This is a genomic window from Roseateles sp. Mitsp63, assembly GCF_059491535.1.
Map to the genome: position 1 here is coordinate 5882878 of NZ_CP168509.1, position 55739 is coordinate 5938616.

Here is a 55739-nt window from a genome sequence, read left to right on the forward strand (position 1 = left end):
CCCGGCCGCGCAGCCGCGCGGCGGACGGGGCCGAAGCGCCAGGGCCGCCAGGACCGCCCGGCGCAGGAGGATCAGCGGGCATGCATGCGTCTCACGTGGAGCAGCCGGCCGCCCTGCTCGGTGGCGACCAGCGAGAGGGGCCGCAGCGTCGCATCGGCCGCCGGCAGGCTCGCGGTGTAGACGTGGACGACACGCCGGTCGGGCGCGCCCACGATGTCGTAGCTGGTGCGCTGACAGTCGGCTGGCGTCAGGCCGGACTCGCGCAGCATCGGCGTCACGGCCTGGGTCACGGCCGCGGCGGGCTTGGCGTCGGTGGCCTTCAGCCGCGGCAGCGAGCGGGCCAGATTGCGCCCTTCCCGCTGCAGCCGCTCACGGCGCAGGCCGCGCACGCCGCGGTCCTGCACCGCCGCGAAGGCCCGCTTGAACGCCTTGGTCTTCGTCAGCGCGTGGCCGGCGAAAGTGACCGGCTGCAGCGACGGATCGCCCAGCAGGTAGAACTGCGCCAGCGTCTTCAGGTCGACCGGATCCAGGTGCGTGCGGGCGCCGGCGAACTGCTGGCGCGCCTCCAGCAGCGCGCGGCCGCTCGAGGCGCCGGCCAGCACGCGCTGCAGGAAGAACTGACAGAGCAGGTCCGCCGAGCCGTTGCCGGCGCTGGGCCCGTAGGCGATCGTCGTGCTGCCGACGAAGGCGGCCGCGCCGTCGGCCAGGTAGCGCACCGAGATCGGCCACTCGCCCGAGTCCGCCAGCGACGGATCGAAGACCTGGGCGCCGTAGCAGCACTCGGCCGCGACGACCGAGCCCGGCGTGACGCGGCCCTTGACGCCGGCGGAGGTCATCGCCTCGGGGAAGTCCTCGCCATGCTGGCCGTAGTAGGAGGTGTCGTGCTCCGCGCCATGGCAATTGATGAAGTGCATGCGCGGCGCCAGCTCCGCCTTGGTCCAGCCCGGGCCGTCCGGCGGCGACAGGTGCAGCGGGTTCGCGGGCCCGAAGGTGTTGTCCAGGCTCTGCCGCGTCGAGGCCTGCCAGACCTCGGCCGAAAGACCGAAGCTGGTGTCGAAGTCGCGGCGGTCGCGCGACTCGTGCCCGGCGGCGGCCTTGATCAGTTGCAGCAGCAGGTCGGGCTTCTTGGCGCCCGGCAGGTCCGGGAGCCGGCCGATGACGCGCGTCGGACCGAGGAAGCGGTTCGGGTCGGTGCTGTAGGCGGCCTCGCAGGCATAGGGCAGGTCGCTGGGCACGTGGGCGTCGCCGTCGGACGGCGCGGGATTCTTCAGCGCGACCATCGGCAGCACGTCCGGCCCGCCGAGCAGCACGACATAGTGCGGCTGGCGCGCCTTGGCCAGCGCGTCGATCGCCGCCTTCAGCGAGCGCGCATCCGGCCTGGCCGGCACCGCCGGTGCGCGCAAGGGCTTCATCTCGGAGGCGAGGTCCACGGCGACCAGCGTCGTGTCGATGCCACGCTTCTTGTCCTGCCGCACCAGCTTCGCGAGGGCGGCGTCGATCTTCTTCAGCGCCGCGGCGCCGTACTTCGTGCGCAGCGCGCCGCGATGGATGACCACCAGCTTGTCCATGAACGCCTCCCTGTCGTGAATGCCCGCTCTCACGGGAAGCGGACGATTGTGCGCAGCCGCGTGGCGCGCGGCAACGTACGGATTGGGGAGGGCCATGGCGGACTGTCATCAAGTCTGAACAGCGGCTCCGCAACATCCGGACCGCCATGCAAACTTCCGTTACACCTCCCCGCAAGACCGAGCTCGCGCGTCAATTGCTGGCGCCGGGGCAGCGGCAGCTGCCGGGCGCGCTGCGCGCCCTGCTGATCACCGTCGACGGCAAGCGGGACGCCGACGAACTGCGCCGCCTCGGCCGCGGGCTGGGACTGGGCGAGGACAGCCTCAAGCAGCTGGCCGACCAGGGCCTGATCGAGCTCCCCAAGACCGTGGACGCGGACGAGGCGCGTGAGGTCCTCGCCATCGCCCGCGCCGCGCAGGAGCGCGCGAAGCGGCTGGTGTCGACGAAGTTCTTCGCGCTCGACCTGGTGACGCGGATGCTCGCCGGCCGCGAAGGCGAGCTGCGCGACCTGGTGCGCCAGGCCGACACCGAGAGCCGCTTCATGGAATGGGTGGACCTGTGCTGCGAGCGCATCGAGGCGCAGTCGGACCTCGAGCGCGCGGGCAAGTTCCGCGACAGCGTCGAGCGGACGCTGGCGGCCGGCTGAGCGCCCGGGGCCCCGCACGGCCTCACCCGAACATCCGCTGCTGCTCATGCCGCAGCGCGAGCAGGCGGTCGGAGAGCTGGAGCTTTTCCTCGGCCCTGCGGCGCGCGGAATCGGACATCCGCGCGATCAGCGCCTCGAGTTGATCGGCATTGCCGATGTTCTCGAACGCCCTGAGCTTGTTGACGAAGACCGCCGACTTCTTCCGGCGCGCCAGCATCTCGAGGATGTTGGCCAGCGTGCCGGTGCTGCGCGCATCCCAGACCATCAGGCCGTAGTCGGCGACTTCCGCCATGCGGCGGTCCTTCGCGGCGAAGAAGGCGCGCGAGCCGCGCGCATGCGGCGACGCCACCGCGCCGACCGGCCAGCCGCCGAGGTTCTGGCGCGGCGTGTCGCCGGCGCAGTAGACGGTGACGCGCGTGGCGCCGATCGCGAGCAGATGGCGCTGCGCGGCGGCGTCGACGCCCTCGGCGTCGCCGATGACGATGTCGAAGCCCTGCTGGACGACGCGCCCGATGCGGTCCAGGACCTCGCGGTCCAGGCGCTTGAGGCCGATCGATCCGGCGATGAAGACGGTGGTCATCGAGGCGTTCTTCCTTACTTCCAGGTCAGCGCGGCGACATACAGGTGGTTGACCTTGCGGTACTTGCGCAGCAGCAGGCTGGCCACTTCCATCGTGGCGCCGCTGTCGTAGAGGTCGTCGATCAGCAGCGCGTTCCACAGGCCCTGGTTGCGGATCTCGTCATGCAGCGTGAAGGTGCCGGCGAGGGCCTGCATTTTCTCTTCGCGCGTGGGCAGGTCCTTCAATGGCCGCGACAGTGAGGTCTTGAGCAGCAGGCGTTCGAAGACGGGGATGCGCATCTGCAGCGCCAGCGCGCGGGCCACGGCGGCGACCGGCTGCCAGGGCCGCACGCGCGAGGCGGGCATCGGCACGATGAAGCCGACCGGCCCGAAGCGCGGCATCACGTGCGTCTGCAGCGCGCGGGCGAGCGGCTCGGCCTGCTGGCGCTCGCCGCGGTACTTGAGGCGGAAGACGGCCTCGCCGACCTCGGTGCGGGTGTTGTCGAAGCGGGGAACGCCCTCGCTGTCGTCGCCCAGGAAGACGCTGTTGAGCATGTGCTTGTCCAGCACGTAGCCGGCGGTCCACGGACCGTCGATCTGTCGCAGGGAAACCTTCATCGCCACGCCTTTCGATGGTGGAAAGACGTCTTGGTCGAGGTGCCGCGAACGGACGGTTCGAGATGCACTCGTCACGTGGCCGCTGGACGGGCGCTGGCGATCGCGCGGCGCCCGCGGCGGCTGGAGCGATGACGGGAAGTCAGGCTTGCGGGCGGGCGGGGCCGGCGCCTATGCTGAAGGCTTGCTCGTTCCGAGCCTGAGCCCTGTCAAGGAGCTGCGATGAAACCCACCCCCGCCGGCTGGCCGCGACTGTCCAGCGCCGTGTTCTACGACAGCGCCGCGAAGGCGATCCCGTGGCTGTGCGAGGCCTTCGGGTTCGAGGTGCAGCTGCGGGTGGATGGCGAGGACGGCTCGGTCGCCCACAGCCAGCTGGTCTACGGCGAGGCGCTGATCATGGTCAGCGAGGGTGGCGAGGGGAAGCGCTCGCAGCGCTTCGGCATTCCGCTGCGCAGCCCGCTGGCGGTGGGCGGTGCGAACACGCAGAGCCTGATGATCTACGTCGACGATGCCCAGGCGCATTGCGAGCACGCCCGCAAGGCGGGCGCGCGCATCGTGCATGAGCCCAAGATCGAGGACTACGGGCCCGAGTACTGGGCCGACAAGAACTACGGCGCGCTCGATCTGGACGGCCACCTGTGGTGGTTCGTGGAGCGGGTCAGGGGCTGAGTGGGATAAGGCCCCGCCCTGCTCCGCCTGGGCAAGGCAGGCGCCTCAGCCCTTGCGCTTGGCCAGGATCGCGCGGCCGACGCGCGAGACCGGCGGGCGGCCCAGCACGCCCGAGATGAACGCGCCCGCGTCGACCAGCTTGTCCAGATCGATGCCGGTCTCGATGCCCAGGCCGTTCAGCATGAACACCACGTCCTCGGTCGCGACGTTGCCGGTCGCGCCCTTGGCGTACGGGCAGCCGCCCAGACCCGCGACGCTCGCGTCGAAGGTGTGGATGCCCATCTCCAGGCAGGCGTAGATGTTGGTCAGCGCCTGGCCGTAGGTGTCGTGGAAATGGCCGCTGACCTCGACCAGCGGATAGTGCCTGAGCGCCCGCTCCATCGCCGCCTGCACCTTGCGCGGCGTGCCGACGCCGATGGTGTCGGCCACGCCGAGGTGATCGACACCGATGTCCTTCATCAGCTTCACGACGCGCTCGACCTCGTCGGCCGAGACGTCGCCCTGGTACGGGCAGCCGACCGCGCACGACAGCGCGCCGCGGACCTTGATGCCGGCCTCGTGGGCCGCGGCCACGACCGGGGCGAAGCGCTCGATGCTCTCGGCGATCGAGCAGTTGATGTTCTTCTGCGAGAAGGCTTCCGATGCGGCGGCGAAGACGACCACCTCATCAGGGCGCGTCGGCAGCGCGCCTTCCAGGCCCTTCATGTTGGGCACCAGCACGCTGTGCCGCACGCCGGGGCGGCGCTCGATGGCGGCCATCACGGCGGTGTTGTCCGCCATCTGCGGCACCCACTTGGGCGAGACGAAGCTGGTGACCTCGATCTCCTTGAGACCGGCGTCCTGCAGCATCGCCACCAGCTTGGCCTTGTCGGCGGTGCCGACGCTTTCCTTCTCGTTCTGCAGGCCGTCGCGCGGACCAACGTCGACGAGCGTGACTCGTGTGGGCAATGCGGTCATGGCTGATTCCTTCAGCTATCGGATTCGACAAGATCGGCGGCATCGCCGACCGAGGTTTGCAACGCTCCCACCCTCTCCCCTGCCCTCTCCCGCCCTGCGGGAGAGGGAGTTCAAGGGCTCCGCGCCGCTGGTGTTACTCCCTCGCCCCGCTTCGCGGGGAGAGGGTGGGGGAGAGGGGTCTTCAGGCTGCCTGCAGCCGCAGCAGCTCGGCGCCGTCGCCGACCTGATCGCCGACCGCGAACAGCAACTCCGCCACGACGCCGTCGCGCGGCGCGGTGATCGTGTGTTCCATCTTCATCGCCTCCATCACCGCGAGCGGCTGCCCCTTGGTGACGCTCTCGCCCGCCTGCGCCAGGAAGGCCACCAGTTTGCCGGGCATAGGCGCGGTGAGCCGGCCGGCTTCCGATCCCCCCTCGCCCGCGTGGGCGATGACGTCGACCTCGGTCACCAGCGCCGATCCATGCGCCCCGAACACCGCCACCTGCTCGCCGACCTTGTAGGTCGACACCACGACGCGCCGCTCGTTCAGATGGAGCTCATGCCGCTCCGGCGAGGCCGAACGCACCGCCAGCGCGATCGGCTCGCGGCCCGCATCGCCAGGCAGCCTCAACGACAGGCTGCCGTGATGGTGTCGCGACAGCAGCACCTGGTGATGCACGCCATCGACCTCCAGCTCGAAGCGCCGCTGCGCCGCGCCGAACAGGCGCCAGCCGTCGCGGCGGCTCCAGGGATCGGCCGACTCCGTCGCCGCCTCTTCCGCCAGCGTGTGCGCGACCACGGCCGCCGCGGCCTCCGCGAGCGCCAGTCCCGGCTGGCCGAACAGCGCCGCCTTCTCGCGCTCGATCAGCGCCGTGTCCAGGTCCGCCTTCGCGAACGAGTCGGTCGCCGCGCAGCGCCGCAGGAACGCGACGTTGGTGTGCAGCCCCACGATGTGCGTGTCGCGCAGCGACGCGTCCAGCAGCGCCAGCGCCTGCTCGCGCGTCTCGCCCCAGACGATCAGCTTGGCGATCATCGAGTCATAGAAGGGGCTGATCTCATCGCCCTCGCCCACGCCGGAATCGATCCGCACCGGCGCGGTCTCGAACGCCGCGTGCTCCGGCCAGCGCGCCACCGACAGGCGGCCCGTCGCCGGCAGGAAGCCGCCTTCCGGGTTCTCGGCGCAGAGGCGGGCCTCGATCGCATGCCCGTGCATGCGCAGCTCGTGCTGCTTCAGCGGCAGCGGCTCGCCGGCGGCCACGCGCAGTTGCCACTCGACCAGATCCTGGCCCGTGATCGCTTCCGTCACCGGATGCTCGACCTGCAGCCGCGTGTTCATTTCCATGAAGTAGAACCGGCCGTCCTGCTCCGCGATGAACTCGACCGTGCCGGCGCCCTGGTAGCCGACCGCCTTCGCGGCCGCGACCGCGGCGGCGCCCATCTCGGCGCGGCGTTCGGCCGTCATGCCGGGCGCGGGCGCCTCCTCCAGCACCTTCTGATGGCGGCGCTGCACCGAGCAATCGCGCTCGAACAGATGGACGCAATCACCGTGGCTGTCGCCGAAGACCTGGATCTCGATGTGGCGCGGACGCTGGACGTAGCGCTCGATCAGCACCGCGTCGTCGCCGAAGCTGTTGATCGCCTCGCGCTTGCAGGACGCCAGCGCGGCCTCGAATTCCTCCTCCGCGTGCACCGCGCGCATGCCCTTGCCGCCGCCGCCCGCGCTCGCCTTGATCAGCACCGGATAGCCGATGCGCCTGGCCTCGCGGCGCAGGAGTTCCGGGTCCTGGTCGGCACCGTGATAGCCCGGCACCAGCGGCACGCCGGCCCGTTCCATCAGGCGCTTCGACTCCGCCTTCAAGCCCATCGCCTGGATCGCCGCCGGCGGCGGGCCGATGAACACGAGGCCCGCGTCCGCGCAGGCCTGCGCGAACTCCTCGTTCTCGCTCAGGAAGCCGTAGCCCGGGTGGACGGCCTGCGCGCCCGTCGCCTTGGCGGCCTCCAGGATGCGCTGCCACTGCAGATAGCTGTCACGCGGCGCGGGGCCGCCGATGCGCACGGCCTCGTCGCAGGCGCGCACGTGGCGCGCGTTCGCGTCGGCATCGGAATAGACGGCCACCGTCTTGACGCCCAGGCGCCGGGCGGTGGCCGCCACGCGGCAGGCGATTTCGCCGCGGTTGGCGATCAGGATCTTCTTGAACACGGGTGTCTCCTCATGCTGTCAGGTCCTCGGCGCGGCGCGGCTTGTGGCCGCTGGCGCCGGGTGCGCTCGAATGGCGCGGAAAGGCGCGATCAGTGGCGGTGGCCGCAGGACGCCGCGGCGCCCTCGCCCGCCGGCGCGCAGCCCGCGGCGCGATCGCCGTCGGCATCGGCGCTCAGCTCGGCCTCGGTCGCGCAGTGCATGCCCAGGCGCTCGATCAGCTGGCGGTCCTTCTCGGCCTGCGGATTGCTGGTCGTGAGCAGCTTGTCGCCGTAGAACATGCTGTTCGCGCCGGCCAGGAAGCACAGCGACTGCATGGTCTCGGGCATCTCCTCGCGGCCGGCGGACAGGCGCACCATCGCGCGCGGCATCGTGATGCGGGCCACCGCGATCGTGCGGATGAACTCGAACGGATCCAGCGCGGCCGTGCCCGCCAGCGGCGTGCCCTCGACCTGCACCAGGTTGTTGATGGGCACCGACTCCGGATACGGATCCAGGTTGGCCAGCTGCGCGATCAGGCCGGCGCGCTGGCGGCGGGTCTCGCCCATGCCGACGATGCCGCCCGAGCACACCTTCAGCCCCACGCCGCGCACGCGCTCCAGCGTGTCCAGGCGGTCCTGGTAGGTGCGGGTCGTGATGATCTGGCCGTAGAACTCGGGCGAGGTGTCCAGGTTGTGGTTGTAGTAGTCCAGGCCCGCCTCGCGCAGCTGCTCGGCCTGGCCGTCGCCCAGCATGCCGGCCGTCAGGCAGGTCTCCAGACCCAGCGCCTTGACCTCGGTGATCATCTCGCCGATGGCCTCCAGGTGGCGCTCCTTGGGCGAGCGCCACGCGGCGCCCATGCAGAAGCGGGTCGCGCCATTGGCCTTGGCGGCGCGGGCGGCTTCCATCACTTCCTCCAGCGGGATCAGCTTCTCGGCCTTCAGTCCGGTGTCGAAGTGGGCCGACTGCGGGCAGTACTTGCAGTCCTCCTCGCAGCCGCCGGTCTTGATCGACAGCAGCGTCGAGAGCTGCACCGCGTTCGGGTCGAAGTGCTCGCGATGCACCTGCTGCGCGCGGAACAGCAGGTCGTTGAACGGGAGCTCGAACAGCGCGGCGATCTCGTTCACCGTCCAGGGGGTGGCGTTGCGGCGCTGCTCATCGGTGGTCGGGGTCAGCGTCTGGATCTGGTTGACGGTCTGCTTCATCGTCATGCTTTCAAGGCGTTCAGCAGCAGCGGCTGCTGCAGGTGCGCGGCCACGGCCGCGGGGGAGGGATCGGTGAGCCGGGGCACGTGGCCCCAGCAGGGCGCGCCCAGGGCCTCGTCGAGGCCGGCGCGCAAGGCGGCCAGATTGTCCGCCACATGGGGTTGATGGGGATCGGCCGTGTTGGCCACCCAGCCGGCCAGGCGCAGTCCGCGCGCCAGGATGGCCTCGGCCGTGAGCAGCGCGTGGTTGATGCAGCCCAGCCGCAGGCCGACGACCAGCACCACCGGCATCGCCAGGTCGACGGCCAGGCCGGCCGTGTCCCAGGTGCCGGTCAGCGGCACGCGGAAGCCGCCGACGCCCTCGATCAGCGCGAGGTCGCCCTTGGACGCCGAGCGCCGGATCGCCGCGAGCAGCGCATCGCGGTCGATCGCGCGGCCCTCCAGCCTGGCCGCGATGTGCGGGGCGCAGGGCTCGCGGAACTGCAGCGGGCCGACCTCGTCCATCGTCATGCCCTGGCGCTGCGCGGCATGCAGCAGCGCGACGTCCTCGTTGATCCAGACGCCCTCGGCGTTCCGGACCTGGCCGGCGGCCAGCGACTTGACCGGCGTCGTATAGCGGCCGATGGCGTCGAAGGCGTAGGTCAGGCCGGCGGTGATGCAGGTCTTGCCGATCTCGGTGTCGGTGCCGGTGATGAAGAAGCCGTGGAGCGGATGCGGCGAGCTCATGCGCAGGCCTCCAGCGCGGCCAACAGACGGTCGACATCCGCTTCGGCGTGCGTCGCGCACAGCGTGATGCGCAGCCGCGCCTCGCCCTTGGGCACGGTCGGCGGGCGGATGCCCGGGACGCGCAAGCCCTCGCGCTCGAGCGCCGCGGCCAGCGCCATCACTTCGGCGTTGCCGCCGACGATCAGCGGCTGGATCGCCGTCTCCGAGTCGGCCAGCTTCCAGGTCAGCGCCGGATGCCGGTCGAGCAGCGCCGCGATGCCCGAGCGCAGCCGCGCCTGCAGCGCGCGCAGCGCGGCGCGGCGCTGGTCGCCGGTGTCGCCGCGGATCAGCGCGAGGCTGGTCAGCAGCGCATGCTCCACCGCCGGCGGCGAGGCCGTCGAGAAGATGTAGTTGCGCGCGGCCTGCAGCAGGTAATCCGCGATGGTGGGATGGGCGGCGACGAAGGCGCCCGCCAGCCCCGCCGCCTTGCCCAGCGTGCCGACCAGGATCAGTCGCTCGCTGCGCAGCTGGAAGTGCTCGAGCGCGCCGACGCCGGTTGCGCCGAGCACGCCCAGGCCATGGGCGTCGTCGACGATCAGCCAGGCGTCGAAATCCTCGGCCGCCCGCAGCAGCGCCGGCAGCGGCGCGATGTCGCCATCCATGCTGAACACCGCGTCCGTGACGATCAGTTTGACGCGCGCCGTGCTCGCGGCCAGCAGTGCGCGCAGCGCCTCGACGTCGCAATGCCCGTAGCGCGTCACCGTCGCCTTGGCCAGGCGCGTGCCGTCGATCAGCGAGGCGTGGTTCAGCGTCTCGCTGAAGATCTCCGCGTCGCCGTCGCCGAGCGCGGTCACCACCGCCAGGTTGGCCATGTAGCCGGTGCAGAAGCCGATCGCCTTGGCGCCGGGGATGTGCGGCTCGAACCAGCGGCCCAGCAGCGCCTCGACCTCGTGATGCGCGCGCGAATGGCCGCTGACCAGCGGCGACGCGCCGGAGCCGCCGCCGTAGATCCGCGCCCCTTCGGCGAGCGCCTCGGCCACGGCCGGATGCGAGGCCAGGCCCAGGTAGTCGTTCGAGCAGAACATCGTCAGCTCGCGTGCGACACCGTCGGCGCCACGCACGGTCTGGCGCGGCGCGGTGCCGGTCTCGGCGATGCGGGTGAAGCGCGTCAGGTCCTGCGCGCGGATCGCGTCGAGCTTGGCCTGCAGATGATCAAGCAGCATGGACCACCTCCTCGAGCGTCGCGGCCACCGCCGCCGCGAGGAAGCGCGCGGCGGCTTCGTCGATCAGGTAGGGTGGCATCAGGTAGACCGTCTGTCCGATCGGCCGGATCAGCAGCTCGTGCTTGCGCGCGGCGAGATGGAACTTCTCGGCGAAGCGCTCGACCGGCACGGTCGTCGCCGGATCGATGTCGAAGGCCAGGATCATGCCGCGCTGACGCAGGTGCGTGACGCGCGGATCGGCCGCCAGCGGCGCGAAGGCCGCGGTCAGCCACGCGGCCTGCTGCTGGTTGCGCTCGAGCTGGCCCGCGTCGAAGCGGTCCAGCACCGCGTTCGCCGCGGCGCAGGCCAGCGGGTTGCCGGTGTAGCTGTGCGAGTGCAGGAAGCCGCGCGTCACGTCCTGCGACCAGAACGCCTCATAGACCTCGTCGGTGGTCAGCACCAGCGACAGCGCCATCGTGCCGCCGGTGATGCCCTTGGACAGCAGCAGGAAGTCGGGCCACTCGGCCTTCGACGCCGGCGCGGTCTGCTCCCACGCGAAGAAGGTGCCGGTGCGGCCGCAGCCGACCGCGATCTCGTCGGCGATCAGGTGCACGCCGAATTCGGAGCACAGCGCGCGCAGCGCCTTCAGATAGGACGGCGCATGCATCGACATGCCGGCCGCGCCCTGCACCAGCGGCTCGACGATGACGGCGGCGATGTGCTCATGCCGGCCGGCGAGCAGCGCGCGCATCTCGTCGAGCGCCTGCGCCTCGTTGCCCAGGCGCTGGTCGGGCGAGGCCACGATGTGGCTGCGCATCAGCAGCGGGTCGTAGGCGTCGCGGAAGATCGCGACGTCGGTGACCGCGAGCGCGCCGATGGTCTCGCCGTGATAGCCGTTGCGCAGGCAGACGAACTCGCGCTTGTCCGCGCGGCCCCGGTTGCGCCAGCTGTGGAAGCTCTGCTTGAGCGCGATCTCGACCGCCGAGGCGCCGTCGCTGCCGAAGAACAGGTGGCCCAGCGCGCCGCCGGTGCGCGCGGACAGGCGCTCGGCCAGCCGCACGGCCGGCTCGTGCGTGCAGCCGGCCAGCATCACGTGCGGCAGCGTGTCGAGCTGGCGCTTGATCGCGTCGTTGAGGACCGGGTCGGCGTGGCCGAACAGGTTGACCCACCACGAGCTGTTGGCGTCGAAATAGCGGCGGCCCTCGTGGTCGATCAGCCAGGGGCCCTCGCCGCGGGCGATCGGCAGCGGCGGCACGTCCTGCGCGCGCGCCATCTGCGTGCACGGGTGCCAGACCGCCGCGAGGCTGCGGCGTTGCCAGTCTTGTCGTACTGCTTCAGACATTCGGATTACTGCTTGCGGGAAACATCATCGCGGCGGCCGTTCAGGCGCCGCGTCAGGCCAGCCACGAGGGCCTGCCCTTGGAGAGGAAACTCTGCACGCCCTCGCGGCCCTCGTCGCTGGCGCGGATGTCGGCGATGCGGCGCGCGGTGTCGTCGCGCAGCGCCTCGGTGACCGGCGCGTGCGCCACGTCCTGGACCAGCCGCTTGCAGGCGCGCACGGCCATCGGGCCGTTGGCCAGCAGCGCGGCGGTCAGCGCCTCAACCTTGGCATCGAGCGCCTGGACATCGGCCGCCAGTTCATGGACCAGCCCGAGGCGGTGCGCCTCGGCGGCGGAGAAGCGCTCCGCCGTCACGAAGTAGCGGCGCGAGGCCTGCTCGCCGAGCGCGCGCACGACATAGGGCCCGATCGTCGCGGGCAGCAGGCCCAGCTTGGCCTCGGACAGGCAGAAGCCGGCGGACTCGGCCGCGACGACGATGTCGCACACCGCCACCAGGCCCACGCCACCGGCATAGACATCGCCCTGCACGCGCGCGATCACGGGCACCGGGCAGCGGTAGAGCGTCCACAGCATGTGGGCGAGGCGGCCGGCGTCGGCATGGTTCTCGTCCCAGCTGTAGCCGGCCATCGCCTTCATCCAGTTCAGGTCGGCGCCGGCGCAGAAGGCCTTGCCCTCGGCGGCCAGCACGATCGCGCGCAACGATGCGTCGCGGCCCAGCGCCTCGAACACCGCCGTCAGCTCGCCGATGACGGTGTCGTTGAAGGCGTTGCGCACATCGGGGCGGTTGAGCGTGACGCGGGCGATCGCGCCGCCGGGACCGGAGCGCTCGACGCGCAGCGCCGCCGGGGTGGGGAAATCAATGGAGGTCATGGCTTGCTCCAGACGACGGTCTGGTTGACGGCATAGAGGTGGCAGCGCTCCTGGCTGCCGGTGTAGCGGTCGCAGAACGCGAGCGCGCGCGACTGGGCGTCGTCGCCGGTGGCCCAGCCCCAGCTGCGCCCATTGGTGGCGAAGGCGCGCGGCTCCTTGGACGCGAGGAACTTGCGATAGCCATCGGCGATCCGCGCGCCGGGCAGCGCGTCCAGGTCGTCGACCGCGACCTGACCGCCGCCCGGATACGGCAGCGCGCCCGGCACGTCGAAGCCCAGCGGCTTCAGGAATGCATCGACCATCGGCTGCCAGACGTCGTTGCCCTGGATGAAGAGCTGGTGGCCGTCGTCGGAGAACGGCGGCATCGGACGGAGCTCGGCGCGGCCGCCGCCGGCGCGGTAGGCCTCGGCCCATTCCTGCTGATGGCGCGGCGAGAAGTAGCGGTCGTTGGCGGCGAAGAACCACAGCGTGGGCACCGGCCGGCCGGTCGCCGAGGCGCGGGTGCCGAATTCGCGGTACAGGCGCTCGAGCTCCTCGGGCCGGCAGGGCTCGCCGGGGTGCGCGTCCGGGCTGCCGCCATGGCCGCCGGCGAAGTTGATCGCGGCGACCTGGCCGTCGATGCGCGCGGCGGTGGCGGCGATCGTCGCGAAACCGCCGACGGACTGGCCGACCAGCACGACCTGGCGCGCGTCGATGTCCGCGGTCGACGCCATGAAGCGCACGACGGCCTCGATCTCGGCGGCCGCCGCCGCGGCGGCGCTGGCGTAGCGCGGCGAATCGCAGCGCACGTTGGTCTCCGGATCGCCCAGGCGCGCCAGCTCGCCGTAGCCCAATCGCAGCGGCACCGCGACCGCGAAACCCTTGCGGACGAAGTAGCGGGCCGCGGACTCGAAGCGCTGGCGCTTGTACTCGGCGCGTGTCTTGGCGTTGCGGCCGTGGCTGATCACGGCGAGCGGGAACGGACCGGGCCCGGGCGGACGGAAGGTCGTGACGATCAGGTCGCCGCTGACGGTCGAGCCGAAGGCGTCCTTCACCGACACGGGCACGCGCACGACCGCCTCGCGGATGTCCACGGCGAGCTGGTCGGGCACGGGCGCCTTCGATTCGTCGGCCGGCACGGGCGCCGGCGCCGAGGCCTGCGCGAATGACGGCCCGGGCATCGCGCCCGCCAGGGCGGCGATCAAGCCGGCGGCCGTGATCAGCGTCGACAGCGCGGATTTCATGCCCCTGCCCCCTCTCCCGCGGCCGGCACCGGGCCCAGCGCCTTGCGCATGAGCACGCTGCGGTAGGTCTTGCCGGCCCATTGCACGCCGCCGATCAGCGCATAGCCGCGGCGCTCGTAGCGGCGGCGCAGCGCCTCGGCGGGCACGGCCGTGTCGAGCGCCACGTGCGCGTAGCCCTGCGCGTGCGCCCAGGCTTCGGCCGTGTCCATCAGTTGCTCGGCGATGCCCTGGCCGCGGCAGGACGGATGCACCGCCAGTTGCGCCAGGATCGCCGTGTCGGGCTGCGTGTAGCAGTCCGGCACCGGATCGCCCAGATAGCGCCCATCGGCCCGCTTGGGCGGCGCGACGGTCACCGTGCCCACCAGCTCACCCGAGGCGCTCAGCGCGACGAAGGCCTGGCCAGCCTCGACCCGCTCGCGCGTCGTCTGCACGCTCTGGTCCACCGCCGTGAAGTTCCACCCCTGCGCCGCCAGCGACGCATAGGACGCGTGCAGCAACGCGGTCAGGGCTTCGATGGAATCGGTGGCGGCGATCGGGCGGAGGGTGATGGTCATCGTCGACAGGCGGAGAAGGAGGGCTCGGTGGCGCGCCGCTTACATGCGGAACACGCCGAACTTCGTCTCGGGGATTTCGGCGTTCAGCGCGGCGGACAGTCCCAGCGCCAGCACGCGGCGCGTGTCGGCGGGATCGATGACGCCGTCGTCCCACAGGCGGGCGCTGGCGTAGTACGGATGGCCCTGGTCCTCGTACTGCTGACGGATCGGGGCCTTGAAGGCCTCTTCCTCGGCGGCGGACCACTGGCCGCCCTTGGCCTCGATGCCGTCGCGCTTGACAGTGGCCAGCACCGACGCGGCCTGCTCGCCGCCCATGACGGAGATGCGGGCGTTGGGCCACATCCAGAGGAAGCGCGGCGAATAGGCGCGGCCGCACATGCCGTAGTTCCCCGCGCCGAAACTGCCGCCGATGATCACGGTGAACTTGGGCACCTGCGCGCAGGCGACCGCGGTCACCATCTTGGCGCCGGCGCGGGCGATGCCCTCGTTCTCGTACTTGCGGCCGACCATGAAGCCGGTGATGTTCTGCAGGAACACCAGCGGGATCTTGCGCTGGCAGCACAGCTCGATGAAGTGGGCGCCCTTGTTGGCGCTCTCCGCGAACAGGATGCCGTTGTTGGCGACGATGCCCACCGGCATGCCCTCGATGTGGGCGAAGCCGCAGACCAGCGTGTTGCCGTAGCGGGCCTTGAATTCATCGAACTCGCTGCCGTCGACGATGCGGGCGATGACCTCGCGCACGTCGAAGGGCTTGCGGGTGTCGGTCGGGATCACGCCGTGCAGTTCGGCCGGGTCGTAGGCGGGCGGCCGCGGCGGCTGGGTCAGCAGTTCGCCCGCCTTGCGCCAGTTCAGCCGCGCGACCGACTGACGCGCGATCGCCAGCGCATGGGTGTCGTTCTCGGCCAGGTGGTCGGCCACGCCGGACAGGCGCGTGTGGACGTCGCCGCCGCCCAGGTCCTCGGCGCTGACGACCTCACCGGTGGCGGCCTTCACCAGCGGCGGGCCGCCCAGGAAGATCGTGCCCTGGTTCTTGACGATGACGGTCTCGTCGCTCATCGCCGGCACGTAGGCGCCGCCGGCGGTGCAGGAGCCCATCACCACGGCGATCTGCGGGATGCCCTTGGCCGAGAGGTTGGCCTGGTTGAAGAAGATGCGGCCGAAGTGGTCGCGGTCGGGGAAGACCTCGTCCTGGTTGGGCAGGTTGGCGCCGCCGCTGTCGACCAGGTAGATGCACGGGAGGCGGTTCTGGTCGGCGATCTCCTGCGCGCGCAGGTGCTTCTTGACGGTGACCGGGTAGTAGGTGCCGCCCTTGACCGTCGCGTCGTTGCAGACGATCACGCACTCGACGCCCGAGACGCGGCCGATGCCCGCGATCACGCCGCCGCCCGGGGCGGCGTTGTCATACATGTCCAGGCCCGCCAGCGGCGCCAGTTCCAGGAAGGGGGTGCCCGGATCGAGCAGCATCTCGACGCGGTCGCGCGGCAGCAGCTTGCCGCGGGCCACGTGCTTGGCGCGGGCGGCCTCGCCGCCGCCCTCGGCGATCTTCGCCAGCCGGGCGTTGAGGTCGTCGATCAGGCCGCGCATCGCGTCCGCATTGGCCTTGAAGTCGGCCGAGCGGGCGTTGAGCTTGGTGGGCAGCAAGGGCATGGTGGGAGGTCTCCGGACTTATGAGCCGCGCTCAATTCGGGTGCGAGCGCGTTGGCTGGGCGCCCTTTCCCGGGATCGCCGGGCGGGCGCAAGGCGCGAAGCATACGGCAGAAAGACGGTCGGATCCAGGGTCGGGCCCGTGGACTTGAGCCGGGCTCAATAAATCGGGAGAATGCGCCCCTCATGAGCCCCATCCCGACTTCCCGCACCGAGCCGCCGTCCGCGGCGGCCCTGCCCGCGCGGCGGCGCTCGCCGGTGGGCGCGAAGGCCGAGCAGCGGGTGCGCGACATCCTGCGCGAGAGCCGCGCGGTGTTCGCCGAGCGCGGCTACGACCGCGCCACGACGACCGAGATCGCGCAGCGGCTGGGGATCTCGGAGGCGACGGTGTTCACCTATTTCCGCGGCAAGCGCGAGCTGTGCATGCGGGTGATCGGGGACTGGTACGACGAGATCATCGATGCGATCGAGGCCGGGCTGCCGCGCGAGCGCTCGATCCGGGACCAGCTGGAGTTCGTCGTCCACACGCACCTGCGGCTGTTCCTGATCCAGGGGACCGGGCTGTGCGAGCTGGTGCTGTCGGAGGGCCGCAAGCGCGACGCGCCGGTGACGCGCGGCGACGGGCAGGACTTCGGGGCGGCCTTCGTCGACCTGCAGCGGCGCTACACGGCGCCGCTGATGGACCTGCTGGCGCGCGGCCAGGCGCAGGGGGAAGTGCGGCAGGACATCTCGCTGCGGCTGCTGCGCTCGCTGGTGTTCGGGCCGATGGAGCACATGCTGTGGGAGGTGATCATCGCGGGGCGGCAGATCCAGGTGGATGACGCGGCGCGGGATCTGGTCGCGCTGCTGTGGCCGGCGCTGCAGGCGCCCGACCAGGAGTTGCAGGCGCTGCGGCGCATGAAGGCGCGCGTGGCCGAGGCGCTCGATGACGCGATGAAGGCGACGGGCAAGGCCTGACCCTTCAGCATGGCGCGCGCGGACGGGGAAGACCTGGGAAGGTCAAATTTCCAGTAGTTCGAGTCATGGTCCGGTGAACCGTGTTCGGCAACGATGCGTGCTCCGACTCTCGAGTCATCGCCAGGAGCGCCACATCGTGGACCAGGACGAGCATTCCCACATTGAAGAGCTGCTGGGCGCCGTGCCCATGCCGGTTCAGATCCCTCCCGCCACCCCCGGCGAGTACGCACCCCACATCAGCGAGGACAACTTCGACCAGGACGCCTGGGACGAGTGGTATCGCGAGCAGATCCGGCTGTCGATCGAGGATCCCCGACCAGACATTCCGCACGATCAAGTCATGCGAGAGATCCGCGACCTCATTGAAGAAGGGAGCCGGTCCCATGGACGAATCCAAAACGCTTGACTGGCGACCGCGCGCACGGGAGCGGTTCCGGCTGATCATCGCGGACATCAAGCGGCACAACCCGATCGCCGCGGAGAGTCTGGCCCGCTTGATCTCGAGGAAGCTGCGAATGGCGCTGGCGTTTCCGATGCTCTATCGCGCCTCTGCTCGAGTTCCCGGCATCAGGGAGATCGTGGTCACGGCGAACTACATCGTTCCGTATCGCATCACGGAGTCAAAGCTGCAGATCGTGGACATCGTGCATGCCCGGCGCGACTGGCCGAACCCGCCACAGCTTGTTTCTCGCTCGCACTGATCCGATTCCCGAATCCTCACCTGGAGTGCCACATCGTGGACAAGGACAAACATTCCCACATTGAAGAGCTGTTGGGCGCCGCGCCCATGCCGGTTCAGATCCCTCCCGCCACCCCCGGGGAGTACGCGCCCCACATCAGCGAGGACAACTTCGACCAGGAGGCCTGGGACGACTGGTATCGCGAGCAGATCCGGCTGTCGATCGAGGACCCCCGGCCCAACATCCCTCACGAGGACGTTGTCGACTGGATGGAGCGGGAACTGGCCTCGTTCCGGCAAGAAAAAAGCCCGGCCGAAGCCGGGCTTGAGCAGCGCTGAAGCCGATCAGAAGTCGTACGAGACGCCGACCTTGTACGAGCGCGGACGCAGCGTGTAGCCGTCGCGCAGGTTGACCGGACGCTCATCGCCGAGCACGTTCAGGATGTTCAGCGACAGCCGCAGGTTCTTGATGCCGGTGTAGCCCAGGCTGAAGTCCGTGCGCAGATCCTCATCCACGAAGCACGGCAGTTGGCCCGGCTGCAGACGCAGCTTGCAGTTCTCTTCCGACCAGTCGCCGGCATCGGCCTCGCTGCGGTTCAGCTGGGTCTTGGACACGTAGTTGAAACGCAGGCCGGTCGACCAGGGCCCCTGGTTCCACGCCGCCGAGATCACCGCCTTCAGGCGCGGTTTCTCGAACAGGCCGACCTGGTTGGGCCGCCATTGGCCCGCGTCGACATCCCAGGCCTTGTAGCTCAGCGCATAGGTCGCCGCCAGGCCGAGGTTCAGCGTGCCGAACGAGCCCGCGGCGACCCGGCCCTTGATGTCCAGGTCGACGCCCGAGGTCTGCGTCTTGCCGAAGTTCTCGTACTGCAGCAGCAGCGAGCTCAGTTGCCCGGCCTTCCAGGACAGGTTGGCGCCAGGCGACAGCTCGTTCGCGCGCTGGGCCCAGGCCTGCTCCTGCGCCGTCATCGGCGCGCGGCTGATCAGTTGCTCGTAACCCGGCTGGCCTTCGCGGGCCAGCACGTAGTCGGAGTCGCGCGCGTCGATCTCGTTCTTGCGCTCGATGCGGAAGTAGTCCACCGCCACCGACAGGTTGCGCGTCGGTTCGAACACGAAGCCCAGCGTCACGCTCTTGGAGGTCTCCGGCTTCAGGTTCGGATTGGCCGAGATCATCACCGGCAGCGAGACGCGGCAGCCGCTGTTCAGCGCCGGCGCGGCATCGGCGACGTCGGACGCATTGCCCTTGGTCTTCAGGATGTTGCTGATCGCCGTCGCCGTGGCGCAGCGCTGCGGATCCACCGTGTTGTTGAAGAAGCCGGTCACGCCGACCTGGCCCAGCGTCTCGGGAATGTTGGGCGCGCGGAAGCCGCCGGCCACCGTGCCGCGCAGCATCAGCTGGGGCGAGACCTCGAAGCGCACGCCGAACTTCGGCGACACGCGGCCGTCGAAGCCGCTGGCCTTGTCGAAGCGCAGCGCGCCGTTGAGCTCCAGCCGCTTGGTCACCGGCGCGTTCAGCTCGAGGAAGGCCGCGTCCAGGTTGCGCTTGCCGTCGATCAGCACCGAGCCGCGGCCGATGATCTCGGCGCGCAGGACGTTGTCCGTGGACTTGATGCTCACCGCCTCGGCGCGGTGCTCGCCGCCCAGCGCGAAGGCCAGCGGGCCGCCCGGCAGCGTCATCAGCTCGCCGCTGATCTTGGCGTCGATCCAGTTCTGCTGGTTCTTGCCGGTGGAGCCGCTGAGCGGGAACAGGCGATCGAGCAGCTCAGGGCTGTTCGGGCCGCCGAGCTTGTACTCGCCGCTGCTGACGGCCGCGTACAGGTCGCGGCTGCCCTGGCGGCTCAGCCGCTCGGCCTTGGCGGCATTGCGGCCGACGGTCACTTCCCAGTCCATGTCGCGGAACGTGCCGTTCAGGCCGGCCAGCGCGCGGTACTGGTCGGCATCGCCGTCCGACTTGTAGAGGTCGGGGTTGTCCAGGAACGCGTAGTCCACGCCGACGGCGCGGCCGCCGACCTGCACCGTCGGGTGCGGCAGGATCTGCGACTTCCGGTTGTAGCCGTCGTACCAGACGGAAGTGCCGCCGCCCGAGATCAGCATCGGCGAGCCGCGGTACTCGGTGGTGGTCTTCGAGTACGACACCTCGGCGAAGCCCTGCAGGCTCTCGCTCAGCTTGACGCGGCCGGCCGCGAAGCCGTTCACGCGCTCGGCCGGGTCGGACACCGCCTGCAGCGCGGTGATGTCGCTCACGCAGGCGCCGGCGCTGTTCAGCGTCGCGCATTGGCCGATGGGCACGCGCTTGCCGCCGATGATGTAGTTGCCGGGGAACGAGCGCGGCAGCGGGTCGCCGAAGGAGGGGCGCGCGAAGGCCTTGTGCCACGCCGGGTAGTCGTCCTTGACGTCGGCCACCGTGTAGCCGTCGCGGCGATAGGCCTCGATGTTGGCGAAGACGTTGAAGCGGTCCCGGTCCAGATCGCCGTAGCCGGCCACGACGCTGGCCTGGCGCTGGCCGCCGGCGCTCGGATGCTCGTTGAAGGTGACGCTGGCGGAGGCGCCCACGCCGTTGAAGCTGCGGCGCGTGATGATGTTGATCACGCCGGCCATCGCGTCGGAACCATAGATGGCGGACGCGCCATCCTTGAGCACCTCGACGCGCTCGATCACGTCGGCCGGGATCGCATCGACGTTGACGAAGGTCTCCTTGGCGCCGTCGGCCAGGCCGTAGTTGGCCACGCGGCGGCCGTTCAGCAGCACCAGCGTGGCGCCCTTGCCCAGGCCGCGCATCGACACGCCCGAGGCACCCGACGCGAAGCCGGTGCTGCCACCGTCGTCGCGCAGCTCGGTGCTCGAGGTCGCGGTCAGCGTGTCCAGCACCTGGCGGACCGTGTTGGCGCCGGTGCGGCGGATCTCGTCGCGGTTGTAGACCTGCACCGGCGAGGCGGTCTCCGACGCCAGGCGCTTGATGTTGGAACCGGTCACCTCGACGCGCTGCAGCTGGGTCGTTTCCTGGTCCTGCGCGCGCGCGGCCTGGGCGCAGCACAGCAGCGCCGCGGCGGCGCTCAGCGACAGGGAGAGCTGGGTGTTCTTTCTCATACTTCCACTCCGATTTGAGGGGGCGGATTCTGGGCAGTGCCAGGTGTCGCTCGAACGAGCATCCATTGCAAAACAGCAACAATGCTTCACGCGACAGCATTCACTCTTCGCAATTGCGGGCGCTGAACGCCCTGGCGCTCCAAAAGCGCGCAGTTGGAAGGCTTGGACAGGCGGTTGCGTCGCCGAGCGCAAGGGAAAACCCTCCCTCACCCAGCAGGCACCATCCAGGTGCGCTGGACGCCCTTTCATGCGAGTTAACCCTTTGAGGGTTCCCCCCGATCGGCGCGGTTCGCTCCCCTCTCCCCCACCCTCTCCCCGCAAGGCGGGGCGAGGGAGTTCGAAAGCGGGTGGCGCACGCGAAAAGGACGAAAGCGCTACGCTTGCGCACCCCCGCCGCAAGACCCGACCCCCGACAGCGGGAGGTCGCGCGCGGCGGTCCGCCCCAGGCGCCCCCCAGGAGGACCCATGCCCATTTCGATGACCGTGAACGGCAAGGCGGTGACGCTCGATGCCGATCCGCAGATGCCCCTGCTGTGGGCCCTGCGCGAAGACCTGCAACTGACCGGCACCAAGTTCGGCTGCGGCATGGCGCTGTGCGGCGCCTGCACCGTGCATCTGGATGGCCAGCCGGTGCGCGCCTGCCAGACGCCGCTCGAGGCGGCGGCCGGCAAGAAGATCACCACCATCGAGGGCGTGGGCGCCACGCCCGCGGGCCGCGCGGTACAGGCGGCCTGGCTGAAGATCGACGTGCCGCAGTGCGGCTACTGCCAGAGCGGCCAGATCATGAGCGCCTGCGCGCTGCTGGCCGGCAAGAAGAAGCCCACCGACGCGGACATCGACGGCGCGATGAGCGGCAACCTCTGCCGCTGCGGGACCTACAACCAGATCCGGGCGGCGATCCACGACGCCTCGGCCACGCTGACGAAGGGGGGCTGACATGGACCACGCCATCGATTCCCCCAGCCGCCGCGCGCTGCTCAAGGGCGGCGCGGCGCTGACCGTGTCCTTCGCGCTGCCGCTGGCCGCCACCCGCGCGGCGCTCGCGCAGACGGCCGCGGCGCCGAGCAACACCTTCGCGCCCAATGCCTGGCTGCGCATCACGCCCGACAACAAGGTCACCGTGGTCTGCGGCTCGGCCGAGATGGGCCAGGGCGTGCTGACCGCGATCCCGATGATGGTGGCCGAGGAGCTCGATGCCGACTGGGCGCTGGTCTCGGTCGAGCAGGCACCCGCCGACGCGGCCTACAACAACCCCATGTTCGGCATGCAGGCCACCGGCGGCAGCACGACGGTGCGCGCGCACTGGACGCCGGTGCGGCAGGCCGGCGCCGCCGCGCGCCAGATGCTGGTGGCCGCGGCCGCGCGGCAGTGGGGCGTGGACGCCGCGTCGCTGCGCACCGAGCGCGGCCAGGTGATCGGACCGAATGGCCGCAAGGCGAGCTACGGCTCGCTGGTCGAGGCGGCCGCGAAGGAGTCCGTGCCCGACAAGCCCGCGCTGAAGGACCGCAAGGACTTCCGCATCATGGGCAAGCCGACGCGCCGGCTGGACAGCGCCGCCAAGATCAACGGCACGGCCAAGTTCGGCATCGATGCGCGCGTCGACGGCATGCTGGTCGCGGTGATGGCGCGCGCGCCGATCGCCGGCGCCAAGCCCAAGGCCTTCGACGAAAGCAAGGCCAAGGCGGTCAAGGGCGTGCGCAAGGTCATCGCGATCCCGTCCGGCGTGGCCGTGCTGGCCGACGGCTACTGGGCCGCCAAGCAGGGGCGCGACGCGCTCGGCATCGAATGGGACCTGGGCGAGCACGCCGACCTGTCGAGCGACAAGGTCTCGTCCACGCTCGACGGCGGGCTGCAGAACGCCACCGCGATCGCGCGCGAGACGGGCAACGTGAAGGACGGCGCCGCGACCTCGGCGCGCACGCTGTCGGCGCAGTACGACGTGCCCTACCTCGCGCATGCCTGCATGGAACCGCTGAACTGCCTGGCCTGGGTGCGCGGCGACGAGGTCACGATCTGGGCCGGCACGCAGAGTCAGGGGCCGTCGCAGGGCATCCTGTCCCAGGTGGCGCAGGTCACGCCGGCCAAGGTCAAGGTGAACACGCTGCTGCTGGGCGGCGGCTTCGGGCGCCGCTTCGCGCCGGACTTCACCATCGACGCGACGCTGCTGTCCAAGCTCAGCGGCAGCCCGGTCAAGCTGATCTACGCACGCGAGGACGACATGGCGGCCGGCTACTACCGGCCGGCCTCGCGGGTGCGCTTCGAGGCCGGGCTCGACGAGCAGGGCCGGCCGCGCATGCTGCGCGCGGACGTCGCCAGCCCCTCCATCATGGCGGCCTCGGGCTTCATGAAGATCCCGGAGAACGGCGTCGATGCGATGGCCGTCGAGGGCCTCGCGGACCACCTCTACGACATCCCGCACCAGCGCATCGCCTACGGCCGCGCGGAGCCGGGGCCGCAGGTGTGGTTCTGGCGTTCGGTGGGGCACTCGCAGAACGCGTTCTTCATCGAGAGCTTCGTCGATGAACTGGCGCACGCGGCCAAGGCCGATCCGCTGAAGTACCGGCTGGCGCTGCTGGAGCAGCATCCGCGCGCCCGCGGCGTGCTGACGCTGGCGGCCGAGAAGGCCGGCTGGGGCCGGCCCGCGCCCAAGGGCCGGCATCGCGGCATCGCGCTGGCCGAGAGCTTCGGCAGCTTCGTCGCGGAGGTCGCGGAGGTCTCCGTCGGCCAGGATGGCGCGATCAAGGTCCATCGCGTCACCGCCGCGGTCGATTGCGGCCAGACGGTCAATCCGCAGACCATCGCCCGGCAGATCGAGGGCGCCATCGTCTACGGGCTGTCGGCCGCGCTGCATGGCCGGATCTCGTTCAAGGACGGCAGGGTCGAGCAGGGCAACTTCCACGACTACCCTGTGCTGCGCCTGAACGAGATGCCCAAGGTCGACGTGCACATCGTGCAGAGCGGCGAGGCGCCCGGCGGCATCGGCGAGCCGGGCACGCCGCCGATCGCGCCGGCGGTGGCCAACGCGATCTTCGCGGCCACGGGCAAGCGGCTGCGCCAGCTGCCGTTCGACGCCGAGGCGCTCAAGCGCGCCTGAGCAGCCGGGGCGCGGCGGCGGCTCAGGCGGCCGGCGGGTAGCCGGCCTCGCTGAGCACGTCCGCCAGCGCCTCGCGGCTCAGCGCGCTCTCCACCTTCACCGTCCGCTGCGTCAGGTCGACCTTCACGTCGGCCTGGCCGTCGGCCTCCTTGACCGCGGCCGTGACGGCCGCCAGGCAGTGGCCGCAACTCATGTCGGGCAGCTTGAATTCATGCATGTCGGACTCCTTGTGAGACGTGATGGAAACAGGGCATGGATGGCAGGTTAAACCTTGCCATCATGGCAGGGTCAAGCCCCTCTCCCATCCCCTCTCCCCTCGGGTGTATGGTGTTGACCTTCCCATCATGGCAAGCTTGAGACTGTCGCCATGAACACCGCCACCACCGCCCCTGCTCCGTCCGGCGAACTGCAGTTCGCCGTCTCCGGCATGACCTGCGCGAGCTGCGTCAACCGCGTCGAGCGCGCGCTGCGCAAGGTCCCCGGCGTCGAAGGCGCCGAGGTCAACCTCGCCGCCGAGACCGCCACGGTGCGCGCCCAGCCGGGCGTGGCCGCGGACGCGCTGGTCGCCGCCATCGGCAAGGCCGGCTACGAGGCCCGCGCGATCGTCGACGACACCGGGCTGGCGCCCGCCGACGTGGCGTGGAGCGCCACCGGCTGGCCGGTGGCCATCGCCGCGCTGCTCACGCTGCCGCTGATCGCGCCGATGGTGGCGATGCTCTGGGGCGCGCACTGGATGATCGGCGGCGCGTGGCAGCTCGCGCTCGCGACGCCGGTGCAGTTCTGGCTGGGCGCGCGTTTCTACCGCGCCGGCTGGGCCGCGCTGAAGGACCGCAGCGGCAACATGGACCTGCTGGTCGCGCTGGGCACCAGCGCCGCCTACGGGCTCAGCGTCTACGAGCTGCTGCGCCAGGGGGCCGCGGCCGACGCGCTCTATTTCGAATCGGCCGCGGCCGTCATCACGCTGGTGCTGCTCGGCAAATGGCTGGAGGGCCGCGCCAAACGCCAGACGCTGAGCGCGATCGCCGCGCTCAAGGAGCTCCGGCCCGAGCACGCGCGCGTGCGTCGGGGTTCGGCCGGCGCGGCCGGCGCGGCGGCCGACATCGACGTGCCGATCGCCCAGCTCCAGCTCAAGGACCTGATGGTGGTGCGCCCCGGCGAGCGCATTCCCGCCGACGGACGCGTCCGCGAGGGCCACAGCCACGTCGATGAATCGTTGATCAGCGGCGAGAGCCTGCCGGTCGACAAGGCCGAAGGCGACCGCGTCATCGGCGGCGCGGTCAATGGCGAGGGCCTGCTGCTGGTGGAGGTCACGGCGCTGGGCGCGGAGTCGACGCTGTCGCGCATCGTGCGGCTGGTCGAATCGGCGCAGGCGCACAAGGCGCCGATCCAGCGGCTGGTGGACCGCGTGAGCGCGGTCTTCGTGCCGGCGGTGCTGGTCATCGCCGCGGTCACGCTGCTGGCCTGGGGCGTGTCCACGGGCGACTGGGAGCGCGCGCTGATCCACGCCGTCGCGGTGCTGGTGATCGCCTGCCCCTGCGCGCTGGGCCTGGCCACGCCGGCCGCGATCATGGTGGGCACCGGCGTGGCCGCGCGCCGCGGGCTGCTGATCAAGGACGCGCAGGCGCTGGAGCAGGCGCGCCGCGTGGAGCTGGTGGTGTTCGACAAGACCGGCACGCTGACCGAAGGCAAGCCGCGGCTGACCGCCTTCGCCGCCGCGCCGGGCCAGGAGGAGGCGCAAGCGCTCGCGCTCGCGGCGGCGCTGCAGGCCGGCAGCGAGCATCCGCTGGCGCGCGCGGTGCGCGACGCCGCCGCCGGACGCGCGTTGCCCACGGCCACCGCGACCGAGGTCCGCGCCGTGGCCGGCCGCGGCCTGAGCGGCCGCGTCCAGTCCCGCGCGCTGATGCTGGGCAGCGGCCGCTGGATGACGGAACTGGGCGTCGACCTGTCGCCGCTGAAGGCGCAGGCCGACGCGGCGCTGGCGCAGGGCCGCACGCTGTCGTGGCTGGCGGCGGGCGATGGGCCGGACGCCCCGGCGCTGCTGGCGATGCTGGCCTTCGGCGATCGCAACAAGGCGGCGTCGGCCGCCGCGATCGGGGACCTGAAGGCGATGGGGCTGCGCACGCTGATGCTCAGCGGCGACAACGCCGCCGCGGCGGCCGCGGCCGGCGCGGCGCTGGGCATCGACGAGGTCCGCGGCGAGCTGCTGCCCGAGGACAAGGCCCGCATCGTCGCCGGGTTGCGCGCGGGCGGCACGCCGGTCGCCATGGTCGGCGACGGCATCAACGACGCGCCGGCGCTGGCCGCTGCCGACGTCGGCATGGCGATGGGCGGCGGCACCGACGTCGCGATGGAGGCGGCCGGCATCACGCTGATGCGCGGCGATCCTCGCCTGGTCGCGGACGCGATCGCGCTGTCGCGCGCCACGGTCGCCAAGATCCGCCAGAACCTGTTCTGGGCCTTCATCTACAACCTGCTGGGCGTGCCGCTGGCGGCGCTGGGCCTGCTGAGCCCGGTGATCGCCGGCGCCGCGATGGCGGTGTCCAGCGTGTCGGTGCTGGGCAACGCGCTGCTGCTCAAGCGCTGGAAAGGACATGCGCGATGACCGCCTCGATCCCGGACGCCCCGCTGACGATCGGCCAGGCCGCGCAACGCTCCGGCGTGTCGCCGAAGATGCTGCGCCATTACGAGTCGCTGGGTCTGCTGCCGCCGGTGGCGCGCACCGAGTCCGGCTACCGCCTCTACGGCGAGCGCGAGGTGCACACGCTGCGCTTCATCCGCCGCGCGCGCGACCTGGGCTTCTCGATGGCGGAGATCGCCGAGCTGCTCAAGCTCTGGCAGAACCGCCGCCGCGCCAGCGGCCAGGTCAAGCGCATCGCCGAGCAGCACATCGCCGACCTGGATCGCCGCCTGGCCGAGATGCAGGCGATGCGCCGCGCGCTGGCCGAGCTGGCGCACTGCTGCCACGGTGACGACCGCCCCGACTGCCCCATCCTCGACGACCTCTCGCAAGGAGCCTCCCCATGAGCGACATTCCTGGCCTCGCGGCCGATCCCCTGCCCGCCCGCTGGGAGCGCATCGCGGCGCACCTCGGCGACGTCGGCGGCCTGCCCATCCGGCGCGCCGTGCCGACGCCCAAGCGCCGCATGATCGGCGCGTGGTGCTTCCTCGATCACGCCGGTCCGGCCGACCTCTCGCCCGGCACCGCGATGCGCGTCGGTCCGCATCCGCACACCGGGCTGCAGACCTTCAGCTGGATGATCGAGGGCGAGGTGCTGCATCGCGACAGCCTGGGCTCCGAGCAGATGCTGCGTCCGGGCCAGGTGAATCTGATGACGGCGGGGCGCGGCATCAGCCACACCGAGGAATCGCAGTCGGACCGGCTGCAGCTCGCGCAGCTCTGGATCGCGCTGCCGGACGCGGTGCGCCATCGCGACCCCGCCTTCGAGCATTTCCCCGCGCTGCCGGCCTTCGCGACCGGCGGCTTCGACACGATGCTGCTGGTGGGCGAGTTCGGCGGCCACCGCTCGCCGGTGCCCAGCCACACGCCGCTGCTGGGCGTGGACCTGAGCGCCACCCGCGCGGCCGAGGCGGCGATCCCGCTGCATCCGGATCACGAATACGGGCTGATGGTGCTGGAGGGCGAGTTGTCGGTGACGCTGGACGGCGAGTCCACCGGCATGAGCCGGCCCGGCGAACTGCTCGCCATCGCGCCGGGCGCGCGCTCGCTGAAGCTGCTGTCGGGCGGCGGCAAGAGCCGCGCGCTGCTGCTGGGCGGTCCGCCCTTCGGCGAGCCGGTGCTGCTGTTCTGGAATTTCGTCGGCCGCTCGCGCGAGGAGATGCAGGCCTGGGCGGAGGAATGGAACAGCCGCGAGGACGGCGGCCGCTTCGGCGCGGTGCACGGCTTCGACGGCCCGCGGCTGCTCGCGCCGGTGGTGCCGCCGCTCAAGACGCCGCGCTAGCCGCGGCCGCTCCGGCGCGCGCGCCGCGCAGCACGAAGGCCTCCACCGCCGAGAGCAGGCCGGCCTGCTCGGCGGCCATCAGTCCCTGCTCGACCCAATCGGCCAGCGGTGGCGCGCCGGGCCGCTCGGGCAGACCGCGCGACAGCCAGCCGGCCGCGGTCCCGGCCGTCACGTATCTCGCATGCACCGCGCGGACGACGGCGTGCACGTACTCGGCCACGCCACGCCGGCTGGCGGCCCCGAGGCGGTCCGCCACCAGCGCCAGCCCCTGCCGGCCGTCGCGCATCCGCATCGACAGCAGACGCTCGAGATGCCGCGGCTCGAGCCAGCCGCTCGCGCAGGCGTGATGCCACACATCGGTCAGCGCGCGGACCGCCGTGACCCACGGCGGGTCCATCCCCGACGCGCCGATCAACGCCAGGGTCAGGGGCGATTCGACCGTGCCCGCGCGCCGGCATCCCATCAGCGACAGCAGCCGGCGCGAGTTCAGCCGGTCGCGTGTCAGTGAGACCAGGCCGCTGGCCAGCATCCGCGTGGCCCCCGTGGAGTGGCGCACGGCCTCGTGGAGCGCGCTCTCGCCGGGACCTCCGACTTCCGCGCGCAACAGCCGGCAGAGCGCCGCCGGCGACAGCCGGCCGGCGCGGCTGGCCTCGGTCACCCCGCGCAGCCACTCGAGCACGGCCCCCTGATGCCCGGCGATCACCGCCGCCCTCATGCCCGGCATCTGGCCGGGCGCGCCGGCGAAGACGCGGGTCATCAGGCCATCGGACAGGGTGGCCGGCAGTTGCTCCACGGCGTCGAGCAGTTGCCGGAGCGCGGCGATGTTGCCGCATGCCATCGCCGTCCCGATCGCAAGATGGAAGCCCGCATGGATCCAGCCGCGCCGCAGGCCGGTCCGTTCCAGCACCCCCATCCGTTCCAGCAGGCTCATCCGTTCCAGCTGGCGAGCCGGCACCAGCTCGCTCTCCGCGGCGAGATGCGCCTCGAGCACGGCCTGATGTCCCCGCCGCACGGCCTCGGTGGGACCGTGGGCATCGCCGTCGGCGAGCAGGAGCGACAAGGCCAGCGACCGCGGGATCAGGCGCTCGGCGACCGCCTGCCGCAACGCGTCGAGGAAGGCCCGCTGCGCCCGGACATGCCCGCCGGCCATCGCGCGCACGTACGCCGGCGGCCCCAGGGGACCGCCCCGCATCAGCTCGACCCAGAGCGCCCGCCCGATGACGCGCTGTCTCAAGGCCTCCAGCAGCGCCTGCAGCCAGACGCCCGCCGTCGCCGCATCGCCGCGGTCCATCGCCCGGCCAAGCCCTTGCCCATGCACCGAGCCGCCCTGCCCCGCCGCGCGGAACACTTCGATCATCCACGGCGCGTGGAACAGGCCTTCGTCGCGGGCCTTCCGCAGCGCTTGCAGATAGACGGACAGCAGGTCGTGGCGGCCCGCTTCGAGCGCGTCTCCGGCCGGCGAGAACTGCTCGTCGTTCATCTGTCCGAGCACCAGGCGGCGGTACTGGCCGACGGTCAACAGCCCTCGGCGGCAAAGCCCTTCCACCGCGTCGAGCCAGACGGCCAGCGCGTCCGCGGCGTCGGCGCGCGCGGGCCTGGCGCGCATGGCGTCGATCAAGGCCGGATGCCCCTGCTCGTTCTTGCCCGCCAGCAGGGTGAAACGGCCGCGGCTGCCCATGGCCGGCAAGGCGCGCCACAGCACCTCCAGCCAGCAGGAGAGGCGCGCCGCGTGCCCGTCCCGCAGCGCGCCGGCCAGGGCCGAGCCACCGTCGACCCGGCGCAAGAACGACATCGCCGCGGCCGCCGTCCCGCAGTGGGACACGATCTGTCGCAGGCGCGGCCAATCACCGGCCTGATCGGCCGCCGCGCCCAGCGGCGCGCGACACTCCCCCGGCCAGCGGCAGGGCGGGTGGCGGCGCCACCAGAGCGCCATCGCCTCGGCCGGCATCCGGCGCCACCAGCGCGACGCCAGTTCATCGTTCACCAGCCAGCGCGGCGGCAGCCAGGTCCATTCGGCATCGGTCGCGTCGGCCAGCGCGGCGCTCGCGATGGCCTCGCGCTGGCCCGGCGCCAGGCCGATGGGCGCGATCGCGCGGCCGCCGCGGCTCTCGAGGTCGTCGAGCACGCGAAGATCCGCCATCGACACGCGCCGCGTCGCGTGGTCGTCGCCGTCCTCGCGCATCCAGCAGAAGGCGCCGGCCAGGTCCATCAACTCGAGCCGGCGGCCATCGTCCGAGAGCCAGGCCGCGACCGGCGCGGGGGGTGCCGGCGGCGCCGTCAACGCGCCAAGCGCCGCGAGGTGCGCCAGGATCCCGGCGGCCACCCGCCCGGCATCGGGCGTGAGCCGCCAGAGCTCATCGCCGGCCGACTCCGGATCGGGGAAGGCCTCGAGCAAGACCCGCTGCGGCACCGGGCCGATCGCGTCCTCGAGCTGGCGGTGCGCCGCATGGACCGTCTCGACTTCCCATGGGTCCCTCAGCGCCATGCGGTCGGCGTCGATGCCGTGCTCACGCAGGCAGCGGCGCAGGTCGACCAGGCCCGTCTCGGCCATCCGCCGGGCGGTGCGCGCTGGCGACGCCTCCTTGGACAGGATCGTGGCGGCCTCCCTTTCGAGACTGCCGGTCCATACACGCGCATCCATGAAGATGTCGGTCGGCCGCGAGTCGCGCAGCGGCAAGGCCAGGCGCTGGATCAAGGCGTTCGCGAAATGCGCGTGGTGGGTCCTCAGCGGATGCGGCTGCATCGGATCGCGGCCCACGGTGCGCCGCACGAAACGGTCGATGGCCTCGTCCCTCAGGCCGTCTCGCGCGCGCAGCGCCGCCGCGACCGCGCCGCCACGCGCGACGTCGAGCCGCCGCACCGCCTCCGTCAGCGTGTGGACGAAGCCGCCCAGGCAGGCCTTGAGCGCGTCGGCCACCTCGATCAGCTGCTCGCGGCGGTCCTCGACCGGCAGCCGCGGATCGGCCAGCGCGGCCGCCAGCCGTGACAACAGCCGAGCGCCGTCGCCCTGGAGGTAGGCGAAGTAATGCGGATCGCCGGCCAGGAAGGGATTCACACGGCCCAGGCCGGAAGGAAGGTCGGCGAAGACCGAGGCCACGCTCAACTGGTCGTTGACGTGAAGGAGCTCGGCCGCACGCGCCATCAGCTGGGCGCAGGCGCTGTCCAGCGACACGGCGCCGCGGGCCGCGTCGACGGCATCGGACGTCTCATCGCGAGCCGGCTCGGCCGACAGCTCCGCGGAGAACCCGAAGTGGCCGTCGAAAGCGTCTTCGGCGGCGGGCAGCGGATCGCGGGTGGAGCGATGGAACAGGTGGGGCATGGCGGCGGTCTCGGCTTTGGAGACCGCCTGTGTCGGGCCGCCGCGGGCCCCGCGCGCTGGCGCTCGTCGGTGGACCGGCGCCGGCGCGGGCGCCGATCCAGGCCGCCGCGCGGCGCGTCCAGGCCGTGGCCAGCCGCGCCTCGCGCGGCGGCCGGCCTCAGGCGAACTTGCCGGCCTGGAAGTCGCGCACCGCCTGCAGCAACTCGCCCTCGGTGTTCATCACGAACGGGCCGTACTGCGCGATCGGCTCGCCCAACGGCTGGCCGGCGATCAGGATGACGCGGGCGCCTTCCTCCGACGCGGTCAGCCGCACGCCGTCCGAGCCCGGCGTGTTGGCCAGGATCGCCATCCGGCCGGTGGGCACCAGGCAGCCGGTGTCGAAGCGCAGCGCCCCGCGATACACGTAGAGGAAGGCGTTGTGCGTCGACGGGATCGCCTGCTCGAAGCTCGCGCCCGGTGCCAGCCGCACGTCGAGGTAGAGCGGCTGCGTCGCCTCGCGCTGGACCGCGCCGGCCACGCCATGGCTGCCGCCGGCGATGACGCGCACCGTGGCGCCGGGCGATTCGAGCTCCGGGATCTCGGCGCTGGCGATGTCCCGGTACCAGGGGTCGCGCATCTTGTCGCGGCCCGGCAGGTTCAGCCAGAGCTGGAAGCCTTCCATGCGGCCTTCCTGCTGCTCGGGCAGTTCCGAATGGATCACGCCGCGGCCCGCGGTCATCCATTGCACGCCGCCCGGGCCGAGCAGGCCTTCATGGCCGGCCGAGTCGCGATGGCGCATGCGCCCCTCGAGCATGTAGGTCACGGTCTCGAAGCCGCGGTGCGGGTGATCGGGGAAGCCGGCGATGTAGTCGTCGGCGTTGTCGGTGCCGAAGGCATCCAGCATCAGGAAGGGATCCAGCCGCCGCTGCAGGTCGCGGGTCAGCACCCGCGTCAGCTTGACGCCGGCGCCGTCGCGCGTGGCCTGCCCTTGCACCAGGCGCTCGACCTGGCGGGGCGTCGTGATGGTGGAGACAGGGGTCGCGGCGGTCATGGTGGAGTCCTTTCCTTCTTCATCGAACTCGAACCCGATGGGCTCGAACCGTTCAGCCGGCAGCGAGTGCCGCCGGCCCGGCATGGGGCTTGGGGGTCCAGGAGGGATCCCCCATGCCCCGTGGCGGGCGCGCCCGGTCGTTCAGGCCGGCTGGGCTTCGCCGAACAGCGCGGCGATTTCCTCGCGGGCGGTCGCCAGGCCCTTGGCCGCGGCTTCCTCGCCCATGTTGAGGCCTTCGGCGAGCACGAACTTCACGTCGTTCATGCCCAGGAAGCCCAGCGTCACCTGCAGGTAGGGGACGACGTTGTCGGACGGCTGGCCGCGGTGGACGCCGCCGCGCGAGCTGACGACGATCACGCGCTTGCCGGTGACCAGGCCTTCGGGGCCGTTGGCGCCGTAGCGGAAGGTGACGCCGGCGCGGGCGACCGCGTCGATCCAGTTCTTCAGCTGCGAGGACACGCCGAAGTTGATCATCGGCGCGGTCAGCACGACCACGTCGGCGGCCTGCAGCTCGGCGATCAACTGGTCGTTGAAGGCCACGCGGTCGGCCTGGGCCTGGCTGCGGGCGTCGGCCGGCGTGAACAGCGCGCCGAGGGTGGCCTCGTCCATGGCCGGCAGCGGACGCACGGCCAGGTCGTGCACGACGGTCTTGGCGCCCGGGTTGCGCTCGACCAGCTGCTGCACGACCTCGTTGGCCAGCAGCGTCGAGACCGAGCCCTGACCTTCGTGCAGACGACGGGCGCTGGAATTGATCTGGAGGATGTTCATGGTGCGTTTCTCCGGGCTTTTTTGGCTGCGGCAGCCAAGGTGTGATGGGATGGAGAGAACTGTATTGATCGCTTGACAGCACCAGAAGACGCCGCAACGGATAAGTTTGTTCCGCCAGAGGAACAGTGGGGCGCGGAGGGGGCGGGCTCCGGGCGGGGGGCAGCGGGATGGGCCCTTGCCGCCGCCGTCTCCAGCATCGCGGCGTTGAGCTTCCTGGCTCGCCAGTTCACGGTCCCGCAGATCCGGTGGTTCAAACGGGCCAGCGACTTGGGCGAGGCGTCGAACAGCCCGCAGTCTTCTGGCGGCGGATCGGCGGGGGCGGCAGGAACGCCCAGGCGCTGCTGCAGAATGCCGCGCTGCTTGCTGATCCGCAGGTTCAGCTCCGGGGAGGCCAGCGTCTCGGGGGGCAGCGATGCGGCCTTCCTGATGCTGCGGTCGATGACGACACGGCGCACCGCGTCGAAATGCTCCCCGCGTGCCATTCGCGGATCGGTCGGCACCTCATAGGGGACGAAGTGGCTGAGCGTGGCCACGGGATCGGCGCTCAGGGCCAGTTCATGGAGGAGCTGGGCCAGCAGGTCGCACTTCTCCTGGCGGTTGCCAATGCTGTCGGTCTGCGGCCTGCCCAGGCGCTGGGCGGCGTCCCGCATGGCCACCACGCCGAGGGTCTGCAGGCGGGCCACTGGATCGTCCTCCTCGCCCGTGCGCAATCTCCCCAACCATCGGTCTGCGAAGACGTTCAGGGGTCGCGATTCGACCCCGCCGAGGCCGTGGCAGCACGCCAGTAATCCGTCCAGCGCGCGGGCAAGGTCTGCGTTGCCGATGTCCGTCAGCAGCGGCTCGTCCTCGGGATCAGGATTGCCCCTGAGACAGATCTTCCAGTGCGCGTTCATGTGGATCGCGTCCTTGGGATCGAACTCGATCGACCGGCGATCCTGCAATTCGGTGGGTGGCTTCGGGGCTCCCAGACCCAGGTATTTCAGTCTTGCCTCGACGGCCCCGGTGGGAATGGCGGCGGGCGGCCCGATCCATGGCGAGAGACGGGCGACTCGCTCGTTCCACCGGGGGTTCCCTTCCACCCCCGACACGGCACGTTCCGTGTCGACCATCAGATGGGCGAGCGTCAGGACGATGCCAAATTCCGATCCCACCGCCCGTGATTTGGATTCGGATCTGAATTCGGACTGGAACCGCGCCTCGTAGCCTTTGAGAAGCACGGCGCTCTGATCGGACTTGAGCGTGTCCAGGTTACAGAGAAGCCGCTTCAGGATGCGACAACCGCCATCGAGCATCAGCGCATCGTGCTCATTCAGGGCGCCGCGATCGACCGGCCCCTCATACCGAAGGCGCCATCTCTTCAGGCAATCGCGCACGTGGGGGGCGGTCTCGGGCACGTACTGGATCAGGCCGGCAAGATGGCCGGCAACCCGCTTCTGGAGCTGCTCCAGACGGTTCGGCCCGATGCGCGTCAGGATCGCGCCGACCGGCCCGATCTCGATCAGCGGCGCCCCGCTGGCCGAGTCCCGCGGAGCGCGGTGGACAACCTGCGGCACTTCGGGGCGGTCAAGGCGCTCGGACGGGTCATGGCCATCGATGACCGAGGGGGGAAGACTGGGGATGCGGAACAAGCGGCTCTCCGGTGCGGGACATGCGAAACCGGATCCCGGAGCGTCGGGCCCGGCGCGAAGGGCGCTTCAGTCCGGCTCCTCGCTCTGTTGTTCCCACATCAGCATCAATGCTGGGCGCCGTCGCTAAGATTCCCCTTATTCAACGAACAATCAGGACCGATACCGATGAGCCTCGACGCCGACGACCTGCTGGTCTTTGCCCGCGTGATCGAGAGCGGCAGCTTCAGCCGCGCCGCGGAGCGGCTGCAGTTGCCGAAATCGACGGTGTCGCGCCGGATCGCGGCGCTGGAGGAGCGGCTGGGCGAGAAGCTGCTCCAGCGCAGCACGCGGCGGCTGACGCTGACCGACTTCGGCCAGGGCGTGCTGGAGCATGCGCGGGTGCTGGCCGGCGAGGTGGATGGCGCGCTGGCGCTGGCGCTGCACCGGCAGCAACGGCCCACGGGGCGGCTGCGGGTGTCGATGCCGGCCGACTTCGCGCACCAGATGCTGACGCCGATGCTGAGCCGCTTCGTCGGCGACTACCCCGAGGTGCAGCTGGAACTGGACCTCTCGCCGCGCCGCGTCGACCTGATCGCGGAGGGTTTCGACATCGCGGTGCGGATGGGTCAGCTGCCGCCGGACAGCCAGCTCGCGGCGCGGCGGCTGGCGATGTTCAGCAGCGGCCTGTATGCGTCGCCCGATTACCTGGCCCGGCACGGCGAGCCGCAGTTGCCGGAGGGGCTGCTCAGCATGCATGGGCTGATGATCCTGAGCCGCGCCGGGGAGGCGCTGCCATGGCGGCTGTTCGGCATCGTCGACGGACAGGCGGACCAGCGCCACGAGTGGACCGGCGTGCCCGAGCGCCGCACGCTGGTCAACGCGCCGGACATGCTGCTGCACATGGCGCGCGCGGGGCTGGGCATCACCTGGGTCGGCAACCAGTACGCGCAGCGCTTCATCGACAGCGGCGAGCTGGTGCGCGTGCTGCCGGCCTGGTGCGCGGAGCCCTCGACCTGCTGGGCGGTGTTCCCGCAGCGGCGCCTGATGCCGCTGCGCACGCGGCTGTTCCTCGACGCGATGGCCGAGGAACTCGGGCCCTTCGATCAGGCTGCGATGTACGGGATGTGATTCAAGACAGCCGCGGCGATGGCGTGGTGATCACCCGATACGCCTCGTTGATGATGGGCACTCCCGCGTTCGATGCGTCGTATGCGGTGTCCTCCACCACGTCACCATTGATGGCGATCTCGCGGCCGAGGTATATCAGCAGACCGCCCGCCACATCGCGGGCGTCTCGTTGGAGGACCGGGTGTCGCGCCACCCAGGCCTCAAGCTTCTCCTTGACCGGCTCTGCACCTTCTCGCGGCGTGGCTTGGGAGGCCTGCATGACGGTGACCATGGTCAGTGCCTGACCAATCGCGGTGATGAGCGGCACGGCATCGGATCGCCCTGCCACGACACCTTTGCGCAGGTACTCCCAAGCCACACTTCGCGCGCTCTCGCAGCCGGGCACCGCAAGCCGCTGGCAAAGCTCCGCCATCATCCGCCGGCCGGCACCCAGCATCTGCACCCGCATGTCGGAGGGATCCTGGGTCGGGCGCGAGAGTTCGTCCTTCAGCTTGTCGAACGAAAGGCGCTCCTTGCCGGTCTTGGCCATCTCGCTGGACAGCAGCGAACCAAGCGTCCGGAAGTGCTGAGACAGTTCGAGCTGAGGCGCCTCCTTGGCGGCCTGCAGGGCCTCTTTCAGGGCCACAGCCGGATCAGGCGACTGCCCGCCGTTGGTCATCAGACGCGCTTCGAGCGATCGAATCACACGGCCCGGCGCCGTCGAGCATTGGTCGTCCCTCAACGTCTTGCACAGCTCGGCGAGCAACGGCTTGCCCCGACACAGGAACTGCAGCGGCACCGCCACCTTCTCCTGCTCGATGGTCGTGCAGCGCTCAAAGAACTCGGCGAAGGCCTCGCGGAGCCTGTCCCAAGACGGATCGACACGGAGTAGCGACTCCAACTCCGCCACGAGGCCCTGCGTCTGCGCGATGGATTCGGCGATCTCCTTCGATCCACCGACGGCACTCAGCCGCTGAGCCCATTCATCACTTACGTTCGCGGGGTGAGCGCTCGACCCCGAGATCGGGGAGCTGGACCCTGTGCACATGGCAATCCCTTTGCATGAACATCAACAAGCAGCGTTGGTGCTCCGCAATGCGTTCAAGGGTTCGCTGGTGAGTCCTCGAGGTCGGCCGCACGCGCGGCCAGGGCCTTCACAGGAAATTCGAACCGTGTGTCGGGCGAGGGCGAACGCGCTGGGCTTGAAGGCAGCATCGGGATCTCCGAAAGGCGGAAACCCCTTCAGTTCACCCATCAGGCAGCGGGTTCCGTCACCCGAAACCGTCCGCTACTCGACCTGGAACCCGATCTCCACGCTGACCTGGCGAGGCGCGGGAATGGGCTCGAAGCGCCACTGCTTGACGGCGGTGAGCGCCGCCGCGCTCAGCTTGCGATCCGGCGAGCGCAGCGCCTGCGCCGCATCCACCGTGCCGTCCGGACGGACGATGAACTGCACCATCACCGAACCCTGGCGCTGCTGCGACAGCAACCCGCGCGGGTACTCGGGATCGACGCGGCGCACCAGCTTCAGCGGCACGGGCTCGTCGGGCTCGGCCGTCTCCGGCTCGGGCGGCGTGCCCTTGCCCGCGGGCGCCGAGGTCGACGGCGCCGCGATCGCCACCACCTGCGGCGATGGCGCCTCGGACAGCGGCTGCGGCGCGGGCGCGGCGGGCGCGACGGTCTGCGCCATCGGGGCCGGCGACGGCGCCGTGGCCGCCACCGTCTGCATCGCGGCACCGGCGTCGCCGCGGGCCGCGAGCGCGCGCTCGGCGGCGGAATCCAGCTCCTGGCGGCGCGCCGGGATCATCGCCGGCGCGGTGGCGGCCGGCGCCGGCCTCGCCACCGTCTTCACCACCTCGGCCTTGGCCTCGTGCGGCTTGTCGGCGGCCTTCTTCTCGCCCTTCTCGGCGTGGAACTTGATCCACTGGAAAACCTTGTCGGCATCGCGCTTGGCGCGCTCGACATCGCTCAGCTGAGCCTTGGGATCGGCCGCTGCGGCGGGCGCCGCCGGCGCGGTCTGCGCCTGCGCGGCCGCCATCGCGGCCAAGGACAAGCTCAAGACCTGGCACAGCGCCAGGCCTCGACGCCGCACGCTCAGGAAACTTCGGCTGCTCATCACTCCACCCTCTCGATTGCGCTGCTGCTCTCGTCCTGGGGACGCCGGTCTTGTCTGCCTCTCGCGGCTCTCGTGGCTCTTATGGCTGCTGGCTCTTTCACGCCCAGCATGAGCGCCGCAGTGTAAGAAGTCGTGTGCGGGACAGTGACTCGGGGTTTGCCCGCAAGAACGGTGTAACGGCGGGCCGGCGGCCGCGCCGCGTCGACGAATTCACGATCCGGCGGGACCGCGCGCGGCCGGGCCTATACTGCGCGCCTGCTCCGGGGAGCCCTGGGCCAGGCGATGCACGCGGCGACGCGCGCATCGGCCGGCACGGGCTGAGACATGGCGATGAAGCCATGGACCCGCTGAACTTGATCCGGTTCGTACCGGCGTAAGAAGAGCCCGCCCTTCGTGGCGCACCCCCGGCGACTCCCGCGCACCCCGCGCCGCGCCGATCCCCGCGGCCCCAGGCCGTACCGGTGCGCCGCCCTCGCGAGGGGCCCTGTTCCGCACGCCTCACGACCGCCTCGGTCCAGCCTCCGGCGCCCAACCGGAGACACCGATGCTTGATCTGACCCCGAGTTCCCTCCCCGACACGCGCGCCGAGGCGGCCACCGACGCGGCCGCCGAGTTCCACGACCGCCTGGCCGCCAGCCGCGCGCCGCTGCCGGCTTCGGCCAAGACGCATGAGGCCGGCGCGCTGCATCCCGGGCTGCGCGTGCCGCTGCGCGAGATCGCGCTGACCAACGGCGAGCGCATCGCCGTCTACGACACCTCGGGCCCCTACACCGACCCGGCGGTGACCACCGACGTGCGCCGCGGCCTGCCGGCCACGCGCGCCGCCTGGATCGAGACCCGCGGCGATACCGAGCCCTACACCGGCCGCCCGATCCAGCTCTTCGACGACGGCCTGCGCGAGGCCGCGCTGCAGCAGGCGCTGCGCGCGCAGACCGCGGCGCTGAACCGCACGCCGCGGCGCGCGAAGTCCGGCGCCAACGTCACGCAGATGCACTACGCGCGCCGCGGCATCGTGACGGCGGAGATGGAGTACGTCGCCATCCGCGAGAACGGCCGCCGCCAGTGGATGGCCGAGTACCTCGCCGACACCGAGCGCGAGCAGCGCCTGGCCGGCCAGGGCCTGGGCGCCGCGATCCCCGCGGTCATCACGCCGGAGTTCGTCCGCGACGAGGTCGCGCGCGGCCGCGCCATCATCCCGGCCAACATCAACCATCCGGAACTCGAGCCGATGGCGATCGGGCGCAACTTCCTGGTCAAGGTCAACGCCAACATCGGCAACTCGGCGGTGAGCTCGGGCATCGAGGAGGAGGTCGAGAAGCTGGTCTGGGCCACGCGCTGGGGCGCGGACACGGTGATGGACCTCTCGACCGGCCGCAACATCCACACCACCCGCGACTGGATCCTGCGCAACAGCCCCGTGCCCATCGGCACCGTGCCGATCTACCAGGCGCTGGAGAAGGTCGGCGGCGTGGCCGAGGACCTCACCTGGGCGCTCTTCCGCGACACGCTGATCGAGCAGGCCGAACAGGGTGTCGACTACTTCACCATCCATGCCGGCGTGCGGCTGCCCTTCGTGCCGATGACGGTCAAGCGCCGCACCGGCATCGTGTCGCGCGGCGGCTCGATCCTGGCGAAGTGGTGCATCGCGCATCACCGCGAGAACTTCCTCTACACGCACTTCGAGGAGATCTGCGACATCATGAAGGCCTACGACGTCAGCTTCTCGCTGGGCGACGGACTGCGGCCGGGCTCGCTGGCGGACGCGAACGACGAGGCCCAGTTCGCCGAGCTGCGCACGCTGGGCGAGCTGACGAAGATCGCGTGGAAGCACGACGTGCAGACCATGATCGAAGGCCCGGGCCACGTGCCGATGCACATGATCCAGGCCAACATGACCGAGCAGCTCAAGCACTGCGACGAGGCGCCCTTCTACACGCTTGGCCCGCTGACGACGGACATCGCGCCCGGCTACGACCACATCACCAGCGGCATCGGCGCCGCGATGATCGGCTGGTTCGGCTGCGCGATGCTCTGCTACGTGACGCCGAAGGAGCACCTGGGCCTGCCCGACCGCGACGACGTCAAGCAGGGGCTGATGGCCTACAGGATCGCGGCGCACGCGGCCGACATCGCCAAGGGCCATCCGGCCGCCCGCGCGCGCGACGACGCGCTGTCCAAGGCGCGCTTCGAGTTCCGCTGGGAGGACCAGTTCAACCTGGGCCTGGATCCGGAGACGGCGCGCGAGTTCCACGACGAGACCCTGCCCAAGGACAGCGCGAAGGTGGCGCACTTCTGCTCGATGTGCGGGCCCAAGTTCTGCTCGATGAAGATCACGCAGGACGTGCGCGAGTACAGCGCGCAGCTGGAGGCCGGCATGCGCGAGAAGAGCGCGGAGTTCCGCGCCGGCGGCGCCGAGCTCTACATCCCGATCCGCCAGGACTGAGCGCGATGGCCGCGATCGCCATCGCCGGCGCGGGGCTCGCCGGGCGGCTGCTCGCCTGGGCGCTCGGGCGCGCCGGGCATCGCGTCGAGGTCTTCGACGCGTCGCCGGGTCCGGAGCCCGCCTTCGACGCGCACGGCGCCGCCGCGTTCAGCGCGGCCGGCATGCTGAGCCCGCTCGCGGAGCAGGAACAGGGCGGCGCCGCGATCGCCGCGCTGGGATGGCGCTCGCTGGCGCTGTGGCCCGGCATCGTGGCCGCGCTGCCGCGGCCCGTGCCGCTGCAGTCGAACGGGAGCCTGCTGCTGGCGCATCGCGCCGACCTGGGCGCCGCGCAGCGCGCGCTGATGCGCATGCCGGGCGCGGAGCCCCTCGATGCCCAGGCCCTGCGCGCGCACGAGCCGATGCTCGCGCCGGGTCTGCGCGGCTGGCTGCTGCCGCGCGAAGGCCTGATCGCACCGCCCGCCGCGATGGCCGCGTTGCACGCCGGCGCGGCCGAGGCGCGCTGGCACTGGGCGCGGCCGGTCGACCAGGTGCTGCCGGGCGAGCTCCATTTCGCCGATGGCGCGCGGTGGCGCGGCGAGTGGGCGATCGATGCGCGCGGCCTCGGCGCGCGGCCGCCGCTGCCGCTGCGCGGCGTACGGGGCGAGATCGTCACGCTGTCGCTGCCTGGCCACGGCTTGCGTCGTCCCGCGCGGCTGCTGCATCCGCGCCATCGCGTCTACCTCGTTCCGCGGTCCGGCGAGGACATCGTCGTCGGCGCCAGCGAGATCGAGAGCGAGGACCGCAGTCCCATGTCGCTGCGCTCGGCGGTCGAGCTGATGGCCGCGGCGCAGAGCGTGCTGCCGGCGCTGTCCGAGGCGCGCATCCTGCGCCTGGATCGCCACCTGCGCCCGGCCCTGCCCGACAACCTGCCCTTCACCCATCACGAACCCGGCCTGCTGCGGCTCAATGGCCTGTACCGCCACGGCTGGCTGCTGGCGCCCGCGCTGGTCGAGCGGCTGCTCGGCGAGGCCGGACTGGCCGATCTGGTCGCGCTCACCGGCGAGCGCGCCCGCGTCATCGATTCCCTGGAGACCTCCCCATGACCGCCCTGCCCCCGATCACCGTGCGGCTCGACGACCGCGCCGTGGCGCTGCCCGCCGGCGCCACGCTCGCGCAACTGCTGGAACAGGAGCGGCGTGAGCCGGCCGCCGTCGCGACGGCGCTCAATGGCCGCTTCGTGCCCCGCGACGCGCGTCCCGCGACGGCGCTGAGCGACGGTGACGTCGTGCTGTTCTTCCAACCGATCGTCGGGGGCTGAGATGACGCATGGATCCGATCCGCTGCTGATCGACGGCGTCGCGCTCGACAGCCGCTTCTTCCTGGGCACGGCCGGCTATCCGAGCCCGGCGGTGCTGTGCGACGCGATCCGCGCGTCGTCATCGCAGGTGCTGACGGTCGGCCTGAAGCGCACGCTGCAGGCCGGCGACAACGGCGCGCTCGCGCAGGCGCTGGCCGCCGGGCGCGGGCAGGGCGCGCGGCTGCTGCCCAACACGGCGGGCTGCCGCAGCGCCCGCGAGGCGGTGCAGCTCGCCCACATGGCGCGCGAGCTTTACGGCACCGCGTGGATCAAGCTCGAGGTCATCGGCGATGACCACACGCTGCAGCCCGATCCCTTCGAGCTCGTCGCTGCCGCGACCGAGCTGGCGCGCGAGGGCTTCGTCGTCTTCCCGTACTGCACCGAGGACCTGATCCTCGGCCGCCGGCTGCTCGACGCGGGCTGCCCGCTGCTGATGCCCTGGGGCGCGCCGATCGGCTCCGGCCAGGGCCTGCTGAACCTGCATGGCCTGCGCACGCTGCGCGAGCGGCTGCCGGATACGGTGCTGGTCATCGACGCGGGACTGGGCGCGCCCTCGCAGGCGGCGCGGGCGATGGAGCTGGGCTTCGACGCGGTGCTGCTGAACAGCGCGGTCGCGCAGGCGGCCGATCCGGTCGCGATGGCCGGCGCGTTCCGCGGCGCGGTGCGCGCGGGGCGGCAGGCCTTCCGCGCCGGCCTGATGGCGGCGCAGTCGTTCGCCGTCGCCAGCACGCCGGTCAGCGGCCACGCCTTCCTGCTGGGGGACGCATGAGCGAGCGCGAGAACCGCCGGGAATCCTCGGCAGGCGGCGCGCTGCCCTCCCCTTTGGTGCCGCATCCCAGCCTGCCGTCGCCGTGGGCGCCGGCGGTCGATCCGGATGCCGCGACGCTGAGGCCCTGGACCGACGATCCCGAGCCGCCGGTGATCTGGAGCGTCGCCGGGACCGACAGCGGCGGCGGCGCCGGCCTGAGCGCCGACACGCGCGCCGCCGCGGCGATGGGCGTGCACCTGTGCCCGGTGGTCGCGGCGGTCACGGCCCAGCACTCGCTGGGGGTGAGCGCGGTGTTCCCGTTGCCGGCGCACCAGGTGCGCGCGCAGCTGAGCGCGCTGCGCCAGGACATGCCGCCCCGGGTCGTGAAGACCGGCCTGCTGGCGAGCGCCGCCACGGTCGACGCGCTGCTCGCGCAGCGGGGCGAGGCGCTGCTCGTGGTCGATCCGGTGCTGGGCGCGAGCGCCGGCGGCGCCGCGTTCTGCGACGACACGCTGCTCGGCGCCTATCGCCATCAACTGATCCCTCAAGCCGCGCTGATCACGCCGAACCGGCGCGAGGCCGAGCGGCTGCTCGGCGTGCCGGCCGGCCAGCTGCCGGTGCCGGAACTGGCCGCGATGCTGCGCGGGCTGGGCGCGCGGGCCGTGGTGATCACCGGCGGCGATGACGCCGCACTGGCCGACGGCCTGTCGCTCGACTGGCTCGACAGCCCGCTGGCGGCGGGATGGATCGCGCTGCCGCGGCTGTCCGGCCGCGACGGCGCGCCAGCGCATCACCACGGCAGCGGCTGCACCTTCGCGACGGCCGCGGCGGCGGCGATGGCGCGCGGCTTCGCCATCCCGGACGCCGTGATCCTGGCGAAGATGCTGACCTGGTCGGCGCTGCGCGATGGACACGCGGCGGGCGCGGGGCCGGGACCGCTGCGGCCGGACCGCCGCTTCGTCGAAGACCCGCGCGCGATGCCGGTGATGGGCTTCGACGACGAGACGGCGCCCGGGCGCGCGACGCTGACGCGCTGGCGCGAGATGCTGTGGCCGTCGGCGCGGCGCCCGGCGCCTTTCGCGACGGGGCTGTACGCGATCACCGAGCGGCCGGAGCGCATCGCGGCGATCGCGGTCGGCGGTCAGTTCGAGCATCTGCAGCTGAGGATCAAGCGCGGACCGGACGTCGATGAAGAGACGCTGCGGGCCGCGATCCGCGAGGCGGTGCGGGACATGGCGGGACGCTCGTCGACGCTGTGGATCAACGATCACTGGCGCCTGGCGCTCGATGAAGGGGCGCGGGCGCTGCACCTCGGGCAGGAGGACTGGGCGGCGCTGGGGAGCGCGGGGCGCGATGAGTTGCAGCAGCGGCGCGCGCGCCACGGCGTGCGGCTGGGCCTCTCGAGCCACAGCCTGTGGGAGCTGTGCCGGGCGCGCGGCGTGGCGCCGGACTACATCGCCTGCGGCCCGCTGTGGTCCACGACGACGAAGGACATGCCCTGGCTGCCGCAGGGGCTGGCGCAACTGCGCTGGTGGTCGCGGATGGCGGGCACGCCGGTGGTGGGCATCGGCGGCGTGCTCGAGGACCGCCAATGGCGCGCCGGCCTCGCCGCGGGCGCGTCCGCGATGTGCCTGGTGCGCGCGGCGGAGGAGATGGTGGCGAATGGGCGCCTGCGATGACGATGGTTGCGCTGGCTCGCGGCCGTTGACTCCAGCCTGTCAGCCTGACGCTTTCTCCCCCTTTGTGAGGGAGACGGACTCCCTCCTCAACCCCACCTTCCGTGCGATTTCCCCGCGATGGCACACGCTTGAACATCGGGGCTCGCTCGATGCACGCCGTGCGATCACCCGTCGACCGCCTCCAATGGTCGTCCGGCGTTGCAACGGTTGTACAACTTTGTTTTACATCCGAGACCGCCAGCATAAGATCGAACCTTGTTCGTCGCTGGAGGTTGCGGTCATGGAAGTGGTGTTGAAGAAAATGGGAAACAGTACCGCCTTGATCGTCCCGCCGCCCGTGCTGCGAGACCTGGGACTGGCCGCGGGCCATACGCTGACCCTCGAAACGACGGCGGACCGCCGCATCGTCCTGACGCCCAAGCGAAAGTACACGCTCGCGGCACTGATCGCCCAGTGTGATCTCGCGGCGCCCCCGCCCGCCGACATCGTCGACTGGGACGCCATGAAGCCGGAAGGCGGTGAGGCATGGTGAAGAAGGTCTTCGATCGCGGCGACATCGTCGCCGTGCCTTTCGATCCAGCGTTGGGGCATGAACAGCGGGGTGACCGTCCAGCACTCGTTCTCACCTCGAAGGAGTTCAACCAGCTCGGCGATGTGCTGGTGGCGCCCATCACACAAGGGGGAGACTTTTCGCGCTTCGCCGGCTTTGCCGTTTCGCTGACCGGATCGGGATGCCGGACTCAGGGCGCGGCACTTGTCAACAAGATCCGGATGCTGGACCTTGGCGCACGCAAGGCGCGACGCATTGAGCAGGCTCCGAAGGAAGTGCTCGACGACGCGCTGGCCCGACTGGCAGCGCTGCTGAACTGATTCAAGGACTGGGGCGCACAGACCCCCTCATGCGATGGGCATCCGCTCCTTCCACTGCTGAATAATGGCCCGATCCCGCACCCGACGACCGCCGGCCCATCCGGCGGCCATCGGTGCAACTCCTGAACCTTGACGCGTCCCCGCGGGCTCATCCTGCGAGGATCAACAGGAACAGCGACCGCCGTGGCCACGCCTCAGTACCTGACGCCGGTTCCCGACTGGCAGGAGCATGAGAAGCCCAGCATGCCGGGCTCGCCCTCCATGCCCTGGCACCCGCCATGGCGGCGCGCCGCCTATGCGCTCGTGGCCGTGCTCGTGGGCATCACCGGCGCGCTCGGCAACGGCCTGGTCTCCGCCAACCTGCCCGTCCTGCAAGGCCAGCTTGGCCTCACGCCGTCCGAAGGCGCGTGGATCTCCGCCGCCTACGTGATGGTCAACGTCACCGCCAACCTGCTCGTCTTCAAGTGCCGGCAGCAGTTCGGCATGCGCTGGTTCGCGGAAGTCGGCCTCGGCGTCTATGCCGTGCTCACGCTGCTGCACCTGGCCGTCGGCAGCTTCGCCACCACGCTCATCGTCCGCGCCGCCAGCGGCCTGGCCGGCGCCGCCTGCTCCACGCTGTGCCTGCTCTACATGCTGCAGAGCATGCCCCGCACCCACACCGGCAAGATGATGGTGATCGGCGTCGGCATCGGCCAGCTCGCCGCGCCGCTCGCCTGGGTCGTGTCGCCCGCGCTGCTCGACCAGGGCGGCGGCTCCTGGCACAACCTCTACCTGTTCGAAGCGGGCCTGGCGCTGTGCAGCTTCGCCGCCGTCGTCGTCCTCAAGCTGCCGCCCGGCGTGCAGATCAAGGTCTTCGAGCCGCTGGACTTCCTGACCTTCCTCCTGATGGCCCCCGCCGTCGCGATGATCTGCGCCGTGCTGGTGCAGGGCTACCTGCACTGGTGGTTCGACGCGCGCTGGCTCGGCTGGCTGCTGATCGGCGCGCTGCTCCTGATCCTGGCCGCCGTCTTCGTCGAGCACCACCGCGTCAATCCGCTGCTGCAGACCCGCTGGTTCGCCAACGGCGCGACGCTGCGCTTCGTCATCGGCGGCATGATCCTGCGCTTCCTGACCGCCGAGCAGTCGGTCGGCGCCGTCAGCTTCCTGCGCGCGCAGGGCATGGGCCCCGACCAGCTCCAGCCGCTCTTCGCGGTCGTGCTCGCCGGCATGGTGATCGGCATCCTGGCCTGCTCGCTGAGCTTCACGCCGAAGACGATGGTCCCGCAGATCCTCCTGTCCATCGCGCTCTTCGCGATCGCCGGCTTGATGGACCACCATCGCACCAGCCTGGACCGGCCGCAGGATTTCTATCTCAGCCAGTTCCTGCTGTCCGTCGGCGCCGGCATGTTCATGGGCCCGCTGATGCTGATCGGCATCGGCCAGGCGCTGAAGAACGGCCCCGCCTACATGGTCACCTTCTCGGTGATGTTCTCGGTCACGCAGACGATGGGCGGCCTGGTCGGCTCCGCCGTGCTGAACACCTACCAGCTCCACCGCGAGCACGAGTTCTCCGCCTCGCTGGTCGCGGCGATGGACCGCACCGACCCGAGGGTGGCGGCGCGGCTGGCGCAGCAGTCCGCCGCGCTCGGCACCGTCATCGGCGATCCGGTGCTGCGTTCGGCCCAGGGCGCGGCGCAGCTCGCGGCCGTCGCCCGGCGCGAGTCCAACGTCCGCGCCTACAACGACGTCTTCATGTTCAGCGCCGTCACCGCGATCGGCTTCCTGCTGTGGCTGCTCGCGCTGTTCGGCCGCACGGCGCTGAGCAAGCGGCTCGCCGAGCGCCGCGCGGCCCTCCCGTCCACCCCGGCCCAGCCCCCGCCCGCACGACCATGAGCAACGCGCCGACTCCTCCCGACCTGGCTCCCTCCGCCGCGAGCACGGCGGGCGCCGACCTGCCGCTGCCCGCCGATGGCGAAGGCGCGGCCAAGGCTGCGACCAGCCCCTTGCCGCCCCCGGCGCCGACCCCATCGCCGGCGCCCCCGCTCGCGCCGCCGCCGCCCAAGTACCTGAAGGCCTCGGCGACGGCGATCGTCGCGATGGCCGTGGTCGCGCTGGTCGGCGTGACGCTGGTGATGCGGGCGTGGGAGCTCGGCCCCTTCGACACCAGCAATGAGACCACCGACAACGCCTATGTCCGCGGCGCGGTGACGGTGCTGTCGCCGCAGGTCAACGGCTACGTCGTCGAGGTGCTGGTCAAGGACTTCGAGCAGGTGAAAGCCGGTCAGCCGCTGGTGCGCATCGACGACCGCCTCTATGCCGCCTCGGTCGCGCAGGCCGAGGCGCAGCGCGCCAACGCCGCGGCGCAGTTCGACAACTTCGATCAGACCCAGGCGCAGAACCAGGCCACGCTGGCGGCCTCGCACGCGACGCTCGCCTCCGCGCAGGGCGAGCTGGCGCGTTCGAACGCGGAGCTGGCGCGGGTCGAGGACCTCGCCGGCCGAGGCTCGGTGTCGCTGAACGAGCGCGACCGCGTGCGCGCCAGCAACCGGCTCGCCGCCGCCAACGTCGAGAAGGCCCGCGCCGACATCCGCATCGGCGAGGAACGCATCAAGGCCACGCGCGTCAGCCGCGGCGGCCTGCAAGCGCAGGTGCAGGCGGCGGACGCGCAGCTCGCGACCGCGCGCATCAACCTGTCCAACACCGTCATCCGCGCGCCGGCGGACGGTCAGGTCAGCGAGGTCTCGGTGCGGCTGGGCCAGTACGTCAGCGCGGGATCGCAGCTGCTCTTCCTGGTACCCCGGCAGTTCTGGATCGTCGCGAACTTCAAGGAGACGCAGACCGGCCGCATGCAGGTCGGGCAGCCGGCGAGCCTGCGCGCCGACGCGCTCAAGGGCGTGCGCTTCAGCGGCCACGTGCAGCAGATCGCGCCGGCGACCGGCTCGGAGTTCGCGGTGCTCAAGGCCGACAACGCGACCGGCAACTTCACCAAGGTCGTGCAGCGGCTGCCGGTGCGGATCGCGCTGGACGCCGACCAGGCGGGCTCCGAGCGCCTGAGGCCGGGGATGTCAGTCGTGGTGACGGTGGAGACCTCGGCGTCGGGAGCGTCGCGATGAAACGGGCGATGAGACGTTCGATGAGACGCGCGATCACGGCGTTCATCACCGCCGCGCTGGCCGCGGGCTGCGCGCCGGCCTTGCGCGCGCCGCCAGAGACTGCGCGCCTGGAGCTGCCCGGCGCCTGGCGCGAGCAGCCCGTGTCGACCGGGTCCTCCGCTGCCGCGCCCGTGCCGGCCGCATCGGCCACGGCGGCACTGCAGGCGGGGTGGTGGCGCGACTTCGGCGATCCGGTGCTCGACGACCTGGTCCAGCGCGCGCTCGCGCACAACAACGACCTGCTGCTGGCCGGCGCGCGGCTTGAAGAGGCCCGCGCGGCGCTGGCCGCCGGCCGCGCCGCCGAAGGGCCGCAGCTCAATGCGGCGCTCGCGCTGCAGGGGTCGCGGACGCTGCAGCCGACCGGCATCTCGGAATCGCACATCGTGCAGCCGCAGCTGACGGCCTCGTGGGAAGCGGACCTGTGGGACCGCCTCGGCGCGCTGACGCGGGCGGCGCGGCTGCGCGTCGGGGCCAGCGAGGCCGATCGTGACGGCGCCGCGCTCAGCATCGCGACGGCCACGGTGCAGACCTACATCGGGCTGCTGGCGGCGGAATCGCAGCTCGCGCTGTCCAAGCGCACGCTGGACTCGCGCGCCGAGGCACTGCGGCTCGCGCAGGATCAGGCGCGCACCGGCTACATCTCGCAGCTGCAGCTGACGCAGGCACAGGCCGAGTACGCCTCGGTCGCGCAGCAGGTGCCGCCGCTGGAGCTCGCCATCCGGCGTCAGGAGAACGCCCTGGCGCAGCTCACCGGCCAGCCGCCGGGCGACATGCCGCGCGGACGGCCCTTCGAGGAACTGGACCTGCCGTTGCCGCCGGTGGTGCTCCCGTCGGCGCTGCTGGAACGCCGCCCCGACCTCGCGCAGGCCGCGCTGACGCTGGCGGCGAGCGACGCGACGCTGGCCTCGCGCCGCGCGGCCTTCCTGCCGCAGATCCAGTTCAGCGCGTCGGCTGGCAGGCTCTACGTGGCGGCGCTCGACTACGACCCGATCCGCATCTGGAGCGTCGGCGGCAGCGTGCTGGCGCCGCTGTTCGACTCGGGCCGGTTGCGGGCGCAGTTCGACACCGCGGCCGCGCAGCGCGACCAGGCGGCCTATGCCTATCGCGGCCGCGTGCTCTCGGCGCTCACCGAGGTCGAGAACGCGCTCGCCGGCATCGAACGCATCGACCGGCAGCGGCGCTTCTCCGAGGAGCGCCGCGAGGTGCTGGCGCGCTCGCTGCGATACGCCCACGACCGCTACGAGGCGGGCTACGCCGGCTATCTCGAGGAACTCGACGCGCAGCGCAACCTCTTCGCGCAGGACAACGATCTGATCCGCATCCGGCAGAGCGAGCTGGAGAACCGGCTGGCGCTGGTGCGGGCGCTGGGCGGGGGCTGGCAACGGCCCGACGCGCCCCGCTGAAACGCGAAGAGATCCCTGCGGACCTCCTCGCTCTCACCATGTCACGGCCAGCGGGCCGTGATCACGATCACTTCTTGACGATCTTCGCCGGCCGCTTCGCGCCGCTCGCATCGGCCGGCGCGACAGCGCCCTTCACCGCCGCCTGCGCCAGCTTGAAGAACACGTCGGTGTTGTCGATCACGCCGGTGAACGCCAGCGCACCCGGACCGAAGGCCGACAGCGGCACGTCCGTCGCCGTGTGCACCGCCTGCTCCCCGGGCACCTGACCGGTGACCAGGAACTCCCCTTGCGCGTCATCGCGCTCCGCGGCGTTCGCCGGATACCACTTCAGCGGCTCGCCCTTGGCCATCGGCTGCTGCGAATCGCGCAGCGGCGTCTGGTTGGTGCGCCAGTCCTCATACCGGTCCGCGTTCGCGCCGTAGCCCACCAGCAGCCGGTAATCGATGTCGGTCGCTTCCGGATAGCCGTCCGCGGCGACGCGATAGCGCGGGAAGCCCGCCTTCTCGTACACGCCCACGACCTTGTCGCGCAGGTTGGCCGCGCCCTTCTTGGCCGCCGCGTCGCGCAGCGCCTGGTCCGTCAGCATCGAGCCGCCGATCAGCGCCGCGCCCGAGCACTCGTGGTCCGCCGTCACGATGACCAGCGTGTCGCCGTTCTCGCGCGCGAAGTCCTGCGCCACCTGCACCGCGCGATCGAACTCGATCGTGTCGAGCATCCAGCGCTCGCTGTCCATGTTGTGCGCCTGCTTGTCGATCGACGCGCCTTCGATCATCAGCACGAAGCCCTTGGGCTGCTTCTTCAGCGTCGCGATCGCGGCCTTGGCCATCTCGTCGAGCATCGGCTGGTCGGGGAAGCCGTAGTCGTCCACGACACCGCCGCCGGCCAGTCCCTGCTTCACGCCGCGCCGGCCATCGATCTTGTCCAGCGCCACGTTCATGTTGGAGAACGCGAACAGGCCCAGCAGCCTGTCGGCGCCCGCGCCGGCCGTGGCCGCGTCGAGCTCGGTCTTCGTCGGCGCGTAGCGGTAGCCGGCGGCCTGGAACTCCTTGATCAGGTCACGGTCCTTGTCCTTCGCGCCCGGCGCGGCGCCCCAGCGCTTGACGATCTCCGCAGTGTGCGCGTCGGTCGGCGAGAAGGCGTAGTCGCTGCCGTCGGCGCGCTCGGAGCCGGGCGTGCCCGCCGGCAGGAACCACTTGCGACCGCCACCCAGCAGCACCGTCAGGCCGGTGCGCGAGCGGTCGTCGAAGAACTGGTCGACGATGCCGGTGCCCGCGCCGCGGTTGCTGGTGTGGACGGCGTTGCCGGCCGGCGTGGCGTCGAACACGTCGGCCGTGGTCACGATGCCCAGCGCCTTGCCCTGCGTGCGATGCAGGTACTCGGACAGGTATTCGATGCGCGGGTTGTCGAAGGCGTCGACGGTGTCGTCGGGGAACACGCCCTCTTCATTGTTGTTGTTCTTGTTGCCGGAGACGTAGGAGGTCATGCCCGGCGACGAGTCGGTGACGATCGAGTTCAGCGACGAGGTCTTGACCAAGCCCGTGGCCGGGAAGCTGTCCATCGCCAGCGGCTGGATGACCTTGCCCTGCGCATAGCCGCCCTTGACGATGCGCGCGGCGGTGCGCTGCGCCGCGCCCATGCCATCGCCCAGCAGGATGATGATGTTCTTGACCTTCGGGCCGATCGCCGCGGCGAACGGGATCACGTCGAAGTTGCCGGTCGCGCTGACCTTCTGGCCGTCGGATTGCGTGGCCTCGACGCTGAACTCGTGGCGGCCGGCCTTCTCGAGGCTCATCGCCCGCACGGTCGCGATCGCCGTCTCGGCGCTGACGCCCTTGACGCAGCCCGAGGCGCAGTCGCGCATCGCGACCGTCGCGTCCACCGGCTTGCCGTCGACCAGGAAGCGCGCGGCGGTGATGCGCTGGCCGGCGTCCGGCTTGATCGTCGCCTGCAGGTCGAAGCGCTGGCCGGGCAGGAAGCGCGCGATCACGGGCTCGGGCTGGCCGCTGGAGAACAGCTCGCTGGGCGGCGTCAGCCGCGTCACGGCCGGCGCGGCCAGCGCGGAGCCGGTGGCGGCCAGCGCCATCAGCGCGCAGGCGCCGGCGATCAGGGAAGGCAGGTGCTTCATCGGGGAAGTCTCTTGGAGTGGGAATCGGAGGGGAGCGGCAAGGCCGCGGCGGCCTCGGCCGCCAGCGCGCCGGGCGGCAGCTGCAGGCGGATCCAGGACACGCGGCCGGTCTCGTCTTCGGCGCGGCCGATCGACAGCGTGCCGGTCAGGACCACGAGGCCATCGCGGTGCGCGACCAGGCGCTCCCGCTGCGCCGGATCGAGCAGCACGGTGACGGTGGCGGCGGGCAGGTCGTCGGCCTCGCCGTCGGCGTGCTCGCTCATGCGGACCGGGCGCGGCGTCAGCCAGAAGCGGCCCGGCCTGGCCTGCTCCTGCGCGACCATGTAGCCGGCCAGGCGCACGGGGCGGCCGTCCGCGGCCCGAAGGGTGTCGGACAGTTCCAGGCCCGCGGGGCCGATCGGCGACTTGAAGAACTGGGAGAACTTGAGGTCCATCGGCGCGGCGGCGGCCGAGGACGGTTCGGCCGAGGGACTGGCCAACGCGGCCAGCGGCACGGCCCAGGCCGCGCAGAGGACCGTGATCGCGAGGGTGGCACGCCGGGCAAGCCGCGTACCTGTGGTGAGTTCGACGCACATAGGGCCGCGATTGTTTCGGGACCGGATGACGGTTCCGTGACGCGCCTTTTTTCTTGCTTGACACCGCGCTCCGCGCCACGCGAAGCTGCGCCGCGAGCACAAGGGAGTCCATGAACACGCCAGACCAGCGGCCCGCGCTGCAGGCCCTCAATGCGCTGTACGGCCGCCGCGCCGCGGTCTACGACTACGAGCTGATGCCGGTGGCGCCGCTGCGGCGCGAGGCCATCGCGGCGCTCGCGCTCGAGCCGGGGCAGACGGTGCTCGACATCGGCGCCGGCACCGGGCTGAGCCTGCCCGGCCTGTGCGCCGCGGTGGGACGAAGCGGCCGGGTCGTCGCGGTCGAGCCTTGCGAATCGATGATGCGCCAGGCCCGGCAGCGCGCGCGGGCCGAGCACCTGGATGCGCCGATCGATTTCCTGCCATCGACCGCCGAGGACGCGCCCTATGCGTCCGCGCTCGGCACGCGCCGGGCGGACGCGGCGCTGTTCTTCTTCACGCACGACGTGCTGCAGAGCGCGGAAGGCCTCACGCGGGCGCTCGGCGTGCTCAAGCCCGGCGCGCGCATCGTCGCGGCGGGACTGGCGTGGGCGCCGCCCTGGCTGCCGATGAGCAACCTGTTCGTGCTGGGCGCCGCGATGCATTCGGTGATCCGCATGGACGGGCTCGACTGCCCGTGGCGGCTGCTCGAGGCCCGGATGCGCGACGCGGAGGTCGAGCGCCGCTGGCTCGCCTCCGCGTATCTGTTGACCGGCCGGGTGTAGCCGGCCGGGATGCCGGGGGTATGCCGGGGATCAGTCCTCGAGCGGCACGAAGATCCAGAGCAGGAAGTACAGCAGCATCCCGCCGCCGGCGCACATGGTGAGCGCGACGAACACGATGCGCCAGAACCACGCCGCCAGCCCGCTCAGCCGCGCCAGACCGCCGCACACGCCGCCGATCCAGCGGTCATCGCGGCTGCGGCGAAAGCCGTTGATCGCGTTCACCGCCGGCGCGCCGCCCTGCGGCGAGGCGTAGGCATACGAGGTCGACGAGCGCGCGCTGGCATTGAGTACGCGTTCCTTGGCCTTGGCGAACTCGTCGTCGCTGAGGGCCCCGGCGTCATGCAGGTCGGCCAGGCGCTTGAGTTCTTCGGCGTCGGACATGAGGGACTCCTTTCTGGGGGGCTGGCATCGAAGGATGCGATGGAGCGAAGACTACGCAGCGCCCCCACCGTGCGCGAGGCGCGTGCGACCGGCTGCATCTGGGCGCGATGCGGAGCGGAGGGCGCGCGACAGGGCGTTTCCACTCAAGGCCCGCGACGGCACGCGCGGGAGAATCCGCTCCCATGAATCCCTCCACCCGGTCCCTGCTGGCCTCGATCCCGGCGCTGTCGCTCGCGCTGCTGCCCCTCGCGCCGCTGAGCGCCGCCACGCCGCCGCAGCCCGCGCGCGCGGTCGCGGCCGCGGCGGCTTCGTCCGTTCAGCCGGACAGCGCGAAGGCGCCGATCACGCATGACGTCTACGCGACCTGGCGCAGCATCCAGCACACGCAGCTGAGCCGCGATGGCCAGTGGCTCGCCTACGCGCTGGTCGCGCAGGAGGCGGATGGCGAGCTCGTCGTGCGCCACATGGCCGATGGCCGCGAGCATCGCGCGCCGCGCGGCACCTCGCCGCAGTTCAGCGCCGACGGCCGCTTCGTGGCCTTCGCCGTGCAGCCGACGCGGGACGAGCTCGACCAGGCGAAGAAGGACAAGAAGAAGGGCGACGAGGCGCCGAAGGCGGGGGCCGCGTGGATGGACCTCGCCACCGGCCGCGTCGAGACCGTGGAGCGCGTGAAACGCTTCGCCTGGGGCAGGGACGGCGGCCGCCATCTGGCGATGCTGCTGGAGCCGCCGGCGAAGAAGGACAGCGGCAAGGAGCCCGCCAAGGACGCCAAGGTGCCCGGCACCGCGCTCGTGCTGATCGACGCCGAAACGAAGCAGCGCAACACCTACAAGGACGCCGCCGAGTTCGAATGGAATCGGCCGGGCACGCTGCTGGCGTACACGCTGTCGGTGAAGGAGCCGCCGAAGAAGGAGGCCGCCAAGGCGGCCTCGCCCGTCGCGTCGGACGCCGCCGCCGCGCCCGCGCAGCCCGCCGCCGAGGAGACCGCGCCCGAAGGCGTCTACCTCGTCGATCCCGCCGAACCGGCGAAGGCGCGCGCCGTGCTGTCCGGCGCCGGCAGCTACAAGCAGCTCGCCTTCGACGAGGCGGGCCGCCGGCTCGCCTTCGTGAGCAATCGCGACCACGTCGCCACCCTCCGGCCGGAGAAGACGCCCAAGGACGAGAAGCCGGCCAAGCCGGATCCGACGCCGTTCAAGCTCTTCCTGTGGGAAGCCGGCCAGGAGCGCGCGGCGATGCTGGTCGACGCCGCGACCGCCGGCATGCCCGCGGGCTGGACGCCGAGCGAGCATGCCGCGCTGAACTTCAGCAAGGATGGCCGGCGGCTGTTCCTGGGCACCGCCGAGCTGCCCGCGCCCGAGCCCAAGGACGCGCCCGAGCCGTTGAAGGTCGACCTCTGGCACTGGAAGGATCCGGAGCTGCAATCGGCGCAGAAGGCCAAGGCCGACAAGGAGCGCGTGCGCAGCTACCGCGCCGTCGTGCATCTGGGAGCGGACGCCGGGGCCTCGCGCTTCGTGCAGCTCGCCACCAAGGAGCTGCCGGCGATCCAGGTCAACGAGAACGCCCAGGCCGCGCTCGGCCTCAGCGAGCTGCCGTATCGGCCGCTGGTGTCGTGGGAAGGCGTCTACATGGACGCCTATGCCGTGGACCTGAACACCGGCGCGGCGACGCCGCTCGCGCGCAAGCTGAGGCACGCGCCGACGCTTTCGCCCGGCGGGCGCTACGTGCTGGGCTTCGACGCGCCGGCCGCACGCTGGATGGCCTGGCGGACCGACACCGGCGCCGCCGTCGACCTCACCAGCCGGATCAAGTCGCGCTTCGACAACGACGACCGCGACGTGCCCGACCTGCCGTCGCCCTACGGCAGCGCCGGCTGGACCGCCGATGACGACAGCGTCGTCCTCTACGACAAGTTCGACCTCTGGGCGGTCCGGCCGGCCACCGGCGAGTCGCGCAACCTGACGCAAGGCTGGGGCCGCAAGCAGCAGCTGCAGCTGCGCGCGGTGCCGCTCGACCCCGAGGACGCGGACAGGAAGCCGCTGCCCGCCGACACGCTGACGCTGAGCGGCACGCACGACATCACGCGCGCCAGCGGCTATTACCGCGTCGACGCGGCAGGCGGCGCGCCCCGGACGCTGATCCAGGACGACCGGATGATCGGCGGCCTGATCAAGGCGAAGGAGGCGGACCGCGTCGTCTTCACGCAGCAGACCTTCGTCGAATTCCCGGACCTGTGGGCGACGACGCTCGCGTTCCAGCAGCCGGCGCGCGTCAGCCAGGCCAATCCGCAGCAGGCGCGCTACGCCTGGGGCACGCAGGAGCTGATCGAGTACACCGCCGCCGATGGCCGCAAACTGCGCGCGCTGCTGGCCAAGCCGGCGGACTTCGACCCGAAGAAGCAGTACCCGATGATGGTCTACATCTACGAGAAGATGACCGACAACCGGTACCGCTACATCCCGCCCGCGCCGGCGCAGAACATCAACGTCACGCGCTACGTCTCCAACGGCTACCTGGTGCTGCGGCCCGACATCGTCTACACGACCGGCCATCCGGGCCGCAGCGCGATGAACACGGTGCTGCCGGCGATCCGCCAGCAGATCGCCAAGGGTTTCGCCGATCCGAAGCGCATCGGCATCCAGGGCCACAGCTGGGGCGC

At 71.3% G+C, this 55739-nt stretch carries 49 protein-coding genes and 1 riboswitch (2 of these 50 only partly in view); of the genes, 24 read left to right on the top strand and 25 right to left on the bottom strand.

Translation table 11 applies throughout. From position 1 onward, the window contains the following. Together ACEN96_RS25490 and ACEN96_RS25495 are read right to left on the bottom strand one after the other, a co-directional pair. Positions 1 to 82 carry the start of a hypothetical protein gene (locus tag ACEN96_RS25490; protein WP_495585809.1) on the bottom strand. Its footprint begins 233 nt before the window's first position, so the window shows 82 of its 315 coding nt (coding positions 1–82); its start codon is at positions 80 to 82; its stop codon lies off the left edge, out of view. Beyond that, on the bottom strand, positions 72 to 1568 hold the full coding sequence (locus ACEN96_RS25495) for a C25 family cysteine peptidase (protein WP_495585810.1): 1497 nt from the start codon (positions 1566 to 1568) through the stop codon (positions 72 to 74). The genes ACEN96_RS25490 and ACEN96_RS25495 overlap by 11 nt, the downstream gene beginning before the upstream one ends. A gap of 146 nt (positions 1569 to 1714) precedes the next feature. On the opposite strand from ACEN96_RS25495, the gene ACEN96_RS25500 reads away from it, so the two are divergent. Beyond that, the gene (locus tag ACEN96_RS25500) at positions 1715 to 2212 is read left to right on the top strand and encodes a hypothetical protein (protein WP_495585811.1); all 498 of its coding nucleotides are present in this window, start codon (positions 1715 to 1717) and stop codon (positions 2210 to 2212) included. Between the two features lie 22 nt (positions 2213 to 2234). Here ACEN96_RS25500 and ACEN96_RS25505 read toward each other — a convergent pair whose 3' ends face one another. Together ACEN96_RS25505 and ACEN96_RS25510 are read right to left on the bottom strand one after the other, a co-directional pair. Then, positions 2235 to 2792 (bottom strand): hypothetical protein, encoded by a 558-nt coding sequence (locus tag ACEN96_RS25505; RefSeq protein ID WP_495585812.1) that lies wholly within the window; start codon positions 2790 to 2792, stop codon positions 2235 to 2237. Between the two features lie 14 nt (positions 2793 to 2806). Continuing rightward, positions 2807 to 3388 carry a ComF family protein gene (locus ACEN96_RS25510; protein WP_495585813.1) on the bottom strand — a complete coding sequence of 194 codons (582 nt, stop codon included), beginning with the start codon at positions 3386 to 3388 and terminating at the stop codon, positions 2807 to 2809. Between the two features lie 219 nt (positions 3389 to 3607). On the opposite strand from ACEN96_RS25510, the gene ACEN96_RS25515 reads away from it, so the two are divergent. Next, positions 3608 to 4054, top strand: a complete 447-nt coding sequence (locus ACEN96_RS25515; RefSeq protein ID WP_495585814.1) for a VOC family protein — start codon at positions 3608 to 3610, stop codon at positions 4052 to 4054. A gap of 45 nt (positions 4055 to 4099) precedes the next feature. Here the strand turns inward: ACEN96_RS25515 and ACEN96_RS25520 are convergent, their stop codons facing one another. From ACEN96_RS25520 to ACEN96_RS25565, 10 genes are all read right to left on the bottom strand, one after another. Then, positions 4100 to 5011: a hydroxymethylglutaryl-CoA lyase gene (locus ACEN96_RS25520; RefSeq protein WP_495585815.1), complete on the bottom strand. Its 912-nt coding sequence runs from the start codon at positions 5009 to 5011 to the stop codon at positions 4100 to 4102. A 181-nt stretch (positions 5012 to 5192) separates the two neighbouring features. Continuing rightward, complete coding sequence (locus ACEN96_RS25525) at positions 5193 to 7190, bottom strand: acetyl/propionyl/methylcrotonyl-CoA carboxylase subunit alpha (protein ID WP_495585816.1); 1998 nt, start codon at positions 7188 to 7190, stop codon at positions 5193 to 5195. A gap of 89 nt (positions 7191 to 7279) precedes the next feature. Next, positions 7280 to 8371 (bottom strand): biotin synthase BioB, encoded by a 1092-nt coding sequence (bioB, locus tag ACEN96_RS25530; protein ID WP_495585817.1) that lies wholly within the window; start codon positions 8369 to 8371, stop codon positions 7280 to 7282. 2 nt (positions 8372 to 8373) lie between these two features. Continuing rightward, positions 8374 to 9096 carry a dethiobiotin synthase gene (gene bioD, locus ACEN96_RS25535; RefSeq protein WP_495585818.1) on the bottom strand — a complete coding sequence of 241 codons (723 nt, stop codon included), beginning with the start codon at positions 9094 to 9096 and terminating at the stop codon, positions 8374 to 8376. Beyond that, the gene (locus ACEN96_RS25540; RefSeq protein ID WP_495585819.1) at positions 9093 to 10298 is read right to left on the bottom strand and encodes an aminotransferase class I/II-fold pyridoxal phosphate-dependent enzyme; all 1206 of its coding nucleotides are present in this window, start codon (positions 10296 to 10298) and stop codon (positions 9093 to 9095) included. Before ACEN96_RS25540 ends, bioD begins: the two co-directional genes overlap by 4 nt. Further along, a complete protein-coding gene (gene bioA / locus ACEN96_RS25545; protein WP_495585820.1) occupies positions 10288 to 11619 on the bottom strand; it encodes an adenosylmethionine--8-amino-7-oxononanoate transaminase in 1332 nt (443 codons plus the stop codon). The genes ACEN96_RS25540 and bioA overlap by 11 nt, the downstream gene beginning before the upstream one ends. Before the next feature lie 52 nt (positions 11620 to 11671). After that, positions 11672 to 12487 carry an enoyl-CoA hydratase/isomerase family protein gene (locus tag ACEN96_RS25550; RefSeq protein ID WP_495585821.1) on the bottom strand — a complete coding sequence of 272 codons (816 nt, stop codon included), beginning with the start codon at positions 12485 to 12487 and terminating at the stop codon, positions 11672 to 11674. Next, positions 12484 to 13710 (bottom strand): alpha/beta hydrolase, encoded by a 1227-nt coding sequence (locus tag ACEN96_RS25555; RefSeq protein WP_495585822.1) that lies wholly within the window; start codon positions 13708 to 13710, stop codon positions 12484 to 12486. The genes ACEN96_RS25550 and ACEN96_RS25555 overlap by 4 nt, the downstream gene beginning before the upstream one ends. Beyond that, on the bottom strand, positions 13707 to 14264 hold the full coding sequence (locus ACEN96_RS25560; protein ID WP_495585823.1) for a GNAT family N-acetyltransferase: 558 nt from the start codon (positions 14262 to 14264) through the stop codon (positions 13707 to 13709). The genes ACEN96_RS25555 and ACEN96_RS25560 overlap by 4 nt, the downstream gene beginning before the upstream one ends. Positions 14265 to 14303: 39 nt before the next feature. Then, positions 14304 to 15911: a carboxyl transferase domain-containing protein gene (locus tag ACEN96_RS25565; RefSeq protein ID WP_495585824.1), complete on the bottom strand. Its 1608-nt coding sequence runs from the start codon at positions 15909 to 15911 to the stop codon at positions 14304 to 14306. Positions 15912 to 16094: 183 nt separating this feature from the next. Here ACEN96_RS25565 and ACEN96_RS25570 point away from each other — a divergent pair, with 183 nt between their 5' ends. The 4 genes from ACEN96_RS25570 to ACEN96_RS25585 all read left to right on the top strand — a co-directional run bounded on the left by ACEN96_RS25570 (position 16095) and on the right by ACEN96_RS25585 (position 17883). Next, a complete protein-coding gene (locus tag ACEN96_RS25570) occupies positions 16095 to 16865 on the top strand; it encodes a TetR/AcrR family transcriptional regulator (RefSeq protein ID WP_495585825.1) in 771 nt (256 codons plus the stop codon). Positions 16866 to 17001: 136 nt separating this feature from the next. Next, positions 17002 to 17271 (top strand): antitoxin PaaA2 family protein, encoded by a 270-nt coding sequence (locus ACEN96_RS25575; RefSeq protein ID WP_495585826.1) that lies wholly within the window; start codon positions 17002 to 17004, stop codon positions 17269 to 17271. Next, on the top strand, positions 17249 to 17566 hold the full coding sequence (locus ACEN96_RS25580; protein WP_495585827.1) for a type II toxin-antitoxin system RelE/ParE family toxin: 318 nt from the start codon (positions 17249 to 17251) through the stop codon (positions 17564 to 17566). Before ACEN96_RS25575 ends, ACEN96_RS25580 begins: the two co-directional genes overlap by 23 nt. A 35-nt stretch (positions 17567 to 17601) precedes the next feature. Further along, positions 17602 to 17883, top strand: coding sequence for a hypothetical protein (locus ACEN96_RS25585; RefSeq protein WP_495585828.1), 282 nt, complete (start codon positions 17602 to 17604; stop codon positions 17881 to 17883). A 6-nt stretch (positions 17884 to 17889) separates the two neighbouring features. Here the strand turns inward: ACEN96_RS25585 and ACEN96_RS25590 are convergent, their stop codons facing one another. Further along, complete coding sequence (locus ACEN96_RS25590; protein ID WP_495585829.1) at positions 17890 to 20631, bottom strand: TonB-dependent receptor plug domain-containing protein; 2742 nt, start codon at positions 20629 to 20631, stop codon at positions 17890 to 17892. A gap of 465 nt (positions 20632 to 21096) precedes the next feature. Here ACEN96_RS25590 and ACEN96_RS25595 point away from each other — a divergent pair, with 465 nt between their 5' ends. Both ACEN96_RS25595 and ACEN96_RS25600 read left to right on the top strand, forming a co-directional pair. Further along, complete coding sequence (locus tag ACEN96_RS25595; RefSeq protein WP_495585830.1) at positions 21097 to 21567, top strand: (2Fe-2S)-binding protein; 471 nt, start codon at positions 21097 to 21099, stop codon at positions 21565 to 21567. A gap of 1 nt (position 21568) precedes the next feature. Beyond that, positions 21569 to 23725: a xanthine dehydrogenase family protein molybdopterin-binding subunit gene (locus ACEN96_RS25600; protein ID WP_495585831.1), complete on the top strand. Its 2157-nt coding sequence runs from the start codon at positions 21569 to 21571 to the stop codon at positions 23723 to 23725. 22 nt (positions 23726 to 23747) lie between these two features. Here the strand turns inward: ACEN96_RS25600 and ACEN96_RS25605 are convergent, their stop codons facing one another. Further along, positions 23748 to 23942 (bottom strand): heavy-metal-associated domain-containing protein, encoded by a 195-nt coding sequence (locus ACEN96_RS25605; protein ID WP_495585832.1) that lies wholly within the window; start codon positions 23940 to 23942, stop codon positions 23748 to 23750. A 150-nt stretch (positions 23943 to 24092) separates the two neighbouring features. On the opposite strand from ACEN96_RS25605, the gene ACEN96_RS25610 reads away from it, so the two are divergent. Genes ACEN96_RS25610 through ACEN96_RS25620 form a run of 3 tightly spaced genes read left to right on the top strand, consistent with a single transcriptional unit; the run spans position 24093 to position 27684 of the window. Beyond that, complete coding sequence (locus ACEN96_RS25610; RefSeq protein ID WP_495585833.1) at positions 24093 to 26327, top strand: heavy metal translocating P-type ATPase; 2235 nt, start codon at positions 24093 to 24095, stop codon at positions 26325 to 26327. Then, complete coding sequence (gene cueR, locus ACEN96_RS25615) at positions 26324 to 26749, top strand: Cu(I)-responsive transcriptional regulator (RefSeq protein ID WP_495585834.1); 426 nt, start codon at positions 26324 to 26326, stop codon at positions 26747 to 26749. The genes ACEN96_RS25610 and cueR overlap by 4 nt, the downstream gene beginning before the upstream one ends. Continuing rightward, complete coding sequence (locus ACEN96_RS25620) at positions 26746 to 27684, top strand: pirin family protein (protein WP_495585835.1); 939 nt, start codon at positions 26746 to 26748, stop codon at positions 27682 to 27684. The genes cueR and ACEN96_RS25620 overlap by 4 nt, the downstream gene beginning before the upstream one ends. Here ACEN96_RS25620 and ACEN96_RS25625 read toward each other — a convergent pair. The 4 genes from ACEN96_RS25625 to ACEN96_RS25640 form a co-directional block, all read right to left on the bottom strand. After that, positions 27668 to 31003, bottom strand: a complete 3336-nt coding sequence (locus ACEN96_RS25625; protein ID WP_495585836.1) for a hypothetical protein — start codon at positions 31001 to 31003, stop codon at positions 27668 to 27670. The genes ACEN96_RS25620 and ACEN96_RS25625 overlap by 17 nt on opposite strands. A gap of 157 nt (positions 31004 to 31160) precedes the next feature. Further along, positions 31161 to 32033, bottom strand: a complete 873-nt coding sequence (locus ACEN96_RS25630; protein WP_495585837.1) for a pirin family protein — start codon at positions 32031 to 32033, stop codon at positions 31161 to 31163. Positions 32034 to 32174: 141 nt separating this feature from the next. Next, positions 32175 to 32801 carry an FMN-dependent NADH-azoreductase gene (locus ACEN96_RS25635; RefSeq protein ID WP_495585838.1) on the bottom strand — a complete coding sequence of 209 codons (627 nt, stop codon included), beginning with the start codon at positions 32799 to 32801 and terminating at the stop codon, positions 32175 to 32177. Beyond that, positions 32798 to 34429 (bottom strand): hypothetical protein, encoded by a 1632-nt coding sequence (locus ACEN96_RS25640; RefSeq protein ID WP_495585839.1) that lies wholly within the window; start codon positions 34427 to 34429, stop codon positions 32798 to 32800. The genes ACEN96_RS25635 and ACEN96_RS25640 overlap by 4 nt, the downstream gene beginning before the upstream one ends. A 165-nt stretch (positions 34430 to 34594) precedes the next feature. On the opposite strand from ACEN96_RS25640, the gene ACEN96_RS25645 reads away from it, so the two are divergent. Then, a complete protein-coding gene (locus tag ACEN96_RS25645) occupies positions 34595 to 35536 on the top strand; it encodes a LysR family transcriptional regulator (protein WP_495585840.1) in 942 nt (313 codons plus the stop codon). A 1-nt stretch (position 35537) separates the two neighbouring features. Here ACEN96_RS25645 and ACEN96_RS25650 read toward each other — a convergent pair whose 3' ends face one another. Next, positions 35538 to 36425, bottom strand: a complete 888-nt coding sequence (locus tag ACEN96_RS25650) for a hypothetical protein (protein ID WP_495585841.1) — start codon at positions 36423 to 36425, stop codon at positions 35538 to 35540. A gap of 378 nt (positions 36426 to 36803) precedes the next feature. Beyond that, complete coding sequence (locus tag ACEN96_RS25655) at positions 36804 to 37631, bottom strand: energy transducer TonB (RefSeq protein ID WP_495585842.1); 828 nt, start codon at positions 37629 to 37631, stop codon at positions 36804 to 36806. Positions 37632 to 37882: 251 nt separating this feature from the next. Beyond that, a riboswitch (TPP riboswitch) is annotated at positions 37883 to 38028 on the top strand. Positions 38029 to 38175: 147 nt separating this feature from the next. Between ACEN96_RS25655 and thiC the strand changes: the two genes are divergently transcribed. The 10 genes from thiC to ACEN96_RS25705 all read left to right on the top strand — a co-directional run bounded on the left by thiC (position 38176) and on the right by ACEN96_RS25705 (position 49241). Next, entirely contained in the window at positions 38176 to 40074 is a 1899-nt protein-coding gene (thiC, locus tag ACEN96_RS25660; RefSeq protein ID WP_495585843.1) for a phosphomethylpyrimidine synthase ThiC, read from the top strand. Positions 40075 to 40079: 5 nt separating this feature from the next. Then, positions 40080 to 41156 carry an FAD-dependent oxidoreductase gene (locus tag ACEN96_RS25665; RefSeq protein ID WP_495585844.1) on the top strand — a complete coding sequence of 359 codons (1077 nt, stop codon included), beginning with the start codon at positions 40080 to 40082 and terminating at the stop codon, positions 41154 to 41156. After that, positions 41153 to 41371 carry a sulfur carrier protein ThiS gene (thiS, locus tag ACEN96_RS25670; RefSeq protein ID WP_279757699.1) on the top strand — a complete coding sequence of 73 codons (219 nt, stop codon included), beginning with the start codon at positions 41153 to 41155 and terminating at the stop codon, positions 41369 to 41371. The genes ACEN96_RS25665 and thiS overlap by 4 nt, the downstream gene beginning before the upstream one ends. A gap of 1 nt (position 41372) precedes the next feature. Then, entirely contained in the window at positions 41373 to 42179 is an 807-nt protein-coding gene (locus ACEN96_RS25675) for a thiazole synthase (RefSeq protein WP_495585845.1), read from the top strand. After that, positions 42176 to 43837, top strand: coding sequence for a bifunctional hydroxymethylpyrimidine kinase/phosphomethylpyrimidine kinase (locus tag ACEN96_RS25680; protein ID WP_495585846.1), 1662 nt, complete (start codon positions 42176 to 42178; stop codon positions 43835 to 43837). Before ACEN96_RS25675 ends, ACEN96_RS25680 begins: the two co-directional genes overlap by 4 nt. 280 nt (positions 43838 to 44117) lie before the next feature. Further along, positions 44118 to 44369: an AbrB/MazE/SpoVT family DNA-binding domain-containing protein gene (locus ACEN96_RS25685; protein WP_495585847.1), complete on the top strand. Its 252-nt coding sequence runs from the start codon at positions 44118 to 44120 to the stop codon at positions 44367 to 44369. Beyond that, positions 44363 to 44707, top strand: a complete 345-nt coding sequence (locus ACEN96_RS25690; protein ID WP_495585848.1) for a type II toxin-antitoxin system ChpB family toxin — start codon at positions 44363 to 44365, stop codon at positions 44705 to 44707. Before ACEN96_RS25685 ends, ACEN96_RS25690 begins: the two co-directional genes overlap by 7 nt. A 183-nt stretch (positions 44708 to 44890) precedes the next feature. Further along, the gene (locus ACEN96_RS25695; protein WP_495585849.1) at positions 44891 to 46579 is read left to right on the top strand and encodes an MFS transporter; all 1689 of its coding nucleotides are present in this window, start codon (positions 44891 to 44893) and stop codon (positions 46577 to 46579) included. Further along, positions 46576 to 47799 carry an HlyD family secretion protein gene (locus tag ACEN96_RS25700; RefSeq protein WP_495585850.1) on the top strand — a complete coding sequence of 408 codons (1224 nt, stop codon included), beginning with the start codon at positions 46576 to 46578 and terminating at the stop codon, positions 47797 to 47799. Before ACEN96_RS25695 ends, ACEN96_RS25700 begins: the two co-directional genes overlap by 4 nt. A gap of 20 nt (positions 47800 to 47819) precedes the next feature. Further along, entirely contained in the window at positions 47820 to 49241 is a 1422-nt protein-coding gene (locus tag ACEN96_RS25705) for an efflux transporter outer membrane subunit (protein ID WP_495585851.1), read from the top strand. A 67-nt stretch (positions 49242 to 49308) separates the two neighbouring features. On the opposite strand, the gene ACEN96_RS25710 is transcribed toward ACEN96_RS25705, so the two are convergent. Together ACEN96_RS25710 and ACEN96_RS25715 are read right to left on the bottom strand one after the other, a co-directional pair. Beyond that, positions 49309 to 51366: an alkaline phosphatase gene (locus ACEN96_RS25710; RefSeq protein WP_495585852.1), complete on the bottom strand. Its 2058-nt coding sequence runs from the start codon at positions 51364 to 51366 to the stop codon at positions 49309 to 49311. Beyond that, positions 51363 to 51941, bottom strand: a complete 579-nt coding sequence (locus ACEN96_RS25715) for a hypothetical protein (RefSeq protein ID WP_495585853.1) — start codon at positions 51939 to 51941, stop codon at positions 51363 to 51365. Before ACEN96_RS25715 ends, ACEN96_RS25710 begins: the two co-directional genes overlap by 4 nt. A 110-nt stretch (positions 51942 to 52051) precedes the next feature. Between ACEN96_RS25715 and ACEN96_RS25720 the strand changes: the two genes are divergently transcribed. Beyond that, the gene (locus tag ACEN96_RS25720) at positions 52052 to 52702 is read left to right on the top strand and encodes a class I SAM-dependent methyltransferase (RefSeq protein WP_495585854.1); all 651 of its coding nucleotides are present in this window, start codon (positions 52052 to 52054) and stop codon (positions 52700 to 52702) included. Positions 52703 to 52732: 30 nt separating this feature from the next. Here the strand turns inward: ACEN96_RS25720 and ACEN96_RS25725 are convergent, their stop codons facing one another. Continuing rightward, complete coding sequence (locus ACEN96_RS25725; protein WP_495585855.1) at positions 52733 to 53083, bottom strand: PspC domain-containing protein; 351 nt, start codon at positions 53081 to 53083, stop codon at positions 52733 to 52735. Between the two features lie 182 nt (positions 53084 to 53265). Here ACEN96_RS25725 and ACEN96_RS25730 point away from each other — a divergent pair, with 182 nt between their 5' ends. Further along, positions 53266 to 55739 carry the 5' portion of a S9 family peptidase gene (locus ACEN96_RS25730; protein ID WP_495585856.1) on the top strand. The gene runs 583 nt beyond the window's last position, so only the first 2474 of its 3057 coding nucleotides appear in the window; it begins with the start codon at positions 53266 to 53268; the stop codon falls past the right edge of the window.

What these genes read in the sequence shown, in the direction of transcription:
- ACEN96_RS25550 (WP_495585821.1), bottom strand. Translation starts at nt 12,487, where the DNA reads ATGACCTCCATTGATTTCCCCACCCCGGCGGCGCTGCGCGTCGAGCGC.
- ACEN96_RS25510 (WP_495585813.1), bottom strand. Translation starts at nt 3,388, where the DNA reads ATGAAGGTTTCCCTGCGACAGATCGACGGTCCGTGGACCGCCGGCTAC.
- ACEN96_RS25725 (WP_495585855.1), bottom strand. Translation starts at nt 53,083, where the DNA reads ATGTCCGACGCCGAAGAACTCAAGCGCCTGGCCGACCTGCATGACGCC.
- bioA (WP_495585820.1), bottom strand. Translation starts at nt 11,619, where the DNA reads ATGTCTGAAGCAGTACGACAAGACTGGCAACGCCGCAGCCTCGCGGCG.
- ACEN96_RS25685 (WP_495585847.1), top strand. Translation starts at nt 44,118, where the DNA reads ATGGAAGTGGTGTTGAAGAAAATGGGAAACAGTACCGCCTTGATCGTC.
- ACEN96_RS25675 (WP_495585845.1), top strand. Translation starts at nt 41,373, where the DNA reads ATGACGCATGGATCCGATCCGCTGCTGATCGACGGCGTCGCGCTCGAC.
- ACEN96_RS25540 (WP_495585819.1), bottom strand. Translation starts at nt 10,298, where the DNA reads ATGCTGCTTGATCATCTGCAGGCCAAGCTCGACGCGATCCGCGCGCAG.
- thiS (WP_279757699.1), top strand. Translation starts at nt 41,153, where the DNA reads ATGACCGCCCTGCCCCCGATCACCGTGCGGCTCGACGACCGCGCCGTG.
- ACEN96_RS25705 (WP_495585851.1), top strand. Translation starts at nt 47,820, where the DNA reads ATGAGACGCGCGATCACGGCGTTCATCACCGCCGCGCTGGCCGCGGGC.
- ACEN96_RS25495 (WP_495585810.1), bottom strand. Translation starts at nt 1,568, where the DNA reads ATGGACAAGCTGGTGGTCATCCATCGCGGCGCGCTGCGCACGAAGTAC.
- ACEN96_RS25655 (WP_495585842.1), bottom strand. Translation starts at nt 37,631, where the DNA reads ATGAGCAGCCGAAGTTTCCTGAGCGTGCGGCGTCGAGGCCTGGCGCTG.
- ACEN96_RS25590 (WP_495585829.1), bottom strand. Translation starts at nt 20,631, where the DNA reads ATGAGAAAGAACACCCAGCTCTCCCTGTCGCTGAGCGCCGCCGCGGCG.
- bioB (WP_495585817.1), bottom strand. Translation starts at nt 8,371, where the DNA reads ATGAAGCAGACCGTCAACCAGATCCAGACGCTGACCCCGACCACCGAT.
- ACEN96_RS25515 (WP_495585814.1), top strand. Translation starts at nt 3,608, where the DNA reads ATGAAACCCACCCCCGCCGGCTGGCCGCGACTGTCCAGCGCCGTGTTC.
- ACEN96_RS25570 (WP_495585825.1), top strand. Translation starts at nt 16,095, where the DNA reads ATGAGCCCCATCCCGACTTCCCGCACCGAGCCGCCGTCCGCGGCGGCC.
- ACEN96_RS25580 (WP_495585827.1), top strand. Translation starts at nt 17,249, where the DNA reads ATGGACGAATCCAAAACGCTTGACTGGCGACCGCGCGCACGGGAGCGG.
- ACEN96_RS25635 (WP_495585838.1), bottom strand. Translation starts at nt 32,801, where the DNA reads ATGAACATCCTCCAGATCAATTCCAGCGCCCGTCGTCTGCACGAAGGT.
- ACEN96_RS25610 (WP_495585833.1), top strand. Translation starts at nt 24,093, where the DNA reads ATGAACACCGCCACCACCGCCCCTGCTCCGTCCGGCGAACTGCAGTTC.
- ACEN96_RS25715 (WP_495585853.1), bottom strand. Translation starts at nt 51,941, where the DNA reads ATGTGCGTCGAACTCACCACAGGTACGCGGCTTGCCCGGCGTGCCACC.
- ACEN96_RS25680 (WP_495585846.1), top strand. Translation starts at nt 42,176, where the DNA reads ATGAGCGAGCGCGAGAACCGCCGGGAATCCTCGGCAGGCGGCGCGCTG.
- ACEN96_RS25520 (WP_495585815.1), bottom strand. Translation starts at nt 5,011, where the DNA reads ATGACCGCATTGCCCACACGAGTCACGCTCGTCGACGTTGGTCCGCGC.
- ACEN96_RS25505 (WP_495585812.1), bottom strand. Translation starts at nt 2,792, where the DNA reads ATGACCACCGTCTTCATCGCCGGATCGATCGGCCTCAAGCGCCTGGAC.
- thiC (WP_495585843.1), top strand. Translation starts at nt 38,176, where the DNA reads ATGCTTGATCTGACCCCGAGTTCCCTCCCCGACACGCGCGCCGAGGCG.
- ACEN96_RS25605 (WP_495585832.1), bottom strand. Translation starts at nt 23,942, where the DNA reads ATGCATGAATTCAAGCTGCCCGACATGAGTTGCGGCCACTGCCTGGCG.
- ACEN96_RS25645 (WP_495585840.1), top strand. Translation starts at nt 34,595, where the DNA reads ATGAGCCTCGACGCCGACGACCTGCTGGTCTTTGCCCGCGTGATCGAG.
- ACEN96_RS25690 (WP_495585848.1), top strand. Translation starts at nt 44,363, where the DNA reads ATGGTGAAGAAGGTCTTCGATCGCGGCGACATCGTCGCCGTGCCTTTC.
- ACEN96_RS25625 (WP_495585836.1), bottom strand. Translation starts at nt 31,003, where the DNA reads ATGCCCCACCTGTTCCATCGCTCCACCCGCGATCCGCTGCCCGCCGCC.
- ACEN96_RS25700 (WP_495585850.1), top strand. Translation starts at nt 46,576, where the DNA reads ATGAGCAACGCGCCGACTCCTCCCGACCTGGCTCCCTCCGCCGCGAGC.
- ACEN96_RS25555 (WP_495585822.1), bottom strand. Translation starts at nt 13,710, where the DNA reads ATGAAATCCGCGCTGTCGACGCTGATCACGGCCGCCGGCTTGATCGCC.
- ACEN96_RS25595 (WP_495585830.1), top strand. Translation starts at nt 21,097, where the DNA reads ATGCCCATTTCGATGACCGTGAACGGCAAGGCGGTGACGCTCGATGCC.
- ACEN96_RS25710 (WP_495585852.1), bottom strand. Translation starts at nt 51,366, where the DNA reads ATGAAGCACCTGCCTTCCCTGATCGCCGGCGCCTGCGCGCTGATGGCG.
- ACEN96_RS25630 (WP_495585837.1), bottom strand. Translation starts at nt 32,033, where the DNA reads ATGACCGCCGCGACCCCTGTCTCCACCATCACGACGCCCCGCCAGGTC.
- ACEN96_RS25620 (WP_495585835.1), top strand. Translation starts at nt 26,746, where the DNA reads ATGAGCGACATTCCTGGCCTCGCGGCCGATCCCCTGCCCGCCCGCTGG.
- bioD (WP_495585818.1), bottom strand. Translation starts at nt 9,096, where the DNA reads ATGAGCTCGCCGCATCCGCTCCACGGCTTCTTCATCACCGGCACCGAC.
- ACEN96_RS25600 (WP_495585831.1), top strand. Translation starts at nt 21,569, where the DNA reads ATGGACCACGCCATCGATTCCCCCAGCCGCCGCGCGCTGCTCAAGGGC.
- ACEN96_RS25665 (WP_495585844.1), top strand. Translation starts at nt 40,080, where the DNA reads ATGGCCGCGATCGCCATCGCCGGCGCGGGGCTCGCCGGGCGGCTGCTC.
- ACEN96_RS25565 (WP_495585824.1), bottom strand. Translation starts at nt 15,911, where the DNA reads ATGCCCTTGCTGCCCACCAAGCTCAACGCCCGCTCGGCCGACTTCAAG.
- ACEN96_RS25560 (WP_495585823.1), bottom strand. Translation starts at nt 14,264, where the DNA reads ATGACCATCACCCTCCGCCCGATCGCCGCCACCGATTCCATCGAAGCC.
- cueR (WP_495585834.1), top strand. Translation starts at nt 26,324, where the DNA reads ATGACCGCCTCGATCCCGGACGCCCCGCTGACGATCGGCCAGGCCGCG.
- ACEN96_RS25720 (WP_495585854.1), top strand. Translation starts at nt 52,052, where the DNA reads ATGAACACGCCAGACCAGCGGCCCGCGCTGCAGGCCCTCAATGCGCTG.
- ACEN96_RS25500 (WP_495585811.1), top strand. Translation starts at nt 1,715, where the DNA reads ATGCAAACTTCCGTTACACCTCCCCGCAAGACCGAGCTCGCGCGTCAA.